This is a genomic window from Dickeya aquatica (genome assembly GCF_900095885.1).
In the GTDB taxonomy this organism is placed as follows: Bacteria; Pseudomonadota; Gammaproteobacteria; order Enterobacterales; family Enterobacteriaceae; genus Dickeya; species Dickeya aquatica.
This window is the reverse complement of sequence record NZ_LT615367.1, coordinates 1-57,671: the sequence shown is the minus strand read 5'-3', so window position 1 is coordinate 57,671 and position 57,671 is coordinate 1. Positions and strand designations below refer to the sequence as shown.

46 protein-coding genes, 2 tRNA genes and 3 rRNA genes (1 of these 51 running past the window's edge) are annotated in these 57,671 nt (G+C 52.0%); 22 read left to right on the top strand and 29 right to left on the bottom strand.

Annotation, left to right across the window (positions count from 1 at the left end; genetic code table 11):
- Positions 1 to 692, bottom strand: partial view of a hypothetical protein gene (locus tag DAQ1742_RS00250; RefSeq protein WP_035345232.1) — the 5' portion only. It extends 364 nt beyond the left edge of the window; only the first 692 of its 1,056 coding nucleotides appear in the window; it begins with the start codon at positions 690 to 692; the stop codon falls past the left edge of the window.
- A 354-nt stretch (positions 693 to 1,046) separates the two neighbouring features.
- On the opposite strand from DAQ1742_RS00250, the gene DAQ1742_RS00245 reads away from it, so the two are divergent.
- A complete protein-coding gene (locus tag DAQ1742_RS00245; RefSeq protein WP_083961117.1) occupies positions 1,047 to 2,345 on the top strand; it encodes a histidine-type phosphatase in 1,299 nt (432 codons plus the stop codon).
- 74 nt (positions 2,346 to 2,419) lie between these two features.
- Here the strand turns inward: DAQ1742_RS00245 and DAQ1742_RS00240 are convergent, their stop codons facing one another.
- Positions 2,420 to 3,565 (bottom strand): MFS transporter, encoded by a 1,146-nt coding sequence (locus DAQ1742_RS00240; protein WP_051124149.1) that lies wholly within the window; start codon positions 3,563 to 3,565, stop codon positions 2,420 to 2,422.
- A gap of 248 nt (positions 3,566 to 3,813) precedes the next feature.
- Between DAQ1742_RS00240 and DAQ1742_RS00235 the strand changes: the two genes are divergently transcribed.
- Genes DAQ1742_RS00235 through DAQ1742_RS00225 form a run of 3 tightly spaced genes read left to right on the top strand, consistent with a single transcriptional unit; the run spans position 3,814 to position 5,887 of the window.
- The gene (locus tag DAQ1742_RS00235; protein WP_035345238.1) at positions 3,814 to 4,461 is read left to right on the top strand and encodes an iron-containing redox enzyme family protein; all 648 of its coding nucleotides are present in this window, start codon (positions 3,814 to 3,816) and stop codon (positions 4,459 to 4,461) included.
- 1 nt (position 4,462) lies between these two features.
- On the top strand, positions 4,463 to 5,245 hold the full coding sequence (locus DAQ1742_RS00230; RefSeq protein WP_035345241.1) for an SDR family NAD(P)-dependent oxidoreductase: 783 nt from the start codon (positions 4,463 to 4,465) through the stop codon (positions 5,243 to 5,245).
- 12 nt (positions 5,246 to 5,257) lie between these two features.
- Positions 5,258 to 5,887 carry a tetratricopeptide repeat protein gene (locus DAQ1742_RS00225; RefSeq protein ID WP_035345242.1) on the top strand — a complete coding sequence of 210 codons (630 nt, stop codon included), beginning with the start codon at positions 5,258 to 5,260 and terminating at the stop codon, positions 5,885 to 5,887.
- A gap of 435 nt (positions 5,888 to 6,322) precedes the next feature.
- Here the strand turns inward: DAQ1742_RS00225 and DAQ1742_RS00220 are convergent.
- The 3 genes from DAQ1742_RS00220 to ligB all read right to left on the bottom strand — a co-directional run bounded on the left by DAQ1742_RS00220 (position 6,323) and on the right by ligB (position 10,190).
- Positions 6,323 to 6,399, bottom strand: a tRNA-Pro gene (locus tag DAQ1742_RS00220).
- A gap of 140 nt (positions 6,400 to 6,539) precedes the next feature.
- Positions 6,540 to 8,207: a kdo(2)-lipid A phosphoethanolamine 7''-transferase gene (gene eptB, locus DAQ1742_RS00215; protein WP_035345245.1), complete on the bottom strand. Its 1,668-nt coding sequence runs from the start codon at positions 8,205 to 8,207 to the stop codon at positions 6,540 to 6,542.
- Between the two features lie 291 nt (positions 8,208 to 8,498).
- Positions 8,499 to 10,190 carry an NAD-dependent DNA ligase LigB gene (gene ligB / locus DAQ1742_RS00210; protein ID WP_035346432.1) on the bottom strand — a complete coding sequence of 564 codons (1,692 nt, stop codon included), beginning with the start codon at positions 10,188 to 10,190 and terminating at the stop codon, positions 8,499 to 8,501.
- A 281-nt stretch (positions 10,191 to 10,471) separates the two neighbouring features.
- Here ligB and gmk point away from each other — a divergent pair, with 281 nt between their 5' ends.
- The 5 genes from gmk to recG are packed head-to-tail and all read left to right on the top strand — an operon-like array spanning position 10,472 to position 16,350.
- Positions 10,472 to 11,095: a guanylate kinase gene (gmk, locus tag DAQ1742_RS00205; protein WP_035346434.1), complete on the top strand. Its 624-nt coding sequence runs from the start codon at positions 10,472 to 10,474 to the stop codon at positions 11,093 to 11,095.
- A 54-nt stretch (positions 11,096 to 11,149) separates the two neighbouring features.
- Positions 11,150 to 11,425: a DNA-directed RNA polymerase subunit omega gene (rpoZ, locus tag DAQ1742_RS00200; RefSeq protein ID WP_035345247.1), complete on the top strand. Its 276-nt coding sequence runs from the start codon at positions 11,150 to 11,152 to the stop codon at positions 11,423 to 11,425.
- 24 nt (positions 11,426 to 11,449) lie between these two features.
- A complete protein-coding gene (gene spoT, locus DAQ1742_RS00195) occupies positions 11,450 to 13,552 on the top strand; it encodes a bifunctional GTP diphosphokinase/guanosine-3',5'-bis pyrophosphate 3'-pyrophosphohydrolase (protein WP_035345250.1) in 2,103 nt (700 codons plus the stop codon).
- A gap of 6 nt (positions 13,553 to 13,558) precedes the next feature.
- The gene (gene trmH / locus DAQ1742_RS00190; RefSeq protein ID WP_035345253.1) at positions 13,559 to 14,269 is read left to right on the top strand and encodes a tRNA (guanosine(18)-2'-O)-methyltransferase TrmH; all 711 of its coding nucleotides are present in this window, start codon (positions 13,559 to 13,561) and stop codon (positions 14,267 to 14,269) included.
- The gene (recG, locus tag DAQ1742_RS00185; protein ID WP_035345256.1) at positions 14,269 to 16,350 is read left to right on the top strand and encodes an ATP-dependent DNA helicase RecG; all 2,082 of its coding nucleotides are present in this window, start codon (positions 14,269 to 14,271) and stop codon (positions 16,348 to 16,350) included. The genes trmH and recG overlap by 1 nt, the downstream gene beginning before the upstream one ends.
- A 63-nt stretch (positions 16,351 to 16,413) precedes the next feature.
- On the opposite strand, the gene DAQ1742_RS00180 is transcribed toward recG, so the two are convergent.
- Positions 16,414 to 16,800, bottom strand: coding sequence for a hypothetical protein (locus DAQ1742_RS00180; protein ID WP_035345258.1), 387 nt, complete (start codon positions 16,798 to 16,800; stop codon positions 16,414 to 16,416).
- Between the two features lies 1 nt (position 16,801).
- On the bottom strand, positions 16,802 to 16,996 hold the full coding sequence (locus DAQ1742_RS00175; protein WP_035345261.1) for a cysteine peptidase family C39 domain-containing protein: 195 nt from the start codon (positions 16,994 to 16,996) through the stop codon (positions 16,802 to 16,804).
- A 542-nt stretch (positions 16,997 to 17,538) separates the two neighbouring features.
- Here DAQ1742_RS00175 and DAQ1742_RS00170 point away from each other — a divergent pair.
- Together DAQ1742_RS00170 and DAQ1742_RS00165 are read left to right on the top strand one after the other, a co-directional pair.
- A complete protein-coding gene (locus DAQ1742_RS00170) occupies positions 17,539 to 18,927 on the top strand; it encodes a nucleobase:cation symporter-2 family protein (protein ID WP_035345264.1) in 1,389 nt (462 codons plus the stop codon).
- A 155-nt stretch (positions 18,928 to 19,082) separates the two neighbouring features.
- On the top strand, positions 19,083 to 20,864 hold the full coding sequence (locus tag DAQ1742_RS00165; protein ID WP_035345267.1) for an AsmA family protein: 1,782 nt from the start codon (positions 19,083 to 19,085) through the stop codon (positions 20,862 to 20,864).
- A gap of 74 nt (positions 20,865 to 20,938) precedes the next feature.
- On the opposite strand, the gene fabY is transcribed toward DAQ1742_RS00165, so the two are convergent.
- From fabY to typA, 4 genes are all read right to left on the bottom strand, one after another.
- On the bottom strand, positions 20,939 to 21,880 hold the full coding sequence (fabY, locus tag DAQ1742_RS00160) for a fatty acid biosynthesis protein FabY (protein WP_051124150.1): 942 nt from the start codon (positions 21,878 to 21,880) through the stop codon (positions 20,939 to 20,941).
- 30 nt (positions 21,881 to 21,910) lie between these two features.
- Positions 21,911 to 22,348, bottom strand: coding sequence for a D-aminoacyl-tRNA deacylase (gene dtd, locus DAQ1742_RS00155; RefSeq protein ID WP_035345270.1), 438 nt, complete (start codon positions 22,346 to 22,348; stop codon positions 21,911 to 21,913).
- Between the two features lie 7 nt (positions 22,349 to 22,355).
- On the bottom strand, positions 22,356 to 22,967 hold the full coding sequence (yihX, locus tag DAQ1742_RS00150) for a glucose-1-phosphatase (protein ID WP_035345272.1): 612 nt from the start codon (positions 22,965 to 22,967) through the stop codon (positions 22,356 to 22,358).
- Between the two features lie 218 nt (positions 22,968 to 23,185).
- A complete protein-coding gene (gene typA, locus DAQ1742_RS00145; RefSeq protein WP_035345275.1) occupies positions 23,186 to 25,009 on the bottom strand; it encodes a ribosome-dependent GTPase TypA in 1,824 nt (607 codons plus the stop codon).
- Between the two features lie 376 nt (positions 25,010 to 25,385).
- Here typA and glnA point away from each other — a divergent pair, with 376 nt between their 5' ends.
- The 4 genes from glnA (at position 25,386) to DAQ1742_RS00125 (ending at position 29,757) form a co-directional block, all read left to right on the top strand.
- Positions 25,386 to 26,795, top strand: coding sequence for a glutamate--ammonia ligase (gene glnA / locus DAQ1742_RS00140; protein WP_035345278.1), 1,410 nt, complete (start codon positions 25,386 to 25,388; stop codon positions 26,793 to 26,795).
- Positions 26,796 to 27,019: 224 nt separating this feature from the next.
- Positions 27,020 to 28,069, top strand: a complete 1,050-nt coding sequence (glnL, locus tag DAQ1742_RS00135) for a nitrogen regulation protein NR(II) (protein ID WP_035345280.1) — start codon at positions 27,020 to 27,022, stop codon at positions 28,067 to 28,069.
- A gap of 8 nt (positions 28,070 to 28,077) precedes the next feature.
- A complete protein-coding gene (gene glnG, locus DAQ1742_RS00130) occupies positions 28,078 to 29,490 on the top strand; it encodes a nitrogen regulation protein NR(I) (protein WP_035345283.1) in 1,413 nt (470 codons plus the stop codon).
- 144 nt (positions 29,491 to 29,634) lie between these two features.
- On the top strand, positions 29,635 to 29,757 hold the full coding sequence (locus DAQ1742_RS00125; protein WP_145916220.1) for a YshB family small membrane protein: 123 nt from the start codon (positions 29,635 to 29,637) through the stop codon (positions 29,755 to 29,757).
- Positions 29,758 to 29,857: 100 nt separating this feature from the next.
- Here DAQ1742_RS00125 and hemN read toward each other — a convergent pair whose 3' ends face one another.
- Both hemN and yihI read right to left on the bottom strand, forming a co-directional pair.
- The gene (hemN, locus tag DAQ1742_RS00120) at positions 29,858 to 31,231 is read right to left on the bottom strand and encodes an oxygen-independent coproporphyrinogen III oxidase (RefSeq protein WP_035345286.1); all 1,374 of its coding nucleotides are present in this window, start codon (positions 31,229 to 31,231) and stop codon (positions 29,858 to 29,860) included.
- A 181-nt stretch (positions 31,232 to 31,412) separates the two neighbouring features.
- On the bottom strand, positions 31,413 to 31,952 hold the full coding sequence (gene yihI, locus DAQ1742_RS00115; protein WP_035345288.1) for a Der GTPase-activating protein YihI: 540 nt from the start codon (positions 31,950 to 31,952) through the stop codon (positions 31,413 to 31,415).
- A 222-nt stretch (positions 31,953 to 32,174) separates the two neighbouring features.
- On the opposite strand from yihI, the gene yihA reads away from it, so the two are divergent.
- Positions 32,175 to 32,822: a ribosome biogenesis GTP-binding protein YihA/YsxC gene (yihA, locus tag DAQ1742_RS00110; protein ID WP_145916221.1), complete on the top strand. Its 648-nt coding sequence runs from the start codon at positions 32,175 to 32,177 to the stop codon at positions 32,820 to 32,822.
- A gap of 156 nt (positions 32,823 to 32,978) precedes the next feature.
- Here yihA and DAQ1742_RS20930 read toward each other — a convergent pair whose 3' ends face one another.
- From DAQ1742_RS20930 to DAQ1742_RS00090, 5 genes are all read right to left on the bottom strand, one after another.
- The gene (locus DAQ1742_RS20930; protein WP_071892919.1) at positions 32,979 to 33,026 is read right to left on the bottom strand and encodes a spot 42 RNA, inhibition of DNA synthesis; all 48 of its coding nucleotides are present in this window, start codon (positions 33,024 to 33,026) and stop codon (positions 32,979 to 32,981) included.
- A gap of 280 nt (positions 33,027 to 33,306) precedes the next feature.
- Positions 33,307 to 36,099 carry a DNA polymerase I gene (gene polA, locus DAQ1742_RS00105; RefSeq protein WP_180706199.1) on the bottom strand — a complete coding sequence of 931 codons (2,793 nt, stop codon included), beginning with the start codon at positions 36,097 to 36,099 and terminating at the stop codon, positions 33,307 to 33,309.
- A gap of 408 nt (positions 36,100 to 36,507) precedes the next feature.
- Positions 36,508 to 37,131, bottom strand: a complete 624-nt coding sequence (gene dsbA, locus DAQ1742_RS00100) for a thiol:disulfide interchange protein DsbA (RefSeq protein ID WP_035345297.1) — start codon at positions 37,129 to 37,131, stop codon at positions 36,508 to 36,510.
- A gap of 22 nt (positions 37,132 to 37,153) precedes the next feature.
- Positions 37,154 to 38,140: a serine/threonine protein kinase gene (locus DAQ1742_RS00095; RefSeq protein WP_035345300.1), complete on the bottom strand. Its 987-nt coding sequence runs from the start codon at positions 38,138 to 38,140 to the stop codon at positions 37,154 to 37,156.
- Between the two features lie 44 nt (positions 38,141 to 38,184).
- Complete coding sequence (locus tag DAQ1742_RS00090) at positions 38,185 to 38,454, bottom strand: YihD family protein (protein WP_035345303.1); 270 nt, start codon at positions 38,452 to 38,454, stop codon at positions 38,185 to 38,187.
- A gap of 109 nt (positions 38,455 to 38,563) precedes the next feature.
- On the opposite strand from DAQ1742_RS00090, the gene mobA reads away from it, so the two are divergent.
- Entirely contained in the window at positions 38,564 to 39,139 is a 576-nt protein-coding gene (mobA, locus tag DAQ1742_RS00085; RefSeq protein ID WP_035345306.1) for a molybdenum cofactor guanylyltransferase MobA, read from the top strand.
- Entirely contained in the window at positions 39,132 to 39,653 is a 522-nt protein-coding gene (mobB, locus tag DAQ1742_RS00080; protein WP_035345310.1) for a molybdopterin-guanine dinucleotide biosynthesis protein MobB, read from the top strand. Before mobA ends, mobB begins: the two co-directional genes overlap by 8 nt.
- 202 nt (positions 39,654 to 39,855) lie before the next feature.
- Here the strand turns inward: mobB and rrf are convergent.
- The 11 genes from rrf to kup form a co-directional block, all read right to left on the bottom strand.
- A 5S ribosomal RNA gene (rrf, locus tag DAQ1742_RS00075) occupies positions 39,856 to 39,971 on the bottom strand.
- A 118-nt stretch (positions 39,972 to 40,089) separates the two neighbouring features.
- Positions 40,090 to 42,998: ribosomal RNA gene (locus tag DAQ1742_RS00070) — 23S ribosomal RNA — on the bottom strand.
- A 204-nt stretch (positions 42,999 to 43,202) separates the two neighbouring features.
- Positions 43,203 to 43,278: transfer RNA gene (locus DAQ1742_RS00065), tRNA-Glu, on the bottom strand.
- Between the two features lie 85 nt (positions 43,279 to 43,363).
- Positions 43,364 to 44,905 (bottom strand): 16S ribosomal RNA (locus tag DAQ1742_RS00060).
- The 16S, 23S and 5S rRNA genes sit together here with 1 tRNA gene alongside, the layout of an rRNA operon.
- A 432-nt stretch (positions 44,906 to 45,337) precedes the next feature.
- Entirely contained in the window at positions 45,338 to 46,342 is a 1,005-nt protein-coding gene (gene rbsR, locus DAQ1742_RS00055) for a ribose operon transcriptional repressor RbsR (RefSeq protein WP_197731762.1), read from the bottom strand.
- 3 nt (positions 46,343 to 46,345) lie between these two features.
- A complete protein-coding gene (gene rbsK / locus DAQ1742_RS00050) occupies positions 46,346 to 47,272 on the bottom strand; it encodes a ribokinase (protein WP_035345316.1) in 927 nt (308 codons plus the stop codon).
- A gap of 78 nt (positions 47,273 to 47,350) precedes the next feature.
- On the bottom strand, positions 47,351 to 48,241 hold the full coding sequence (gene rbsB, locus DAQ1742_RS00045) for a ribose ABC transporter substrate-binding protein RbsB (RefSeq protein WP_035345319.1): 891 nt from the start codon (positions 48,239 to 48,241) through the stop codon (positions 47,351 to 47,353).
- A gap of 26 nt (positions 48,242 to 48,267) precedes the next feature.
- Positions 48,268 to 49,236 (bottom strand): ribose ABC transporter permease, encoded by a 969-nt coding sequence (gene rbsC, locus DAQ1742_RS00040; RefSeq protein WP_035345322.1) that lies wholly within the window; start codon positions 49,234 to 49,236, stop codon positions 48,268 to 48,270.
- Positions 49,237 to 49,243: 7 nt separating this feature from the next.
- Positions 49,244 to 50,749 (bottom strand): ribose ABC transporter ATP-binding protein RbsA, encoded by a 1,506-nt coding sequence (gene rbsA / locus DAQ1742_RS00035; RefSeq protein ID WP_035345325.1) that lies wholly within the window; start codon positions 50,747 to 50,749, stop codon positions 49,244 to 49,246.
- Between the two features lie 7 nt (positions 50,750 to 50,756).
- Positions 50,757 to 51,176, bottom strand: coding sequence for a D-ribose pyranase (gene rbsD / locus DAQ1742_RS00030; RefSeq protein ID WP_035345328.1), 420 nt, complete (start codon positions 51,174 to 51,176; stop codon positions 50,757 to 50,759).
- 230 nt (positions 51,177 to 51,406) lie between these two features.
- The gene (gene kup, locus DAQ1742_RS00025; protein WP_035345331.1) at positions 51,407 to 53,275 is read right to left on the bottom strand and encodes a low affinity potassium transporter Kup; all 1,869 of its coding nucleotides are present in this window, start codon (positions 53,273 to 53,275) and stop codon (positions 51,407 to 51,409) included.
- A 260-nt stretch (positions 53,276 to 53,535) separates the two neighbouring features.
- On the opposite strand from kup, the gene ravA reads away from it, so the two are divergent.
- From ravA to mioC, 4 genes are all read left to right on the top strand, one after another.
- Positions 53,536 to 55,032: an ATPase RavA gene (ravA, locus tag DAQ1742_RS00020; RefSeq protein WP_035345334.1), complete on the top strand. Its 1,497-nt coding sequence runs from the start codon at positions 53,536 to 53,538 to the stop codon at positions 55,030 to 55,032.
- 5 nt (positions 55,033 to 55,037) lie between these two features.
- Positions 55,038 to 56,525 (top strand): ATPase RavA stimulator ViaA, encoded by a 1,488-nt coding sequence (gene viaA, locus DAQ1742_RS00015; protein WP_035345337.1) that lies wholly within the window; start codon positions 55,038 to 55,040, stop codon positions 56,523 to 56,525.
- A gap of 111 nt (positions 56,526 to 56,636) precedes the next feature.
- Positions 56,637 to 57,098, top strand: a complete 462-nt coding sequence (gene asnC, locus DAQ1742_RS00010) for a transcriptional regulator AsnC (protein ID WP_035345340.1) — start codon at positions 56,637 to 56,639, stop codon at positions 57,096 to 57,098.
- A gap of 91 nt (positions 57,099 to 57,189) precedes the next feature.
- Complete coding sequence (gene mioC, locus DAQ1742_RS00005) at positions 57,190 to 57,636, top strand: FMN-binding protein MioC (protein WP_035345343.1); 447 nt, start codon at positions 57,190 to 57,192, stop codon at positions 57,634 to 57,636.
- Positions 57,637 to 57,671: the final 35 nt, after the last annotated feature.

The window sequence follows — 57,671 nt, the reverse complement described above, 5'->3', positions numbered from 1 at the left end:
GGCACCAGCTCAACAAAGAAGCCGAACAGGGCAAACAGAATAAAACCCCAGACAAACGGCCACTGATTGCTCTTCCGGTAACGACGAAACAGCCATAGCGCAGCAATCAACAACGGGCCGATAAACGCCAGACGGATGAAAAACGCCTGTAACTCTGCTGAGCGCAGCGCCTGCGCATAACGCGCATCCGCTTCACTGTAAAGCTGGCTGATGGCTTGTGTCATCGGCACAAGCTGGGTTTGCAACTGGTTTTTCTCTCTTTGTAATTCGGTAAGTTGCCCATCAAGCTGCCGTTGCAACGCGAGCAAACGATCCAGCTCGTGGTTGCGCTTTATGACCTCCGGGTTCTGGTCAGACTGTTCGGTGCTGCTGCGGGTAGCGCGCCAGTTATCAAAACTGGCTTTAGCTTTGGCGTAATCACTGCCTGCCATTTCACGCGCATCTCGTTTATCGGCCAACGCGGTCGACAGCGTCTCCTGCCCGGCCTGAAGCGGTGCCATACGGGCTTTTTGGGCTTCCAGCGCATTGTGGTCGATAAACTGGCTGCGCTGTGGCGCGGGCGTAAAGGTGGGCAGGTCTTCGAGCAGACCGGCGCTTATCATCACCAGAAAGTAAGCAAACAGCAGCGCCACTGCCCATTGTCCGGTTCGAATCAGCCGCTCAGGCCCACGTAACTGTTTGAATGTTCTCATTGTTATCCTTTTTCATTTCAGTGATGCATAAAAACGGGTGCTCAACGGTAAGTCAGATGCCCGTGTGAGAACATATCCGACAGGCTGGCTTGTGAAAATAAGATGCCACTGACTATGCCATGACTTCGCAGCGACACCATTGCAACAGCCGGATGGGACCCGCACCGTTTTCGGCGAAAAGTCACCCGGCAAAATGATACCAAACCCAAAACAGTTACAGGCTGAAAAACATCCTGCGACTCTTACATAGAAAAAGGATGTTTCCGGCCGTGATGCTGACTTAGCCTTATGCCTCATGTGGCGAGTCGAGATAAGCAAAATACGCCGCACATTTCCCTACACTGAGGACTCATCATGCTTCCTACACGCAAGCGCAAAATTATCACGCGCACGACTGCTGCCGGACTGTTACTGTCAGCACTACCGCTGTTCAATACACAAGCGCAAACTACCACTGACTGGCAACTGGAAAAGGTGGTTGAAATCAGCCGCCACGGCGTGCGGCCGCCGACAGAAGGCAACATGAAGACCATTCAGGCGGGCACCGGGCGTGCATGGCCAGAATGGCTTACCCGCTACGGAGAGCTTACCGGTCACGGTTACGCGGCAGCGGTGAAAAAAGGCCAGTATGAAGGCAACTACCTGCGCCAGCACGGCCTGTTAACACAGGGCTGCCCACAGCCCGGAGAACTGTTCGTCTGGGCAAGCCCCTTACAGCGCACGCGGGAAACGGCCATGGCGTTAATGGATGGCGTATTTCCCGGTTGCGGCGTGGCGATTCAGGGCCCGGCCAGCGAAGACCATGACACGCTATTTCATGCAGAAGACGCCGGGGTGACGCTCGATCAGGCACAGGTAAAAGCGGCGCTCGATCACGCCATGCAGGGCCAAAGCGCGGGTCAGATTCAAACCCGGTTGCAGCCGGTTATCGACAAACTAAAACAGGCCGTCTGCCTGCCGAATACGGCCTGCCCGGCTTTTGATACCGAATGGGCCATCAAAGAGAGTAAAAAGGGCAACCTCTCGCTACACGGCCCGGAAACACTGGCGAACATGGCCGAAACTATCCGGCTGGCCTATAGCAACAACAATCCGCTCAGTCAGGTCGCGTTTGGTCACGCGCGCAGCGCGGCCGAGGTTGGCACACTGCTGACGCTGGCTACCGCTCAGTATGATTTTACTAACGATTTGCCCTATGTCGCCCGCCGGGGAGCCTCAACCCTTATGCACCAAATTGCGCTGGCGCTTACCCCGGAGCAACGCCCTGACGCACCGCCCGAGGCCAAATGGCTGCTGTATGTCGCCCATGACACCAACATCGCCAAATTGCGCACCCTGCTGGGCTTCACCTGGCAGCAGGGCGATTATCCGCGTGGCAACATTCCCCCTGCTGGCAGCCTGATTTTCGAGCGCTGGCGTAACCCGCAATCCGGCGAACGGTTCCTGCGCATCTATTTTCAGGCGCAATCTCTCGACCAAATCCGCAACCTCGACCCGCTCGATAATCAGCACCCGCCGCTGCGCAGTGAGTTTTCCGTTGCAGGGTGTGAGAAAACCGAGGTTGGAACCGTATGCCCGCTTGATGGCGCACTCAAACGGCTTAACGATGCCGTCGATAACAGCGCACTGTTACCGGTGCAATACTCACAGTAAGCACGGTGACACTCCGCGCGGCGGTAATACCGGCAACCACACGGGCAGGCACCGCCTGCCCGGTATTTGCTGCATCAATTTCGCCGCCGGGCGGGCAGCGCATTGGCGGCCAGAAACAGCAAGCCCAGTAGTGTGAGGATAATCACCAGGCCGTCATGACCATACCATTGCATCAGTGCACCGCTCATCAACGGGCCGCTAAAGCTGCCTATCCCCCATAAAACCCCGAACAGCGCATTGATAGCGACCAGATCAACCCCCTGAAACTGCTTACCGGCACGCACCAGCGACAGGGTATAAATACTGCCAGCCGCAGCCCCCAGCCAGAACACATTCGCCCATACCCAGCCGGTGCCATAACTTAACGGCAACCCCACCAGCATCAGCACAAAGATCCCACCGCAAACTTTATGTGCCCGCACCGTACCAAACTTATCGGAAAGCCAGCCTATTGGCACCTGAAGCAGCGTATCGCCGATAAACAACACCGTCACCAGTAACACCGCCAGGCGCTCTTCATACCCATACGCCATGCCATATAGCGGCAGCATCGCCAGAACCGCGCCATCAAAAAAGGCAAAAGCGAACACTGCCATTGCCAATGCGGGCGCAGCCAGCAGAAGAGCAAACAGATTACGCTGACGGTGGGCGTTGAACGTCATACGGGCAAAGGAAGCGCCCGGTAACATCAGCAGGCAGCCAAGATGCAGTGCGAGAATCAGCCATAAGCCGATGGGGTTATCCAGCCCTGTCAGCGAAATCAGCAATGGCCCCAGCAGTTGTAAACCGGTAAAGGCGGTAGCGTAAATCCCGACTAATACCCCGCGCCGGTGTTCTGCCGTATAGCCGCTAACCCAGGTTTCGCCCATAACGATGATAAGACCACAGCAAAACCCCATCACAAATCGAGGTATCACCAGCCCCGGCACGCTATCAAGATAAAAAGAGAGCGCCAGACTGAACCCCATTCCCAGCGTTGACAGCGCAAGTAACCGTCCGGCGGGCAGGCGGGTTGCCAGCGGAGCGGCCATCCATGACGCGGCGAACACGCCAATAGCCGGTAACGCCGACATCACCCCCGTTAACGCCGTGCCATACCCCAGCGCGGTTAATTTCAATGTCACCAGCGGGATTGAATACCCTTGTGCCAGCCCGACTAATGAGGCACTGGTCATCACGGCCATCATCGCCATCCAATATGCCCAGCGAGATCCCGACATACTCCCTCCTCTTCGCTATCTGACTCTCGTGTAATCGGCTTTGAATTATCAACATTATTTTTATCTGCACGAGGTTTTTAACCGTCTTAAGTCTCTCTTAATGCTCCCTCGCTAGTATGGCAGCATCGTAAATTGCCCTTATGGCTAACCAGAGAAACCTTACGGTCTGGAAATACCTGACGAGCGATAAACGCGGTAAAACGCGGCTATCCACAAACATGCCTGCCAAGGCTATTCGGGAGCATAAGATGGGTTTTTATCAACAATTACAATCCGCTACCTTGCCATCACAACAACTGATCCGTTCCTCTGCGGTCGTTCACGCCTGCCGCCAGAAAACGCTAACTGAAACGGTTTACATCGCCTTTCTGACCCAGGCTTACTACTACGCCAGTTATACCGCCTCGCTGCTGATGGCAGCCGGAAGCCGCCTTCCGGCGCACCAAACCTGGTTGCGTCGGGCAATAAGTGACTATATTCAAATGGAATATGGCCATAAGGCCTGGATAATCAACGATATTCTGGCATGTGGTGGTGAAGCGGCCTTCCTGCACCGCCACGCTCCGCCCCGCCACACCGACCTGATGGCGGCCTATCTTTACGAGCAAATCCAGCATAATCCAATGAGCATTTTCGGGCTGGTACATGTGCTGGAAACGAGCGATATGCACATTGCGCCGCAGCTGGCCGAGCAGATAGAAACCGAACTGGGCTTACCGGCCAGTGCCATGAGTTACCTGCACTCACACCGCTCATCGAATGATGTCCATCTCACCTTTTTCGCCGCCCTGATGGACAACATCCGTGATAACGCAGACAAACAGGCGATTATCCATACCGCTCACGTGGTCTATCCGTTGTACAGCAACATGCTGCACAGCCTCACGGAGCACTAAAATGAAACTTGAAAACAAACGCATTTTACTTACCGGCGCTATCAGTGATATTGGTCAGGAACTGGCACTGTTACTGGCAGCGAAAGGCGCACGGCTGTATCTGGCAGGCCACAACGAGCCCGCATTACTGGGATTGATACGCCGCCTCCCCAATCCCAGCCACCATAATATTCTGCTGGCTGACCTGAGTGATGAGCAAGACCGCAGTGCACTGGCTGAGTGCTTCCCGGACAACGCCAGGCTGGATATCCTGATAAATTATATCGGCCCGCCTGTTTTTCGTTTGTTCGCCACACAGGATTACACGGCCATCACCGACCAGTTGATGAGCACTATCCAGGCTCCGATTTTACTCACTCATGCCCTGCTTGATTGCCTCGGCAAGCCGGGAATTATCATGAATATCAGTCCGGCATTGGGCATAGGTTATCCCGGTTACAGTGTGTATTGCGCCGGTGAGGCCGCATTGCACAGATTTAGTGAGGCGCTGAGCCATGAACTGTCATATCAGGGTGTTAAGGTATTGCACTTGTCACCTCAATTGCCGCGCGGTGTGCCTGATTTACAGGCAGGAACCCAACAGGAGCCGTTAACGTGCCTGGACAGCGCACAGCAGGTGGCACAGCAAGCAGCCAGTATGCTGGAAAAAGAGAGCACTCACGCCAGGCAAAGCCTGCGTGACAGGTTGTTAGTATGCCTGCGCACACTGATGCCATCAGTGGCAGATAGCGCTATCCGCCGCCGGTTTGATAAACACCGGCATCGCGCCAAAGGACACGAATAACGGGAAAACAACATGCCGATTCGCACATTCAGGTATCCGGTTATCACGCTGATTAGCGGCGTTTTGATGGCAGGAGCAGCCTGCGCGAATGCGTCTCTTGATATCCATCGACAGTGGGCAATTTGTCAGTATCAAACGCTGGCAAGCCAGAAAGCACTCTGCTTTTCTGAACTGAGCCTGACAGCACAAGAACTGGCCGATGCTCACCCCAGCCAGGCGGATTACCTTATCGGGTCTGCTATGGTAAACAGCAGCCTTGCGGGCGTGAAAGAGGGGATGGAGGCACTGAATCTGGCGGGAAAAGCCAAAAGTGCGCTGGAAAAAGCCCTCATCCTTGACCCCCAGGCACTGGACGGTACAGCTTATACCATTCTCGGGGTTCTTTACTATCAGGTACCCGGCTGGCCACTGGGGTTTGGCGACGAGAAAAAAGCGGAAAAATACCTGAAAACCGCGCTGGCCATGAACCCTAAAAGTATTGATGCCAACTACTTTTACGGCGATTTTCTGCTGAAGTCTGGCCGTAAAAATGAAGCCAGACCCTACCTGAACGCGGCATTACATGCCCCTCCACGCCCAGGGCGAGAGCTTGCCGACCAGGGACGCCGAGCCGACGCTGAAAAAGCGCTGCATCAGCGATAATAAACCACCGCCCCGCGACGATAGCCCCCCTGAACCGGATAACGCCGACGCGCCACATCAGGTGTTGTTTTTTTCATCTGACACCAACACCATTTCATTAAAAAACCTAATATTTTCACTCTAAAACCGATCGTAACCCACCCCTTGTGTAAAAAAAGGTAAGCAACAAATAAAACAGACTGTTTTTATAAAAAAACCAAGAATAAACAAAAAGAAAATAAAAACAGCAATCAGGCGACTACCAGGAAAACCACCGATTAGAGAAAGATACTGTGTCGAAATAGACGGCATTACCATGAAGTGATACGCGAGGGAAGAAAAAGCACAGAAAACACCGTATGTAAACGGGCTTTCAGCCACTGAAAAACAAAAAAGCCCGCCATCTTTACGATGCGAGCTTTATGTCAACAGCCATCGGGAAAGGCTGTTTGAAAGTGGTCGGTGAGAGAGGATTCGAACCTCCGACCCCTTCGTCCCGAACGAAGTGCGCTACCAGGCTGCGCCACTCACCGAATGCGGGGCGCATATTACTGCGCACCTACACTAGCGTCAATCCCTTTTTCATCAAAGCCAACAGGTTGGCGACAAAGTATGCTCTTGTCGCATTACGTGCCGGGATTGCGACTTTTAGCAGCACGTTCAGCGTACCGGCTTAGCCACACCAGTTATTGTTCGCCTGAATCCCCCCGTCGGGTGAGGTATAACCGAGGCAACCGAGCATAGAATCAAAAATCTCTTCATGTCTTAGTACCTTACCCTGTTTTTGCTGAACGCGAAGACGGTCAAATGCCTGCTGATAATGCGGTTGAGACAATAATGCAGGCGAAGCCCATAGCATTATCGGCGAACGGAATTGCTCTGGCGGGGCCACTTGCCGTGGCGTTCCATGCAAATGGTAGTTTTCATCGATAGATTCACCGTGATCGGAGGCATATACCAGCAGAGCCTTTTTATTGCGTAACTGATCAATCACCCGTTTGATAAACGCATCGGTATACAACACGCTGTTATCGAAAGCGTTAATCAACTGCTCACGGCTGCAAGTGGCATCAATGCCCATACATTCCGGCTGGAAACGCGCATAAGCACGCGGATAACGCATAGAGTAAAGGTAGTGTGAGCCCTTGGTATGAAGCACCACCAGATGCTTACCTTTAGGGTAACGGGCCAGTGAGCGGGATAACTCATCCACCAGCAACATGTCATCAACCGCTTTACCTTCGTTACGTTTTTCAGAGGCAATCATTTCACGAAACGCGTAACTGTCGGCACGGATATTGTTATAAAACCACACCTCGCTTTGCATCGCGAACAGCTCTGAACTGAACCCCAACGATTGCATTACCGCAAAAATATTACGCTCGCGCAGCGTACGCTGCGGATTGTCTGCTGCCCCGCCTTCACGCACAAACATGCAGCGCATCGACAACTTGGTCGAGGTATCACAAGAACGGCCGCGAAACGCCAGCAAGTCAGGCTCCTGTGCCAGCAATGGCGTAGTCTCGCGCGGATATCCCAGCAGCCCAAGATGATCCCAGCGGGTGGTTTCACCAATAATAAACACCACATAGGTTTCATCTATCCCAGCAGGTGGCTGATAAGTAAACGTTTTACCCGGATCAAACAGCTCGCCATCATCCTGGCTTTCGTCATAACGGGCATAGGCAAACAGCCCAAGGGCTGACAGCCAGTTGGCAGGCAGATAGGAGTGCGCCACCACGCCGCCATAACTGGGTAAATCCTGATTGGCAGATTTCTCCGCCGAACTGTTCATTCGGTCAAGATAACGCAGCGGCAACCACACCATTATCGCCACCACCAGTAACCCAAACAGGGCAGACCAACGTTTACCAGGCGTACACAACTGCTTAATCAGCGTCTGTTCGAGGGAGGGTTTCCAGATAAGATACAACGCGGGAAGGGTCAGCCCCACCAGCCAAATCACAAAATCCCCCCCCACCACTTCTTTAGATAAATCAATATCCGTTGTCATGACCGCAGCAATAATGCCATAACCGATCACCACATTAAAAAATGTCATGTAATAACTGGCAGCGACCGAAATCACTAACAGTAATGATGCGGTAATACGAAAAAAACGGCGACCGCCCAGCGATAGCACCCGCATTAAAAAGAACACAAACAAAACACAGGCGGTTAATTCCACCAAAATAGGAACATGACTGGCAAACCGGTCATTGCTAAAAAAAGGAAAAGCATCTTCACGCCGATAAAAAACCGACACATTCAGGAAAAAGCCAATATAAATTGCCAGCAGCCAGGATAAGCCGGACTGCGACAACGCCAGGAGGGATTTCATGCCAGACCGTGCTCCAGAGGTGAAAGAGAGATTCAGTAAACAGACCAGGAGCCAACCGGAAAGTTCAGCCACCGCTGATTGCGTGAAAAACAGCAGGCCGCCAGATAAACAGCCGTTGAAATAACTTTACATAAATAATTAACGACTATTTATACATTCGCCAATACCGGGCTATTACCTGAATATCCGTTTCCCTTTAAATATGGATGACTTTCTCACACTATTTTTACCGTTAAAAAGGGGGACTTGCCGAACAGATATTTATACCGAATACCTGTTTTTACAGGCCCGTTATTTTGACAATGACATGACAATACCTTGTGCATCCAGCCACTTTAGCTGGCTGACTAATTCAGGGTGATGCAGAAAATCCCATATCCGCTGTGCCCGGCGAGCACCAATAGCCGAAAACTGCTGCCATTCCACTACGGTTCGCTGATGTAATTGTTCTAATGACTCCGCATTCAATGCCGGCAACGCACCGCGCGGCAGCGGTATCCCCAGAGCCAATAACCAGAGATTGAGCGGCTGACGCCGTGCCTGCTGTAATCGATGATAAAGGGCTCGCGACTGCGTTTCGCTCAACTCTCCGGCCAGAGCCAACTGTGATGCACTCATTGCCAGCCACGACACCATATCCGGCAGCGCACCATTACGTATCAGGCGTCGCCATGTCCCTTCACTGACACCTGCCAGCGCCAGCCCGTTACGCCCGCTCATCCACACCAGACGAGCAAGAAATTGCCCCTGACAGACCGGACTCCAGCGAAAACAGCTGAGTACATCAAAAGGCTCGGGCTCGGTTACCGCAGGGACTTCGCGTACCGCACTGCGCCACACCACGCTATCCAGCCGCGGTACCCCTTGCCCCGCCAGACTGATACTCACCTGATCCCCCGGCAGCACATCCCACTGACGCCAGCGGCGTAAAGAACCAACGTTAACCCGGCTAACCCGTTTGTCATCAAGCACTATCGGCTGCACCTGCAACACTACGGCCACTCTGCCGGTACGCCCCACGGCTTTATCAACGGCAACGACTTCTGTTACCTGACTGACTAACGGGTACTTCCAGGCTATCGCCCAGTGTGCCGGAACATCGCGCCAGAATCGCCCCGCAGGCTCCTGAGCCTGCCGTAATACCACGCCATCGGTCACAAACGGCAATGGCGACTGATACCAGTGCTCCCGCCAGCGCTGAACCTCAGCCAATAATGTTACCGGATGGGTATAATCTGCCGTCAGACCGAACCCCATGTCACGCAACCGCGCCAGCCGCTGCGCCATCTCCGGTGGGCCATCAGGCCATTCCCAGATAAACACACCAAGATGAGGCAACAGTGGCGAAGGGCGAGTACGCCGCATTTCGCCCGCCACACGAGCACGCGCATTAATGCCACCCATCTGCTGCTGACGATGCCCTTCAACAGGTAAGAAAAGCTCCCCTTGCAGCACAAGGCTCACCGGTACACCAGAAAGACGCGACGGTACACTGCGTATCTGCCGGACTTTATCCGTCCAGTCTTCACCGCTCCGCCCATCGCCACGGCTTATCGCACGAATCAGGTGGCCATTTTCATAGACCAGGGTGACAGCAACGCCATCTATTTTCGGTTGCACCCAAATGTCACGATGCGCGGCAAACCACTGCGCCAGTTCACGCGGTTGCGAGCGTTTTTTCAGCCCGGTGTGTGCAACCGGGTGGCGCAGTTGCCCCCCTGAAGGCAGCGCAACGGCAAAATGGGTTGGGTCAGAGGAAAAGCAAGCCTGCCAGCCTGAAAGCCTCTGGCGCAACTGGTCATAAACCTGGTCATCAACCAGGCTTTTCCCTCGCTCATAGTATGCCTTATCCCATTCAACCAGTTGCTCACCCAGCCGCGTCATCTCCTGTTCGGCACGCCAGGGCGACCATGCCGGGCAGGATGCCGTAGCCATACCGCACATCCCCACCATGATAAAAATCAGTATCCATTGATATCTCATCGCATCTCCTCCGTGAAACACGGTGGAGTAAAACGCAGGAAACAGCTGAAAACGAGCACTTACACCACAAATTGCGTAACGGGCCGCAGAAAAAAAACGCACTTGCGTTACATACAAAGATAACCGGAAGGGCATCAGCATAATGGCCAATGTCTGCATGACATCTTCCTGCAATCAGCGCAGGCTATTGAACGCGACTGACAAGGAAACGGCGTGTATAATGCAGAAAAATGCGCGACTGGCTGCGCTTCTTCTTATTTCTCTACCAGACAGAATCCACTATGGCCCAAGGCACGTTGTATATTGTTTCCGCCCCAAGCGGAGCGGGAAAATCCAGCCTGATTCAGGCGTTGCTGAAAACACAGCCGTTATATGACACACAGGTGTCTGTTTCGCACACCACCCGTGCCGTGCGGCCTGGCGAAGTCCATGGTGAGCACTATTTTTTCGTGTCTGTTGATGAGTTTAAACGCATGATCGCCGAAGAGGATTTTCTGGAGTATGCTGAAGTTTTCGGCAACTACTACGGAACATCCCGCGCCGCCATTGAGCAGGTGCTGGCGACCGGTGTTGATGTTTTTCTGGATATCGACTGGCAAGGCGCTCGGCAGATTCGCGAGCGGATGCCGCAAGCCCGCAGCATATTTATTCTGCCGCCATCACAAGATGAGCTGGAGCGCCGTTTGCGTGGCCGAGGTCAGGACAGCGAAGAGGTTATCGCCCGTCGGATGAAACAAGCGGTGGCGGAAATGAGTCACTACGCCGAATACGATTACCTGATCGTCAATGACGATTTCGATCTGGCATTGCTGGATCTGAAAACCATTATTCGGGCCGAACGGCTGCGCCTGACGCGCCAGAAAGTTCGGCATGACGCTTTAATCACCAAACTATTGGCAGACTGACGGCAGTTTCAGTATGATGCCCAGTCATTTTATTTCCCCACTGGAGTACACACTATGGCACGCGTAACTGTTCAGGACGCTGTAGAAAAAATTGGTAATCGCTTTGACCTGGTGCTGGTCGCAGCCCGTCGCGCCCGTCAGATCCAGGTGGGTGGCAAAGATCCGCTGGTTCCAGAAGAAAACGACAAATATACCGTTATCGCGCTGCGTGAAATTGAAGAAGGTCTTATCAATAACCAGATTCTGGACACCCGCGAACGTCAGGAACAGCAGGAGCAGGAAGCAGCAGAGATTCAGGCTGTAACCGCTATTGCTGAAGGTCGTCGTTAATTCGCATTTGCTCACGAGTCGCCCTTGTATCTGTTTGAAAGCCTCGATCTGCTGATTCAGCGTTATCTGCCACAAGATCAGATAAAACGTCTCAAGCAGGCTTATCTTGTCGCGCGTGATGCTCACGAGGGGCAGACTCGCTCCAGCGGTGAGCCTTACATCACCCATCCTGTTGCGGTGGCTTGTATTCTGGCGGAAATGCGCCTTGATTACGAAACGCTAATGGCTGCGCTATTGCACGACGTCATCGAGGATACGCCCGCCACCTATCAGGACATGGAACAGCTATTCGGTAAAAGCGTCGCCGAACTGGTGGAGGGGGTTTCCAAGCTGGATAAGCTGAAATTCCGCGACAAGAAAGAGGCGCAGGCAGAAAACTTCCGCAAAATGATCATGGCGATGGTGCAGGATATTCGCGTCATCCTGATAAAACTGGCCGACCGCACCCACAACATGCGCACGCTGGGCTCACTGCGGCCAGATAAACGCCGCCGTATCGCCCGCGAAACCCTGGAAATCTACAGCCCGCTCGCGCACCGCCTCGGTATTCACCATCTGAAAACCGAACTGGAAGAGCTTGGGTTCGAAGCACTCTATCCCAACCGTTATCGCGTTATCAAAGAAGTGGTCAAAGCCGCGCGCGGTAATCGCAAAGAGATGATTCAGAAGATCCTCTCTGAAATTGAAGGGCGCTTGAAAGAGGCGGGTATCAGTTGTCGCGTCAGCGGCAGAGAAAAACACCTCTACTCGATTTACTGCAAGATGCACCTCAAAGAGCAGCGTTTTCACTCGATTATGGATATTTATGCCTTCCGGGTGATCGTCAAAGAGGTGGATACCTGTTATCGCGTTCTGGGCCAGGCACACAGCCTGTACAAACCACGCCCAGGCCGGGTAAAAGACTACATCGCCATTCCCAAAGCCAACGGCTATCAGTCACTGCATACCTCACTGATTGGCCCGCACGGTGTTCCGGTTGAAGTACAAATTCGTACCGAAGATATGGACCAAATGGCGGAAATGGGGGTTGCAGCGCACTGGGCCTACAAAGAGGGCGAGAGCAGTAGCACGACCGCTCAGGTGCGGGCACAACGCTGGATGCAAAGCCTGCTGGAACTGCAACAAAGCGCAGGCAGCTCGTTTGAATTTATTGAAAGCGTAAAATCGGATCTCTTCCCCGATGAGATTTACGTCTTCACCCCCGAAGGGCGTATCGTTCAGTTACCTGCGGGTTCCACCCCGGTCGATTTTGCCTACGCGGTACATACCGACATCGGTCATGCCTGCGTTGGTGCACGCGTCGATCGTCAGCCTTATCCGCTGTCGCAGGCGCTTTCCAGCGGGCAAACGGTGGAAATCATCACCGCGCCGGGCGCTCGCCCAAATGCCGCCTGGCTTAATTTTGTCGTCAGTTCGAAAGCGCGGGCCAAAATCCGCCAGATGTTGAAAAACCTCAAGCGTGATGATTCTGTCAGCCTGGGCCGTCGCCTGCTCAACCATGCTTTGGGTAATGGACGCAAGCTGTCTGATATTTCTGAGTACAATATCCAGCGCGAGCTGGAGCGCATGAAACTGGCCTCACTGGACGATTTGCTGGCAGAAGTCGGATTGGGCAACGCCATGAGCGTGGTCGTGGCGAATAATTTGCTGGAAGAGCAAACGGAAACCGGCACGACCGGTATTCGCAAGCTGCCTATCAAAGGCGCAGACGGCGTACTGATTACCTTCGCCAAGTGCTGCCGCCCGATCCCAGGCGACCCGATTATCGCCCATGTCAGCCCCGGTAAAGGGTTGGTGATTCATCACGAATCCTGCCGCAATATCCGAGGCTACCAGAAAGAGCCGGAAAAATTCATGGCGGTCGAGTGGGATAAGGTGACTGAGCAGGAATTTATGACTGAAATCAAGGTCGATATGTTCAACCATCAGGGTGCGCTGGCGAACCTGACGGCAGCCATCAGTGCGTCTAACTCCAATATTCAGAGTATTAACACCGAAGAGCGTGATGGCAGGGTATACAGCGCCTTCATCCGCCTGACTGCGCGCGATCGCATTCATCTGGCGAATATTATGCGCAAAATCCGAGTCATGCCGGACGTAATAAAAGTTAACCGTAACCGAAATTAGCCTGTTATGAGCCCAGAACGTTATGCACGCATCCGTGAGATGCTCAATAACCGCCAGCCTGATCTGACGGTGTGTATGGAACAGGTGCACAAACCACACAATATTTCCGCCGTGATCCGCACGGCGGATGCAGTGGGAGTGCATCAGGTGCATGCCGTCTGGCCGACTCACCGCATGAGAACGCTGGTATCGACAGCAGCAGGCAGTAATAGCTGGGTGCAGGTAAAAACCCATCGCACCATTCAGGAAGCCGTGACCCACCTGAAAACCGAGGGAATGCAAATTCTCGCCACGAACCTCTCGGCCAGTGCAGTAGACTTCCGTGACATCGATTACACCCGCCCCACCTGCATTTTGCTCGGTCAGGAAAAAACCGGGATCTCCGACGATGCACTGGCGTTAGCCGATCAAGACATCATTATTCCGATGACCGGTATGGTGCAATCGCTCAACGTGTCGGTTGCCTCCGCGCTGATTTTGTACGAAGCACAACGCCAGCGCCAAATTGCCGGAATGTATCAACGCAATAACAGCCCACTGGACGAGGAAGAACAGCAACGCCTGTTATTCGAAGGCGGTTATCCGGTACTGGCGCGTGTCGCCAAACGCAAAGGCTTGCCTCGCCCGTTGATTGACACCACCGGCCAGGTCATTGCCGAAGCCCAATGGTGGGCTACGATGCAGGCCGCTGAACCGCAGCCCGCTACGGAACAATAATGAACAGCCGCCTGCTGCACACCCAGCCGTTAAGTACGCTTGCCGGTGTTGGGGCCAGTCAGGCGGAAAAGCTGGCCCGGCTTGGGCTGGAAACCGTGCAAGACCTGCTGCTGCACTTACCGTTGCGTTATGAAGACCGCACTCATCTCTACCCAATAAATAATCTGCTGCCGGGCATGTACGCCACGGTGGAAGGCGACGTATTACGCAGTGACATCACGTTTGGCCGCAAACGCATGCTGACATGCCAGATTAGCGATGGCAGCGGCGTACTGACGCTGCGCTTTTTCAATTTTAATGCCGCCATGAAAAACAGCCTTTCACCAGGTAAGCGAGTGCTCGCTTATGGTGAAGTGCGCCGGGGAAAGCTCGGTGGAGAAATTATCCACCCCGAGTACCGGGTGCAGGGCGAGAGCGCGGTCGTTGAACTACAGGAAACGCTCACACCAGTTTACCCCACAACCGAGGGGATTCGGCAGGCGACGCTGCGCAAACTGACCGATCAGGCGCTCGCCTGCCTGGATAGCAACCCGATGGCTGAACTGCTGCCGCCCGAGATGTGCCATGGGCTTATCAGCTTACCTGACGCACTGCGCACCCTGCATCGCCCACCACCCGATGTCAAACTCAGCGAACTTGAGCAAGGCCAACATCCGGCACAACAACGGTTGGTGATGGAAGAACTACTGGCCCATCAGCTCAGTATGCTGGCCGTCAGAGCCGGGGCGAAGCGCCACCGCGCACAACCGCTACCGCCAGAGCAACGCCTGACATCACAACTGCTGGCAGCCTTACCGTTTAGCCCGACAGCCGCACAGCAGCGGGTCGTGGCAGAAATCGGGCAGGATATGAACCAGCCATTCCCGATGATGCGTTTGGTGCAAGGGGATGTAGGTTCAGGCAAAACACTGGTGGCCGCACTGGCGGCACTGCGTGCTATTGCACACGGCAGACAGGTCGCTTTGATGGCACCGACCGAGTTGCTGGCCGAGCAACATGCCGCCAACTTCCGTCGCTGGTTTGAGCCACTGGGCATCGAAGTCGGCTGGCTGGCGGGTAAACAAAAAGGCAAGGCGCGTCAGTCCCAACAAGACGCGATTGCCAGCGGTCAGGTGGCGATGGTGGTCGGCACCCATGCCATTTTCCAGCAACAGGTGCAATTTCATGGGCTGGCGCTGGTCATTATTGATGAACAGCACCGGTTTGGCGTGCATCAGCGGCTGGCCTTGTGGGAAAAGGGCGAAGAGCAGGGCTTTCACCCGCACCAACTGATTATGACGGCCACGCCAATCCCACGCACACTGGCGATGACGGCCTATGCCGATCTGGATACCTCTGTCATTGATGAGTTACCACCGGGGCGCACCCCTGTTACCACCGTCGCCATAGCCGATACCCGACGTGATGAGATTATCCAGCGTGTGCACCATGCCTGTCTTGAGGAAGGCAGGCAGGCATATTGGGTGTGCACGCTGATTGACGAGTCTGACCTGCTGGAGGCACAGGCCGCGCAGGCAACCTGTCAGGAGTTACAGTTAGCCTTACCCGATCTCGCTATTGGGCTGGTGCATGGCCGCATGAAACCGAAGGAAAAACAGGCGGTCATGGAGGCCTTCAAGGCCAACCAATTGCAATTGCTGGTAGCAACAACGGTGATAGAGGTCGGCGTTGATGTGCCAAATGCCAGTTTGATGATAATCGAAAACCCGGAACGACTGGGGCTGGCGCAATTACATCAGTTGCGTGGCCGCGTCGGGCGAGGGGCGGTGGCCTCACATTGCGTACTGTTATATAAATCACCGCTGAGTAAAACCGCGCAACAGCGTTTACAGGTACTGCGCGACAGCCATGACGGCTTTGTGATTGCCCAGCGCGACCTGGAAATTCGCGGCCCCGGTGAACTGCTTGGCACCCGACAGACCGGTAACGCCGCCTTTAAAGTCGCCGATTTATTGCGCGATCAGGCACTTATCCCTCAGGTGCAACGCGTTGCCCGCCATCTCCATACCCATTACCCGGAACACGCCAACGCCCTGATAGCACGCTGGCTTCCTGAACGTACCCGCTATACCAACGCTTGATGCACCACGTTAGGATCCATTTTATGGTTAATATCATTATTACATATAACTGAAAAATATATATTATATTTTAACAAAAATCACTGAACCGGTATTGGTTTCAGAGTTTTGCAACTGTGATATATATTTATTGAAGATAATCCTATTTCTTAACAAAGAATTAGCTTCATTTAAAATAAACTTCTCCTCTTTAGATAAGTTATCCGATACATCTTTTCCTGATGGAGTATCAGGATTACTTTCCAAGAAATTACTGACAAAACTATTAAAAACATTATTCCCTGTTTTTGCATTCACGAGTGAAACAGGTGACATCGTGTTTTTTTGCTGTTCATTAGCTACTATACTTAGGATCTCATTAAATTCTTCATTTCTTTTATTAACCTGAATTTTCCATGCCCCATCAACTGCTGCATCACCCTTATTCAACCCATTTATATTATTCGTCACCTCAGCCTCCGATTAATAATTCATATCCGTTCCATCGATGTTTTAACTCATAAATCGGCATATTCACTTTCCCAATTTCAGGATCATAAACTATTGCACTTTCTTTATTCATTCTATCAAGTACAACAAAATGTATGTATTCAGCACCTTCAATAGGAATAATGATTGGTTCAGACACAATCAATTCATCATTCACATCAAATTTAACCCCTTTGGCAGCGTGTCATAAACAGTGCCAAAAACACAAAAACCTTTTAATTTGGTGACAGTTGCTTGAGCCGTTATAGAAAAAATAGCACCATCAAGACTATTTTTAATTTCATATTACCATCCTTGAATATTTAAAATGAAAATATTTTTATTTATATAGTGCAGAAAGGAGAAAGTCGCTTCCTGCAACCTTGCCATATTATAATGATCGTATAAAAATTTAGACCATTATATATCATGCGAAATATTTTAATCTAGCTGAAAATAATATTTATAATAGAGATTAATAAATTACAAATAATTAGCAAGATAATAAAATTACATGCGATAGATTAATGTTCATATCTAGATGAAATTGTAGCAATTCAGATGGTTTATTAATGTATCCCTTATTCTACGAATAAAAATCATCTTTGGCTTTATTCCATGACCCAAAAATCATTCGCCCGAACATTAGCAAACGTTTGCTTTCAGCAAAGAGATCATTAAAATGCGCTCTTTGTCGTTTCAGGAACGCCAACTTACATCATGACTACCACCACGGAAACGTCCCAAACAGAAGCCGCTGCTGCACCTCAGCGCAGTGAACTCATCTATCGCCTTGAAGACAGACCGCCGCTGCCGCAAACCCTGTTTGCCGCCTGTCAGCACCTGTTGGCGATGTTTGTCGCGGTGATTACCCCGGCACTATTGATTTGTCAGGCATTGGGCCTGCCCGCTCAGGACACTCAGCACATTATTAGCATGTCGCTGTTCGCCTCCGGCCTGGCATCAATTTTACAAATTAAAACCTGGGGGCCGGTCGGCTCTGGCCTGCTGTCGATTCAGGGTACCAGCTTTAACTTTGTGACTCCGCTGATTATGGGCGGCATGGCGCTAAAAAACGGCGGGGCAGATGTGCCAACCATGATGGCCGCATTGTTTGGCACCCTGATGGTGGCGTCTTGCACAGAAATGCTGCTCTCGCGCGTATTACATCTGGCGCGTCGCATCATTACCCCGCTGGTTTCCGGGATTGTGGTGATGATAATCGGCTTATCACTGATTCAGGTTGGCCTGACCTCGATTGGCGGTGGCTTTGCCGCCATGAGCAACCATACCTTTGGCGCACCCCAGAATTTACTGCTGGCCGCAGTGGTATTGGCCGTGATTATTCTGCTGAACCGCCAGCGCAATCCTTATCTGCGCGTCGCATCACTGGTGATAGCCATGGCAGTAGGCTACCTGGCCGCCTGGCTGATGGGCATGTTGCCAGAGCATACCGCCGCCAGCGCCTCATCGCTTATCATGGTACCAACCCCGATGTACTACGGTCTGGGCTTTGACTGGAGTTTGCTGGTTCCATTAATGCTGGTGTTTATGGTGACCTCGCTGGAAACCATTGGTGACATCACCGCAACCTCCGATGTCTCAGAGCAGCCGGTTAGCGGGCCGCTGTATATGAAACGCCTGAAAGGCGGTGTGCTGGCCAACGGCCTTAACTCCTGCCTGTCTGCGGTGTTTAACACTTTCCCTAACTCCTGCTTTGGCCAGAACAACGGCGTAATCCAGTTGACTGGCGTCGCCAGCCGTTATGTCGGTTTTGTTGTCGCGCTGATGCTTATCGTGCTTGGTTTGTTCCCGGCAGTCAGCGGCTTTGTCCAGCATATTCCCGAGCCGGTGTTGGGTGGTGCGACCATCGTCATGTTCGGCACCATTGCCGCCTCTGGCGTGCGTATCGTTTCCCGTGAGCCACTCAACCGCCGGGCTATCATGATCATTGCGCTGTCGCTGGCCGTCGGGCTGGGCGTTTCTCAGCAGCCGCTGATTCTGCAATTTGCGCCAGACTGGCTGAAAACCCTGCTGTCGTCCGGTATCGCTGCGGGCGGCATCACAGCAATTGTGTTGAATCTGGTCTTTCCTCACGAAAAAGAGTAAACCACGCTTCCAGAAATTTTTAATCTGACGTGATAATAAGGGCCGATGGTGTAACATCGGCCCTTATTTATTTGCTGTAATAAGTTACTTGTTGAGACGGCTGAGTAATTACGGCATAACACCATAATCTCTTGTGACAGGCACGGACTTAAGCAATGAAACTTATCGGGAAACTTATTCTCACACTGCTGCTACTGGTATTACTGGTAGTGATCGTGCTGTATGTCTTGGCCCAGACGCAATGGGGCGCAAAGCAGATTACCCAGTGGGTTAATCAACGTGCCGAATACCAGGTGTCATTTAAAAAAATGGTGCATGACTGGTCTTCCCCTGGGCAAATCACGCTTCAGGACATCAGTTTCAGCCACAAAAATCAGCCTGTTACGCTGGTTGCTAAAAATATTGTGGTAGGGTTCAGTGTGCGCCAGATAACCGACCCTCGCCATTTTTCCAGCCTGATACTGGAAGGCGGCACACTTAATCTGGCGCAAACCGGTTTCACCCTGCCCATTGAAGCTGACCGGCTCCAGCTAAAAAATATGGCACTACAGGGCCAGGATGGCGACTGGCGTTTGCAGGGTGAACAGGTAACCGGCGGTATTACGCCCTGGCAACCCGAGCAAGGGGCGCTGTTAGGTAAAAAAGCCGCTTTTCAGTTAAGCGCACAATCGTTAACGCTCAATGATTTACCTGCCAGCAAAGTGCTGGTACAGGGCCAATTTAATGGGCAACAACTCATGCTGGAGAATTTCGGTGCAGATGTCGCGCGTGGCGAGCTCACCGGTAATGCCTCCCGGGCCGCAGACGGCAGTTGGCTGGTCAATACGTTGCGTTTGAGTAACGTTCGACTGCAAACACAGCAATCTATCACGGACTTCTGGCAACCCGTCACTCACCTGCCAGCGGTGACGATTAACCGTTTTGACCTGATTGATGCACGTATCGAAGGGCTAAACTGGGCATTGACCGATTTAGATGTCACGCTGCAAAACGTCACGTTTCGGCAAAATGACTGGCAAAGCGATGACGGCTCCTTATCGTTTAATGCAACCGACATCGTGAACGGTAACATGCATTTTGTTGACCCCATAGTCAGTCTGGATTTGTCAAAACAAGGCGTTAACGTCAAGCAGTTTTCAACCCGCTGGGAGGGGGGACTGCTGCGTACGTCAGGTAACTGGTTACGCAGCAACCACCGCCTGACGCTCGATGAACTGGTCGTCGCCGGGATGGAATACACCCTACCGGGAGACTGGCGACAGCGCTGGATGCAAACGCTGCCTGACTGGCTGACAGAGGTGGAAATCAAAAAATTCAGTGCCAACCACAACCTGTTGATCGATATCACGCCCGAGTTTCCCTTTCAGCTCACGGCACTGGATGGGTCAGGCAATAACCTGTTGCTGGCACGTAATCATCAATGGGGCATCTGGCAAGGGTCACTCACGTTGAATGCCAGCGACGCGACCTTTAACAAAGTGGATGTACGCCGGCCTTCCGTAGCATTAAGTGCCAATGACAACCAGATTACGTTGACCGATCTCAGTGCCTTTACGAAAAGCGGTCTGCTGGAAGCCAAAGCCGTTATCAGCCAGCAACCCTCTCGCCTGTTCACACTGGATTTAAACGGCAAGGCGGTCGCGTTTGATGTGTTAACCCGCTGGGGATGGCCGCAGCCCGCCACTGCGCCGGCTGGCAACACAAACCTGCAACTGCATTTAAATGGCCGACTGGACGCGACCAGCCCGCTCAAGCCAACGCTTGGAGGAACGCTTCAGGGAATTGACAGCAACGGGCGAACATTCAACCAAAATATGCATCAGGGCAGTGTAAATGACACCGCGCCAACAGCCGTCACTCCCACGGCGGCTCCCGAAGCGGCATCACCTGTACCACTCCCTGAACCTGCGGCTGCCACACTGCCCTCAACGCTCTAAACAAAAGAGGAAACCACCGCTGCCTTATCGCAGCGGTGGATAGCGATGTGTGGTTTTAAAGAAAATAGAGAGTGTTAATGTATTACCGCATCCTGTGGCTCGCCTGACGTATGGGTGTCAGGTGGCTGCACGATATACACCCCTTCGAAGACAGCTCCTTTCTTATCGTTGCCAAACAGCTCGACCTGTAACTGAACCCGGGCTTTTCGCCCACGGGCCAACCGGTCCAAATCACCACTCATGGAGCCAAGATCGGCAACCGCGCTCGGGCGGCCCGCTACCGGCGAGCTGTAACGGATGTGCGCATCTGCCAGAATAATCGTGCCGCCGAGCTGACGCTCGCGTAACAATAACCAGATAAGCCCCCAGCCAGTCAACGTGGCCAGCGAGAATAAACTGCCAGCAAACAGCGTATGATGCGGATTCTGATTACCCGCTTCCGGCATGGTGGTCATAAATTTCTGCCCGGTGTACTGACTGATGCGTACCCCCATCTTTTCACTAAGCGGAATGTGGTTGTACCAGGCTTGCTGTAACTGACCACACCAATCCGGGCGATGAAGAATGTCATCAAGCGTAGCGACGGGTTTTATCATCAAAAAATGACGTATCGGTGTACTCAGCGGCGTGGTGATTTCCCCCTGGTTGGCAAACCCGAGGCGCGAAAAGAAGGCGACAGCATCTTCACGCGCGCTGCACACCACACGTTTTACACCCTCCTGGCGCGCTACCGACTCCAGCGCCATCGCCATCAGGGTGCCCAGTCCTTTACGCTGAACATCCGGGTGAACCGCCAGAAAACGTATCGACGCTTCATTGTCAGCATTGATTGAGAGCCGGCCGACGGCTACCAAATGACCTTGCCCATCGACAATAGTTTGATGGTGAGCCAGCGCGTCATAGGCATCCCGCTCAGAACCGAGCGGCTGATGTAATGGCTTACGCAACATCTCCCAGCGAAACTGGTAATAGGCATCCAGTTCTTCGGCTGTTTCCGGCACTCTCAGGTAATACATAGACCTTCTCAACCCCTGTTTATTTAGGCCCTACACCTGCAACCAGAAGGTGACAGGCCCATCATTCACCAAAGAGACTTTCATATCCGCGGCAAACCGCCCCGTCTGCGTTACCAGCCCGCGCTCACGGCACTGACCGACAAAATATTGATACAGACTATCGGCTTGCACCGGAGCGGCACCACGAGAAAAACTGGGGCGCATGCCTTTTTGCGTATCCGCCGCCAGCGTGAATTGTGATACCACCAGTAAGCTGCCACCGGCTTGTTGAACATTGAGATTCATCTTGCCGTTGTCATCGCTAAAAATCCGATACCCGATCACTTTTTCACATAATCGGGTCGCCTTTTGTTCATCGTCTCCCTGCTCTACGCCGAGTAAGACGAGCAGCCCATGCGCAATTTCCCCTATCGTATCGCCATCAACGACAACACTGGCAGCCGACACCCGCTGAATTAATGCAATCATAACGGCTTTACGCCTCCTGGCTAAAAACCTGGCTGGCAAAAAAATCAGGCACCACCTGCCGATCGCTGACCAAAATTGCCCGAATCCCCAAAGATTGAGCAGCGTCGATATTGGCAGGATTATCGTCAAAAAAGCAGGCATCAGCGGCACTTACACCTTCTTCTCGCAACACTTGCTGGTAAATCGCCGCTTCCGGTTTGCGATAACCCATCTCCTGCGATAAATAGAGTTTATCGGCAGCGGGTATCACATCCGGGTAAAGTGCTGGCCAGCACTGGCAATGAAGCCGATTGGTATTCGAGAGTATGACGACACGGTGTCCTTCCTGCCGTAAGCGGTACATGATGTCGATCACATCTTTGCGAATACCGTGGAAAATAGCCTGCCAGCCAGCCGAAAATTGTTCAAAACTAAGCGAAATCCCCATTTCATGGCACAGCCGTGACGCAAACTCTTCATCGCTAATTTCACCGCGCTCATGCTGTTCAAAGGTATGCCCCATGGTAAAACGCTCACGCAGTGTCGCCAGTGGCGCACCACTCAGGCTGCTCCACACACCCAGCACCCGGTTAAAATCGACATCAATGACGACATTCCCCAAATCAAAGATATACAGCATGCATCCTCCAGATTCATCAGTAGGATTTTCACTGTAGCGAGAAATAGCGGTGCTGAACAGGGAGACCAGGCAGGATCATTATGTGGCCCCAAATAGTACCGGAAAGCACGGCAGGCCAGCGCCGAAGTGGGCAAAAAACAAAGGCCCCGTAGCGGGGCCTTATCGCCGGATGGTGCAATCAGTAACGGCACTCAACCAGTACGTCATCCAACAGCGAATTACTCGTCTTTAGCGGAGCGATTCGCGCGGCGACGGTCGTTTTCTGTCAGGTGGCGTTTACGCAGACGAATCGAGTTCGGCGTCACTTCAACCAGTTCATCGTCATCGATGAACTCCAGCGCCTGTTCCAGTGACATTTTCACTGGCGGCACCAGAACGGTTGCTTCATCCGTACCAGATGCACGCATGTTGGTCAGCTTCTTACCGGTCAGGCAGTTCACCGTCAGGTCGTTGGAGCGGGTGTGAATACCGATAACCTGGCCTTCGTACACTTCCGCGCCGTGGCCCAGGAACAGCTTGCCACGCTCTTGCAGGCTAAACAGCGCATAAGCAACCGCTTTACCCTGACCGTTGGAGATCAGCACGCCGTTCTGGCGCTGGCCGATTTCACCCGGACGGATGTCGTCGTAGTGGCTGAAGGTGGAGTACAGCAGACCAGTACCAGAGGTCATGGTCATGAACTCGGTACGGAAACCGATGAGACCACGGCTTGGAATGACGTAATCCAGACGCACGCGACCTTTACCATCAGGGATCATGTCACGCATTTCGCCTTTACGCAGACCCAGCGCTTCCATCACCGAACCCTGATGCTGCTCTTCAATATCTACAGTCACCTGCTCGAACGGCTCCTGACGGCGGCCATCGATGGTACGGAAGATAACTTTCGGGCGAGATACCGCCAGTTCGAAACCTTCACGACGCATGTTTTCGATCAACACGGACAGGTGCAGCTCACCACGACCAGATACGCGGAACGCGTCCGGATCTTCGGTTTCTTCCACACGCAGTGCGACGTTATGTACCAGTTCTTTACGCAGGCGATCCAGAATCTGGCGAGACGTCACGAACTTGCCTTCTTTACCGCAGAACGGTGAGGTGTTCACGCAGAAATACATGGTGACGGTCGGCTCATCAACCGACAGCGCTGGCAGCGCTTCCACACAGGAGGTGTCGCAAATGGTGTCGGAAATATTCAGCTCACCCAGCCCGGTAATCGCAACGATGTCACCAGCCTCAGCCAATGAACTTTCAATACGTTGCAGGCCCAGATGACCCAGTACCTGGCCCACTTTACCGTTACGTACCTTACCTTCGCTGTCGATAATGCTGACCTGCTGGTTCGGTTTCACCACGCCACGTGTGATGCGACCAATGCCGATAACACCAACATAGTTGTTGTAATCAAGCTGGGAGATTTGCATCTGGAGCGTGCCGTTAACGTCAACGTTCGGTGCTTCAACATGTTTCACAATCGCTTCGAACAGTGGCGTCATGTCTTCCGCCATTTCGTTATGATCCAGACCGGCAATGCCGTTCAGTGCGGATGCATAAACAATCGGGAAATCTAACTGCTCGTCAGTCGCGCCCAGGTTCACAAACAGATCGAAAACCTGATCGACAACCCAGTCAGGGCGAGCGCCCGGACGGTCTACTTTGTTAATGACAACAATCGGCTTCAGGCCATGGGCAAAAGCTTTTTGGGTCACGAAACGCGTTTGCGGCATCGGGCCGTCCATCGCGTCTACCAGCAGCAATACCGAATCCACCATGGACATCACGCGCTCTACCTCGCCGCCGAAGTCGGCGTGTCCCGGGGTATCTACGATGTTGATACGGTAGTCATTCCAGTTGATGGCGGTGTTTTTGGCGAGGATGGTAATTCCACGCTCTTTTTCCAAATCATTGGAGTCCATAACACGTTCAGTGGCGTCATTACGCTCACCCAACGTACCGGACTGTTGCAGCAACTTATCAACCAGGGTAGTTTTTCCATGGTCAACGTGCGCAATAATAGCGATGTTACGCAAATTTTCGATCACAGCTTTGCCTCAGGCATTTTAGAAATAGCGCGCTATTGTACACGTATTAATCGAGCGACTAAACAAGATCACAATCATCTTCCACAAACAACCTGGACATCACGGGTCTGTGATCCCTTTCACGGTGCAATAAAGCAGCAACCCTGCACAACAAAGCACCAATTAAGTGCAACCTCACCAACATGGTGCACACGTTTGGTGCAGTTAACTATCTTGGTGCAGCATGAGAGTACGTGGAAAACCAGCAGGAATGCCTGTTTGCACTATTCGAATAAAGTTGGCACAGTTTTAGCTATAACTTATGTACGGTAACAACATCATTTCCACAACGATATTCGTTCCACGACGATAAATGACACAATCGGGAGAACCAAGTATGTCAGTAGAACACGTTTTGACGATGCTGAATGAACACGAGGTGAAGTTTGTTGACCTCCGCTTCACGGATACCAAAGGTAAAGAACAGCACGTCACCATTCCGGCCCACCAGGTCAATGCTGATTTCTTTGAAGACGGCAAAATGTTTGACGGCTCTTCAATTGGCGGCTGGAAAGGCATCAACGAATCCGACATGGTGTTAATGCCGGATGCAACTACTGCGGTTCTGGATCCGTTCTTTGAAGAATCGACCCTGATCATCCGTTGTGACATTCTGGAACCGGGCACCATGCAGGGCTATGACCGTGACCCGCGTTCCATCGCCAAACGCGCTGAGGATTTCCTGCGCTCTTCTGGCATCGCGGATACCGTACTGTTCGGGCCAGAGCCGGAATTCTTCCTGTTTGATGACATCCGTTTTGGCAGCAGCATCTCTGGTTCTCACGTTGCCATCGATGACATCGAAGGAGCCTGGAACTCCAGCACCAAATACGAAGGCGGCAACAAAGGCCACCGTCCGGCAGTGAAAGGGGGTTACTTCCCGGTTCCGCCAGTAGATTCCGCACAGGATCTGCGTTCTGCCATGTGTTTGACCATGGAGCAGATGGGCCTGGTGGTTGAAGCTCACCACCACGAAGTCGCAACCGCTGGTCAGAACGAAGTGGCTACCCGCTTCAACACCATGACCAAAAAAGCTGACGAAATTCAGATCTACAAATACGTTGTACACAACGTCGCTCACGCTTTCGGCAAAACTGCGACTTTCATGCCGAAACCGATGTTCGGTGATAACGGTTCCGGTATGCACTGCCACATGTCTCTGGCCAAAGATGGTGCCAACCTGTTCTCCGGTGACAAATACGGCGGCCTGTCTGAAACTGCGCTGTACTACATCGGCGGTGTTATCAAACACGCGAAAGCCATCAACGCCCTGTCTAACCCGACCACCAACTCTTACAAACGTCTGGTTCCGGGTTACGAAGCACCGGTTATGCTGGCTTACTCTGCCCGTAACCGTTCTGCGTCTATCCGTATTCCGGTGGTATCAAGCCCGAAAGCACGTCGTATCGAAGTACGTTTCCCGGACCCGGCTGCTAACCCGTACCTGTGCTTCGCTGCACTGCTGATGGCTGGCCTGGACGGTATCATCAACAAGATCCACCCTGGCGATGCCATGGACAAGAACCTGTACGATCTGCCGCCGGAAGAAGCGAAAGAGATCCCAACCGTAGCAGGCTCGCTGGAAGAAGCGCTGAACGCGCTGAACGCAGACCGCGAGTTCCTGACCCGTGGCGGCGTGTTCACTGACGATGCTATCGATGCTTACATCGAACTGCGTCGTGCTGAGAACGACCGCGTTCGTATGACGCCGCATCCGGTTGAGTTCGAACTGTACTACAGCGTGTAATTGTACTACGAGCGTGTAATTCCCGCTTACAGACGGCAGGGACGAAGAAAATGATGTTCGCTCTGCCGCCTGATGACTGTTTTTTATTTATGTTTATTTTTGTTGCCGTGGAAACTTTTCAGCCCATCTTCGGATGGGCTTTTTTCTCCACCGAACATTTTATCGTTGCGACTTAACCTACAATTCAGAATAGTGTGCACTCAAATAGTGCGGGAGTCTGCGTTATGGCAACAGGCACGCTGCCCGATGCTGGGCAGATCCTAAATTCTTTAATAAACAGCATATTATTGCTGGATAAAGATCTGGCTATTCACTACTCCAACCCGGCTGCGCAACAGCTTTTAGCGCAAAGCTCGCGCAAACTCTCAGGAACACCGCTGCCGGAGCTGCTCGGGTACTTTTCACTGAATATTGATTTGATGCGCGAAAGCCTCGATTCCGGGCAAGGTTTTACTGACAACGAAGTTACGCTTGTCGTGGATGGCCGCGCGCACATTATGTCGCTGACCGCACAGCGTATTCAGCATGATTTTATCCTGCTGGAAATGGCCCCGATGGATAATCAGCGCCGTCTCAGCCAGGAACAGCTACAGCATGCTCAACAGCAGGCCGCTCGTGATTTGGTTCGCGGTCTGGCGCATGAAATAAAAAATCCGCTCGGCGGGTTGCGGGGTGCCGCGCAGTTGCTTTCTAAAGCACTGCCAGATCCTTCATTGATGGAATACACCAAAGTGATTATCGAGCAGGCTGACCGCCTGCGTAATTTGGTGGATCGCCTGCTTGGCCCGCAACAACCGGGCTTACATGTCACACAAAGTATTCATCAGGTAGCTGAGCGGGTGTTTCAGTTGGTGTCGATGGAAAAGGCAGAGAATGTCACGCTGGTGCGCGACTACGACCCCAGCCTGCCTGAGCTCACTCACGACCCGGATCAAATCGAGCAAGTGTTGCTCAATATTACCCGTAATGCCATGCAGGCGCTGGGAGCAGAAGGCGGTACTATCACCATTCGAACCCGTACCGCATTTCAGCTTACCCTGCACGGCACGCGTTACCGGCTGGTTGCCCGTATTGACATCGAAGATGATGGCCCCGGTGTACCGGCTCATTTACAGGACACCCTGTTCTACCCGATGGTAAGTGGCCGCGAAGGTGGCACCGGGCTGGGCTTATCGATTGCCCGCAACCTTATCGACCAGCATTCGGGGAAAATCGAATTTAACAGTTGGCCAGGTCATACCGAATTTTCGGTTTATCTGCCCATTCGCCAGTGAGGTTCACGATGCAACGAGGGATAGTCTGGATTGTCGATGACGATAGCTCCATCCGTTGGGTGCTGGAACGTGCGCTTACCGGCGCGGGTTTAACCTGCGCGACCTTTGATAACGGTACGCAGGCGCTCAATGCGCTGACGACACAAACGCCTGACGTGCTGTTGTCCGACATCCGTATGCCCGGTATGGACGGGCTGGCGCTGCTGCAACAAATCAAGCAACGCCACCCGATGCTGCCGGTTATTATCATGACCGCACATTCCGATTTGGATGCCGCGGTCAGCGCCTATCAGCAAGGGGCATTTGATTACCTGCCCAAACCGTTTGATATTGACGAAGCGGTGGCGCTGGTTGAGCGGGCTATCAGTCATTATCTCGAACAACAGCAACCGGTACGCAACCAGCCGATTAGCGGGCCAACCACCGATATTATTGGCGAAGCCCCTGCCATGCAGGATGTGTTCCGTATTATCGGTCGGCTTTCCCGCTCCTCTATCAGCGTGCTGATAAACGGTGAGTCCGGTACGGGCAAAGAGCTGGTCGCCCATGCCTTGCATCGCCACAGTCCGCGAGCCAAAGCACCGTTCATCGCACTCAATATGGCCGCCATCCCCAAAGATTTGATTGAATCTGAATTGTTTGGCCATGAAAAAGGCGCGTTTACCGGCGCGAATCAAATTCGTCAGGGGCGCTTTGAACAAGCGGATGGCGGCACGTTATTTCTCGATGAAATCGGTGATATGCCGTTAGATGTGCAAACCCGCCTGTTGCGCGTACTGGCTGACGGTCAGTTTTACCGGGTTGGCGGCTATGCTGCGGTTAAAGTCGATGTGCGTATTATCGCCGCCACGCATCAGAATCTGGAATTGCGGGTACAGGAAGGCAAATTCCGTGAAGACCTGTTCCACCGTCTCAACGTGATTCGTGTCCATCTGCCGCCGCTACGCGAACGCCGCGAAGATATTCCGCGCCTGGCGCGTTACTTCTTGCAAGCAACCGCGAAAGAACTGGGAGTCGAGCCCAAAAATCTGCACCCGGAAACCGAAGCGGCACTCACTCGCCTCCCCTGGCCGGGTAATGTGCGCCAACTGGAGAACACCTGCCGCTGGTTAACCGTGATGGCGGCCGGGCAAGAAGTGTTGATTCAGGATCTGCCGCCGGAGTTGTTTGAAACCACCGCGCCAGATGCCACCGTGCATGTGATGCCAGACAGTTGGGCGACGCTGCTGGCGCAATGGGCAGATCGCGCACTGCGCTCCGGTCATCAGAATTTGCTGGCAGAAGCCCAGCCCGAAATGGAGCGCACACTGCTGACAACAGCACTGCGCCACACGCAAGGACATAAACAAGAGGCGGCTCGTTTGCTGGGATGGGGCCGAAATACCCTGACGCGCAAACTGAAAGAGCTGGGCATGGAATAACGCGCGTGCCGTGTTATGCCTCTGCCAATACGCTGGGATAGCGGTGATAAAAAGTACGATGTAACGTACAAATTTTCCGCTATTTTACGCTTTACTTGCACAGCGCCAGCAGTATGATCGTGCCGCTGACTGGAGAGGGGAACCATGCTGGAATCACTTTTTTCTGCCGTAACGCACGGCGCTGAAATCAGCAGTGCGGTGGGTCACTCATCGCAAACTGCTATTGCAGCCGTGCTCTGTGCAGTATTAATCAATTTCTTCAGCTAATTCAATTCATAGCTGATACACCAGAAAATTGCTTACATAAAACGCAAACAGCCCGCTATCTCGCGGGCTGTTTTTTTATCATCCTACGTCATGCAACACGTCAGATAACGCGAGAAAACTGGCGCTCACGCATTTTACTGCGCAAATAGACATCAAAGCACATACAGATATTGCGAATCAATAAACGGCCTTTGGCCGTCACCTGAATCCCCTCAGGCTGAATCTCGACCAGGCCATCTTGCGCCATCGGCTCCAGCAACGCCAAATCTTCACGGAAATATTCACGCAATAACACGCCATACACCCGCTCAATAGCCGCGAACTCCAGCCGGAAATGGCAAATCAACGCTTTAATCACATCACGACGCAGGCAATCGTCTTGTGTGAGCGTGACACCACGCCACAGTGCATGGCCGTGCTGTTCAACCGATGCCGCATACCGCTTCAGTTCCTTCTGATTCTGGGCATAGCTGTCGCCAATCATACTGATGGCGGACACACCTAACCCCAACAGGTCAGTATCACCCTGGGTAGTATAGCCCTGGAAATTGCGGTGTAATTTTCCTTCGCGCTGTGCCACCGCCAGCTCATCATCCGGCCGGGCGAAATGATCCATGCCGATAAACTGATAGCCAGATGCCGTCAGGCTTTCGATGGTGTGCTGTAAAATCGCCAGTTTCTGCTCCGCATTCGGTAAGTCCGCCTCTTTTATCTTGCGCTGGGCGGCAAACAGAGTCGGTAAATGCGCGTAGTTAAAGACACTGAGCCGGTCTGGACGCAGCTCCGCCACCCGCTGCAAGGTGAACGCAAAGCTCTCTGGCGTCTGCCGGGGCAAGCCATAAATCAAATCAATATTGGTGGAGGCAAACCCCAGCGCTCTGGCTCGCTCAATCAGGGCAAAAATAAAGGCTTCGTCCTGCTCGCGGTTAACCAGCCGCTGTACCTCTTTATTGAAATCCTGCACCCCCATGCTAAGGCGGTTAAACCCTTCAGCACGCAGGTGGTCAAGCATGTCGAGCTCTATTTCCCGCGGGTCAACTTCCAGTGACATTTCTGCCTGGGCGGAAATGTGAAAATGCTGGCGCAATAGCGCCATCAGCCGGCTGACCTGCGTCTTATTCAGGAACGTGGGCGTCCCTCCGCCCCAGTGCATCTGGGTGACGGTACGATGGGCAAACAGTGGCGCACGCTGGCCAATTTCCAGCGCCAGTCGTTCAAGGTAGTCATCCGCCTTGTGCTGCTGGCGCGTCACCAGTTTGTTGCAGCCGCAGAAGTAACACAGCTTATGACAGAACGGGATGTGCAGATATAACGAGAGCGGTCGTTCAGGGTAACGCGCCACGGCGTCGGCAAAAGCGGCAGAATCGTAATGTTCACTGAACTCCAGCGCCGTCGGGTAAGAGGTATAGCGCGGCCCCGAATAGTTATACTTCTGAATCAGAGCCAAATCCCAGTCTATTGTCTGCCCGGACATGCCTATCACTCCCTACGATAACCCTTTCCTGGTGCCTGACGTCGAGGCAATCGGTGTTGCCCGCCCAGAACCGACCGCTGTAGCCTGCCTTTACGCTTCGACAGGCACCACAGTTTAACCAACAGCCCGGATAAAAAACATAAAAGCACTAAGGCTATTAGCACAAATAGCGCTTTTAGCATTAATAGCCGTCTTTCGGGTTATTACGACGCAGCAGTTGCAACATATCCTCTTGCTGCTCGTCTTCTTCTTCATCATCATCACCCAGATCGATCCCTAACTGTTCCATCAGGATATCAATCCGATCCAGTGTTTCATCAACCCATGATTGCTCTTTGGCTGACAGAGTTTCCCCTTTCTCCAGTCTGTCTAGCAACGCATCAAGCTGCGGATCATTTTCCAGCTTCTCGAGTTCTTCTTGTGGCGACAGGCGAACAGCCTCTTCCCCGGCAGCCACCACAGGCCGCGACACGGGTAATGCTGCGCCGTTAGCCAATAAAGGGATCGGTTTCTTACTGCCGATACGCGGGTCAGCAGCCTGGCCTGAAGCCGAATTCTGTTTTTGGCCACCGGAGGCCTGAGTACGGCTTCCTGCTGCATGACCACGACGTTTTTTCTGACGTTTACGCGCACGCGCTTCCTGGTCTAACTCTTCGCGGCTTTTTCTTTTCGTTTTTGGCGCGGAAACTTTACGTCCCGTGCCTTTGAATGGCTGTTTCATAGCGTCAATCTCGGGTTCGGATGGGCGGATAAAAAGGAGAGTTGCGGCGGAATCTAGCAGAAAGCATACCAATAAAAAAGTGATCCTCGTCTTCAGGCCGGGTTTTATTTTTTTCAGTCTGTTAAGTCGCTAACACCCGGCAGGAGACAGATAAACACCGCCTTTATCATCCGTTACAGGTATAATCAGCCACATAAACCGAGAATCCAGACAGAGACAACGATTGTGACCCAACAATACAACTACCATGTGACCCATTTTGTCACCAGCGCGCCGGACATTCGTCACCTTCCTGCCGATAGCGGTATTGAGGTCGCCTTTGCCGGACGCTCCAATGCTGGAAAATCCAGTGCGCTGAATACGTTAACCAATCAAAAAAGCCTGGCCAGAACCAGTAAAACGCCCGGCCGAACCCAGCTTATCAACCTGTTTGAAGTGACACAGGGCGTGCGTCTGGTGGATTTACCCGGCTATGGTTATGCCGAAGTGCCAGAAGAAATGAAGCGCAAATGGCAACGCGCACTGGGTGAATATCTGCAAAAGCGCCAATGCCTCAAGGGGCTGGTGGTGCTGATGGATATTCGTCATCCGTTAAAAGATCTCGACCAGCAAATGCTGGAATGGGCCGCAGAGGCTCAGTTGCCGGTGCTGGTTCTGCTAACCAAAGCTGACAAACTGGCGCAGGGTGCGCGTAAATCGCAGCTAACCCTGGTGCGGGAAGCGGTGTTACCACTAATGGGGGACATTCAGGTTGAGACATTCTCATCGCTGAAAAAAACCGGTGTAGATAAATTACGCCAGAAATTAGATAACTGGTTTAGCACATTACCGCCGCAAGATGAGCAACATGCCGCTGATGCCGCTCAGTAACTGAGCGCAGCTAAACTCCGACACCCTCGCTGCAACAGCCCGGCATGCTACCGATGCGTATCAATATCGGTAGCATAACGTTTCGTTATAGATGAAGTTTACCGGTCAGACAATAAAAAACGCCCCGGTCAGAAACCTGACCGGGGCGGCTAACATTCAGCCAAATCCGATTACGTGAAGTAAAAGGTCTGAAAGATAGAACATCTTACCTCTGTACCCTACGCGTTTAACTCTACCCCATTTCTTTTCTGGAAAAAAGGATTTTTTGTTGTTTAATTTCACAAAAATCGGTGATGAATTAAACAAAGCCAAACTGAGTCACACAATCCTGTAGTTTAATTACATAACGCTCGCTTCATTGGCTGGAAAAGCCACCAAAACAAGGAAATGCCATATTTTGGCTGGTATTTCTACCATAACATCGCATAACACACGCCGGACGGTGGCCCGGCGTCAAGAACAGGATATCGTACCGTTACATCGCTTAGTGAGCCTGATCCCAGTTACTGCCTGTACCAATATCAACCCGTAGCGGAACATCCAGTTGCATGCAGCCTTCCATCAACTGACGAATCCTGGCACTGACTTCCTCCAGCGCGGTGTGGTGCACTTCAAACACCAGTTCATCATGGACTTGCATCAGCATAGTGACCGCCGGCTTTTCCTGTTGCAGCCAGGCATCAATCGCAATCATGGCTTTCTTGATGATATCCGCCGCGGTGCCCTGCATCGGCGCATTGATAGCAGCGCGTTCCGCAGCCTTACGGCTCATGGCATTACGGGAGTGGATATCGGGCAGATAGAGACGACGGCCATCCAGCGTAGAGACGTAGCCTTGCTCTGCCGCCTGTTGGCGCGTGCGCGCCATATATTCCTGCACCCCAGGATAACGCTCAAAATAGAGGTTCATGTATTTTTGTGCATCGTTACGGGGAATACTCAACTGGCGTGCCAGGCCAAATGCACTCATGCCATAAATCAGGCCAAAATTGATAGCTTTCGCGCTACGGCGCTGCTCGCTCGTGACTTTCTCCAGCGGTAAACCAAACACGTCAGCCGCTGTCGCCCGGTGAATATCCAGCCCCTGGGAAAAGGCATTCAGTAACCCGGCATCTCGTGACAAATGTGCCATGATCCGTAGTTCAATTTGCGAGTAGTCTGCCGCCAGAATACTGAAGCCTTCCGGGGCAATAAACGCCTGACGAATCCGTCGTCCCTGTTCATTACGCACCGGGATATTTTGCAAATTCGGGTCACTCGACGAAAGCCGGCCGGTTGCCGTCACCGCCTGATGATAGGAGGTGTGCACCCGCTCGGTTTGCGGGTTTATCATCTGCGGTAGCTTATCGGTATAAGTGGATTTCAGCTTGGCCAACCCGCGGTGCTCAAGAATCAATTTGGGCAGTGGGTAATCCAGCGCCAGCTCTGCCAGCACTTCTTCGTTAGTCGATGGCGCGCCTTTCGGCGTTTTCTTGATAACAGGCAACTGCAATTTTTCGTACAAAATAGCCCCCAACTGTTTCGGGGACGATAAATTGAACGCTTCACCCGCCAACTCGTGCGCCTGAACTTCCAGTTCAGCCAGGCGTTGAGTCAATTCCTGAGAATGCGCAGCCAGAATGGCAGTATCAATCAGCACGCCAGTACGCTCCATGCGAGATAACACGGGCACCAGCGGCATATCAATATTCTGAAAGACGTTACGAAGCACCGGTTGCGGCTCCAGTTTCGCCCATAACGCCTGGTGCAAACGCAGCGTTACATCCGCATCTTCAGCCGCATAGACTGCTGCCTGCTCCAGCGGAATCTGATTAAACGTCAGTTGGTTTTTACCTTTACCGGCAATTTCTTCAAACGTAATGGTTTTATGCTGCAAATAACGGTCGGCCAGGCTGTCCATATCATGGCGGCCAGCCACGCTATCCAGCACATACGACTCCAGCATGGTGTCAAAAACAATACCACTCAGAGAGATACCATAACGAGCCATCACGCCTTTATCGAACTTCAGGTTTTGGCCAATTTTGCCGATAGCCGGGTCTTCCAACAACGGTTTCAACAGCGCCAACACACGCTCGCGGTCAAGCTGTGCTGGAGCATCAAGGTAGTCATGCGCCAATGGTAAATACGCAGCCTCACCCGGCTTAATCGCCAGCGACAGGCCCACCAGATTGGCGGTCAGGGTATCAAGCCCATCGGTTTCGGTATCAAACGAGAACACACCCGCAGTGCGAATACGCGTTATCCAATCCTGTAAGACAGGCTCATCCAAAATAGTGATGTAGCCATCCTGAGGTAAAACACAAGCTACCTCGTCAGATACAGGTACTGTCTCTTGTGAATCCTTCACAAACGGCACTGCTGGCTGGCTTTTCTTGCCATTCTGTAACCATTGTCCAGCCTCGACATCAGATAGCCAGCGTTTGAACTCATAGCGGGTAAACAGTTCACGCAGCTCATGGCTGTCTAACTCATTGACGGTAAGCTGCTCACAGCCGAGCTCCAGCGCAACATCGGTTTTAATCGTAGCCAGTTGATAGGAGAGATAAGCCACGTCCTTATGCTGCTCCAGTTTCGCCGCCATGGTTTTTGCACCACGGAACGTCAGCATGGCAATCTTATCCAGATTGGCATACAGAGCATCCCAGCCCCCCACACCCTGTAGTAATGCCTGAGCGGTCTTCTCTCCCACCCCCGGAACACCGGGAATGTTATCTGATGAATCCCCCATCAGGGCCAGAAAATCGATAATCAATGCAGGTGGAATACCGTATTTGGCACACACCTCGTCCGGCCCAAGAATAGTGTTATTCATGGTGTTAATTAACGTGATATTTGGCGTAACCAGTTGTGCCATGTCTTTGTCACCGGTACTGATAAGCACAGGCAGGCCAGCTCGTTCAGCCTGTTGCGCCAGTGTACCAATCACATCATCGGCCTCAACACCGGGTACAGAAAGCAACGGCAATCCCATCGCCCTGACCATTCGATGCAAAGGCTCTATCTGAGCCCGCAATTCATCAGGCATCGGTGGACGATGCGATTTGTAATCCTCGAACAACGCGTCGCGGAATGTTTTGCCTTTAGCATCAAATACAACCGCAACACGGCTGGGGTGGTACTGCTGCAACAAGCTGCGCAGCATATTCAGTACACCATACATTGCCCCGGTGGGCTCACCTGCACTGTTGGTCAGCGGAGGAAATGCATGAAAAGCACGATAGAGATAAGAGGAACCATCGACCAGAATAAAGGGGTTATCCGCTATTTGAACCATGATATTTCGCAAACGTTAATTTCTGACATGGAGTTAAGGATGCCATAGCTGACAGCCGGAAACGAATGCTAACGAACCGCAATGAAGGTTTTTGCATCACAGTCCGCAAAAAAATCTGTGGATAACTTTGTGTATAGAAATTAACAGAGTACTAACTATTCTGATAAAACAATAAGGAATAAATACAAAACCCTTTAATATCAAAATACTAAAAACAAAAATACCACCACAATAATAATGTGGGTGTATTGGATTAATGTGGATAGATATAAAATCAAAATATCTGAAAAAAGACAGCAACGTAACCACGATAAAAGCAGCGCCCGCCGCTAATAATGTCGAAGTAGTTTCCTTACAAAAAAAAACGCCACACAGGGCAAATGTGTGGCGCATGGTGTAACAAAGCTCTTATTTCTGAGAGAGCAGAAACTTCACAACATCAGCATATTGCTTGACGTAACCATCCATAGTGCTGGTATCGAGCCCATCGCTCTTAATCATATATTTGCCGTTCACGAAAACTGCGGGAACGCCACGAAGTTGTAAGTCCGCAGCGGCTTTTTCTTGTTGGGCAACTAAAGACTTCACCACAAAACTGTTTAATGCGCTGTCGTAATCTTCGGCTTTTACACCTGCGGCCACAAATACCTGACGAATATCTTGCGTCGTATTAACCGTCTGGGTTTTCTGTACCGCATCAAACATCAGCGGGCTGACTTTGTCTTCTACACCAAGCGCAATCGCAACCGCCCATGCCTGGGTCAGTTCTTTACCCAGCGGGCCAAGAAAATCCACATGATACTTGGTCAGTTTTGTATCCGCTGGCAGCGACTTCTGAATCGCATCAGGAATGTGGTAGACCTGAGCAAACTGGTAACAGTGCGGACAGTAAAACGAGAAGAACTCCAGCACCTGAGGGGATTGTGTAACCGGTTTATCCAATGTAGCGAATTGTTTACCATCAGAAAAATCAGCCGCTGATGCACTAAACGCCAACACTACGCCAACCAGCGCAAGCCATATTTTCTTCATATCAAAGTTATCTCCATAAATATCAGTACATTGGTACTAGCTGTAGCGGGGGTTCTTGCAACAGCCTGACCTGTTCAGTAAAAATTATTGCCTGCTTTTCCCAGAAATCCGCTTCCTGCATCCATGGAAAACTGCGTGGAAAAGCGGGGTCTTGCCAGCGATGAGCAACCCAGGCGAGGTAATGAACCATACGCATCGCACGTAACGGTTCAATCAGCGCCAGTTCTGCTTCATCAAAAGAGGAAAATTCACTATACGCATCCAGCAAAATATCCAGTTGAATGCGCTGCTCCTGACGCTCGCCATGCAACAGCATCCAGAGATCCTGAATTGCCGGGCCATTACGCGCGTCATCCAAATCAACAAACAACGGGCCATCGCGCCAGAGAATATTGCCAGGGTGACAGTCTCCGTGGAGGCGTCTGGCTTGCCAGTTGGTGTGCCAGTGTGTTTTGACCTCAGCCACCAAGCGTGTCGCCGCACTCAGAAACGACGCTTTTTGCGTATCAGGAATAAGGTGAGTATTGATTAATGTCGTTAACGGCACATCAAGATACTCGCTAATACTGATAGTGGGCCGGGCTGAAAACAGATTTCGTCCCCCGGTTTGATGGATGCGCCCCAGATAACGTCCAACCTGTTCCAGTTGATCGTCGTTATCAATTTCATACTGACGTCCACCTACGCTTGGGAACACGACAAACCAGAATCCTTCATATTCATGAAGGGTTTTTCCCTGTAAAGCACATGGCGCAACAACAGGAACGTCATCATTAACCAGCTCGGCCGCAAACAGGTGTTCTTCAATAATCTGAGATTCATTCCAGCGCTGCGGACGATAAAATTTCACAACGTGGCGATGTCGTGCTTCATCAATGAACTGGTACACCCGGTTTTCATAACTGTTTAGTGCGGTCAACCCCGAGTCAACACGGATGCCAACAGACCAGAGCGCGTCCATGATGACATCCGGTGACAGTGCATGGAAATTAAATACGGCATCACCCATAGTAAACATCACCCAGTGATACCGAAATAAGGCAGGAAACGGCGTCAGTCTTTAATAACGCCGCGGGCACGCAATAATGCTGTTTTGAAATCTTCTTCATAATCTTTTTGCAAGCCCGGTATAGGCTGAGTGTTATCCGCATCACGCAGCTTTAAATGATAAATAAGAATATCATCAGTCAAATCACTAAGCGCCCCCTCAAACCCGGCTTCCTGTGCAAGTTTTTGTAAAAATTGCACCAAATTAAGGTCCGGCTCTTTCTGCCATGCCGGATGCAGCAGCTCAATCAACTCATTTACACGATGACATTTCATTAATACGCCCTCAACAAGAAATAACCACCCATCTAGTATGGGGAAAGAGCTTGGCCTTACGCCATACTTTTCCGACAATATCACATCAAATCATGACAGAGAGCAGACGATGATAACAGGTGTAATTCTCGCTGGAGGGAAGTCCTCCAGAATGGGAGGAAATGACAAAGGGCTGATTGAACTCGAAGGTAAACCCCTGTATCAGCATGTGATTGAACGCCTAATGCCACAAGTGGACACACTGGTAATTAATGCCAACCAGCATCAGGAACATTATCAGCAAAGCGGTTATCCGGTGATAGGTGATATAAATCGAGGGTTTTCCGGGCCGCTTTCAGGCGTACTAACCGGGCTGAGTGTAGCAAAAACGGATTGGGTCATCTTTGTGCCCTGTGATGTTCCCGCACTACCTCATGATTTGGTGTCACGACTTCGTCAGCACCACAAAGAAGCACTGGCGATATATGCCACCGATGGTATCAGGCCACATCCAACATTATTACTTATTCACACCTCGTTGAGTCATAAACTGAATACGTTTCTGGCAAAGGGTGACCGAAAACTGATGCTATTTCTGGAAAGCGCAGGAGCAAAACCTGTTTCATTTGCCGATCAGCCCATGGCTTTTCGCAATCTCAATACCCCGGAAGATCTCGCTAACTGGCAGGAAGAGAATAATGGCTGATATACCCATTCTGGCGATTGTCGCCCATAGCGGTACGGGAAAAACCACATTACTCAAACAGTTAATACCTGAGCTAAATAAGCACGGCATACGGGTAGGAATTATCAAACATACTCACCACGATATGGATGTCGATAAGCCGGGTAAAGACAGTTATGAGCTACGCAAAGCTGGTGCCAGGCAAACTCTGGTTGCCAGTAATACTCGCTGGGCATTGATGACAGAAACACCCGAACAACAAGAACCCAACCTGTTTTTTCTGGCCAGCAGAATGGATAGTTCAACGCTGGATTTAATTCTGGTAGAAGGTTTTAAGCATGAATCTGTCGATAAAATCCTGCTTTACCGCCATAACTCTGGGAATAATGAGGTAATGGATATCGATGACTGCACACTGGCTATAGCCAGCGATGTACCATTAACACATCCCAAGCTTTGTCTGGATTTAAACCAGCCACCACTCATAGCAGTGTTTATCCGAGACTGGCTGCACAAAAGAAAAGTATCAGCGTAATTGAGGTGAGGCAGCCGAGGTGATTGGTGATTATCCCGCTTAGCGCCGGAGGTTCTCCGTTTGTGCCTGCCTGACACACTTCGGGCCGTTGCTTCGCAATGCTCAAATCGGCTCCTGCCGGATTTGCCCTGCTACTCTGCGACCAAACCACAAAAAAAACAAAAGGCCCGGTCTTTCGACCGGGCCCTTCGCTCTGTTTGATGCCTGGCAGTTCCCTACTCTCGCATGGGGAGACCCCACACTACCATCGGCGCTACGGCGTTTCACTTCTGAGTTCGGCATGGGGTCAGGTGGGACCACCGCGCTGTCGCCGCCAGGCAAATTCGTTTCATTCCGGCCGTCATGCTCCGCTTTCGCTTACACACAACCACCCGAACCAATCTCTGAACAAGCTGAATCTCTTCTTTCCGTCTCTCTAAAACACCTTCGGTGTTGTAAGGTTAAGCCTCTCGGGTCATTAGTACTGGTTAGCTCAACGCATCGCTGCGCTTACACACCCAGCCTATCAACGTCTTCGTCTTAAACGTCCCTTCAGGGGAATCAAGTTCCCAGGGAAGACTCATCTCGGGGCAAGTTTCCCGCTTAGATGCTTTCAGCGGTTATCTCTTCCGCACGTAGCTACCGGGCAGTGCCATTGGCATGACAACCCGAACACCAGTGGTGCGTTCACTCCGGTCCTCTCGTACTAGGAGCAACCCCCCTCAATCTTCCAACGCCCACGGCAGATAGGGACCGAACTGTCTCACGACGTTCTAAACCCAGCTCGCGTACCACTTTAAATGGCGAACAGCCATACCCTTGGGACCTACTTCAGCCCCAGGATGTGATGAGCCGACATCGAGGTGCCAAACACCGCCGTCGATATGAACTCTTGGGCGGTATCAGCCTGTTATCCCCGGAGTACCTTTTATCCGTTGAGCGATGGCCCTTCCATTCAGAACCACCGGATCACTAAGACCTGCTTTCGCACCTGCTCGAGCCGTCACTCTCGCAGTCAAGCTAGCTTATGCCTTTGCACTAACCTCCTGATGTCCGACCAGGATTAGCTAACCTTCGTGCTCCTCCGTTACTCTTTGGGAGGAGACCGCCCCAGTCAAACTACCCACCAGACACTGTCCCCAGTCCGGATTACGGACCCAGGTTAGAACATCAAACATTAAAGGGTGGTATTTCAAGGTCGGCTCCATGCAGACTGGCGTCCACACTTCAAAGCCTCCCACCTATCCTACACATCAAGGCTCAAGGTTCAGTGTCAAGCTATAGTAAAGGTTCACGGGGTCTTTCCGTCTTGCCGCGGGTACACTGCATCTTCACAGCGAGTTCAATTTCACTGAGTCTCGGGTGGAGACAGCCTGGCCATCATTACGCCATTCGTGCAGGTCGGAACTTACCCGACAAGGAATTTCGCTACCTTAGGACCGTTATAGTTACGGCCGCCGTTTACCGGGGCTTCGATCAAGAGCTTCGCCTTGCGGCTGACCCCATCAATTAACCTTCCGGCACCGGGCAGGCGTCACACCGTATACGTCCACTTTCGTGTTTGCACAGTGCTGTGTTTTTATTAAACAGTTGCAGCCAGCTGGTATCTGCGACTCCCGTCAGCTCCGTCCGCGAGGGACTTCACCCACAGGAGCGTGCCTTCTCCCGAAGTTACGGCACCATTTTGCCTAGTTCCTTCACCCGAGTTCTCTCAAGCGCCTGAGTATTCTCTACCTGACCACCTGTGTCGGTTTGGGGTACGATTTAATGTTACCTGATGCTTAGAGGCTTTTCCTGGAAGCAGGGCATCTGTCACTTCAGCACCGTAGTGCCTCGTCATCACGCCTCAGTGTTGACAGCAGACCGGATTTGCCTGGTCCACCCACCTTCACGCTTAAACCGGGACAACCGTCGCCCGGATGACATAGCCTTCTCCGTCCCCCCTTCGCAGTAACACCAAGTACAGGAATATTAACCTGTTTCCCATCGACTACGCTTTTCAGCCTCGCCTTAGGGGTCGACTCACCCTGCCCCGATTAACGTTGGACAGGAACCCTTGGTCTTCCGGCGTGCGGGTTTTTCACCCGCATTATCGTTACTTATGTCAGCATTCGCACTTCTGATACCTCCAGCAGCCCTCACAGGCCACCTTCACAGGCTTACAGAACGCTCCCCTACCCAACAACACATAGTGTCGCTGCCGCAGCTTCGGTGCATGGTTTTAGCCCCGTTACATCTTCCGCGCAGGCCGACTCGACCAGTGAGCTATTACGCTTTCTTTAAATGATGGCTGCTTCTAAGCCAACATCCTGGCTGTCTGGGCCTTCCCACATCGTTTCCCACTTAACCATGACTTTGGGACCTTAGCTGGCGGTCTGGGTTGTTTCCCTCTTCACGACGGACGTTAGCACCCGCCGTGTGTCTCCCGTGATAACATTCTTCGGTATTCGCAGTTTGCATCGGGTTGGTAAGCCGGGATGGCCCCCTAGCCGAAACAGTGCTCTACCCCCGAAGATGAATTCACGAGGCGCTACCTAAATAGCTTTCGGGGAGAACCAGCTATCTCCCGGTTTGATTGGCCTTTCACCCCCAGCCACAAGTCATCCGCTAATTTTTCAACATTAGTCGGTTCGGTCCTCCAGTTAGTGTTACCCAACCTTCAACCTGCCCATGGCTAGATCACCGGGTTTCGGGTCTATACCCTGCAACTTAACGCCCAGTTAAGACTCGGTTTCCCTGCGGCTCCCCTATTCGGTTAACCTTGCTACAGAATATAAGTCGCTGACCCATTATACAAAAGGTACGCAGTCACCCTGATAAATCAAGGCTCCCACTGCTTGTACGTACACGGTTTCAGGTTCTATTTCACTCCCCTCGCCGGGGTTCTTTTCGCCTTTCCCTCACGGTACTGGTTCACTATCGGTCAGTCAGGAGTATTTAGCCTTGGAGGATGGTCCCCCCATGTTCAGACAGGATACCACGTGTCCCGCCCTACTCGTCGAACTCACGGCCTGTGCATCTTCGTGTACGGGACTGTCACCCTGTACCGTGCGCCTTTCCAGACGCTTCCACTGACACACACGCCGATGATGGTTCTGGGCTCCTCCCCGTTCGCTCGCCGCTACTGGGGGAATCTCGGTTGATTTCTTTTCCTCGGGGTACTGAGATGTTTCAGTTCCCCCGGTTCGCCTCACACACCTATGAATTCAGTGTGTGATAGTGTGTCGAAACACACTGGGTTTCCCCATTCGGGTATCGTCGGGTATAACGGCTCATATCGCCTTGCCGACGCTTATCGCAGATTAGCACGCCCTTCATCGCCTCTGACTGCCTAGGCATCCACCGTGTACGCTTAGTCGCTTAACCTCACAACCCGAAGGTGTTTCGGGATGCAAGTTTTTGAGAGACTCGAACAACACATGCATTCTCATACACATGCTGTCGTTTCAATTTTTCAGCTTGTTCCAGATTGTTAAAGAGCAAGATAACGTAAACCTGACTATTGCTAATCAGCTTTAGGTTATCTTCGGGATATCCCTGACCGTGACTTTCACTCACCTGTCTTGTCATTGGCGTCCCCTAGGGGATTCGAACCCCTGTTACCGCCGTGAAAGGGCGGTGTCCTGGGCCTCTAGACGAAGGGGACATCTCTTGTCAGCTTCGCAAGACGCTTTTGACTCTTTTACTTCATCAGACAATCTGTGTGGACACCACGCAGGCTCTTCACTCGGTAAGGAGGTGATCCAACCGCAGGTTCCCCTACGGTTACCTTGTTACGACTTCACCCCAGTCATGAATCACAAAGTGGTAAGCGCCCTCCCGAAGGTTAAGCTACCTACTTCTTTTGCAACCCACTCCCATGGTGTGACGGGCGGTGTGTACAAGGCCCGGGAACGTATTCACCGTAGCATTCTGATCTACGATTACTAGCGATTCCGACTTCATGGAGTCGAGTTGCAGACTCCAATCCGGACTACGACGTACTTTATGAGGTCCGCTTGCTCTCGCGAGGTCGCTTCTCTTTGTATACGCCATTGTAGCACGTGTGTAGCCCTACTCGTAAGGGCCATGATGACTTGACGTCATCCCCACCTTCCTCCGGTTTATCACCGGCAGTCTCCCCTGAGTTCCCACCCGAAGTGCTGGCAACAGAGGATAAGGGTTGCGCTCGTTGCGGGACTTAACCCAACATTTCACAACACGAGCTGACGACAGCCATGCAGCACCTGTCTCAGCGTTCCCGAAGGCACCCTCGTATCTCTACAAGGTTCGCTGGATGTCAAGAGTAGGTAAGGTTCTTCGCGTTGCATCGAATTAAACCACATGCTCCACCGCTTGTGCGGGCCCCCGTCAATTCATTTGAGTTTTAACCTTGCGGCCGTACTCCCCAGGCGGTCGATTTAACGCGTTAGCTCCGGAAGCCACGCCTCAAGGGCACAACCTCCAAATCGACATCGTTTACAGCGTGGACTACCAGGGTATCTAATCCTGTTTGCTCCCCACGCTTTCGCACCTGAGCGTCAGTCTTCGTCCAGGGGGCCGCCTTCGCCACCGGTATTCCTCCAGATCTCTACGCATTTCACCGCTACACCTGGAATTCTACCCCCCTCTACGAGACTCTAGCCTGTCAGTTTTGAATGCAGTTCCCAGGTTAAGCCCGGGGATTTCACATCCAACTTAACAGACCGCCTGCGTGCGCTTTACGCCCAGTCATTCCGATTAACGCTTGCACCCTCCGTATTACCGCGGCTGCTGGCACGGAGTTAGCCGGTGCTTCTTCTGCGGGTAACGTCAATGAACAGACGTATTAAGCCTGCCCCCTTCCTCCCCGCTGAAAGTGCTTTACAACCCGAAGGCCTTCTTCACACACGCGGCATGGCTGCATCAGGCTTGCGCCCATTGTGCAATATTCCCCACTGCTGCCTCCCGTAGGAGTCTGGACCGTGTCTCAGTTCCAGTGTGGCTGGTCATCCTCTCAGACCAGCTAGGGATCGTCGCCTAGGTGAGCCTTTACCCCACCTACTAGCTAATCCCATCTGGGCACATCCGATGGCAAGAGGCCCGAAGGTCCCCCTCTTTGGTCCGAAGACGTTATGCGGTATTAGCTACCGTTTCCAGTAGTTATCCCCCTCCATCAGGCAGTTTCCCAGACATTACTCACCCGTCCGCCGCTCGTCACCCAGGGAGCAGGCTCCCTTGTGCTACCGCTCGACTTGCATGTGTTAGGCCTGCCGCCAGCGTTCAATCTGAGCCATGATCAAACTCTTCAATTTAAGTTTGATTGTGTTTTCCGAAGAAAACGGTGCTCAAAGAATTTACTGTTATTTCGTAATGAATTAACTGTTGTCACTCTTCAAGACTTTCACAAAAGTTTTTGCGAAGTGTCCTGCGAGTGCCCACACAGATTGTCTGATTAATTGTTAAAGAGCAGTGCGACCGGCCTGAGCCTGCTGTCGCGAGGTGGCGTATACTACGCTTTCCTCATGAAGAGTCAACGCTTTTTTTCGTTTCTTCTTCGCTGACACCGCGCTGCGTTGCCGCTGTTGCCGTGTCAGTGGAGGCGCATTATAGGGACTTCCTGCGGGCTGACAAGCCCTAATTGCAAAAAAATTACCAGGCGCGCATTTTTCAGGCAAAAGCAGGTATTTACCTGGGAAAACGCTGTATTTTTCAACAAAACAATAAAAACAAAGCTCTCTGGACGGTCAGCTTCGTTTACCTACGGAACCCCGAACGATTAATTCCGGCGTTAAAACCAGAACACTGTGCTCGATATCAGGATGTTCAAGGCGGTAGAGCAACGTATCAATCGCCAGTTCCCCCAATTCATCTTTAGGCTGATGAACGGTGGTTAAGGGTGGGGCCATATATCGGGCCAGTTCAATATCATCATAACCGACGACGGCCATGTCATCGGGGATAGTCAAGCCAGCATCATATAACGCACGATAAACGCCGACAGCCATAGCATCGTTACTGGTGAAAACAGCGTCAGGGGGTTCTGGTAACGTCAATAACTGCTGCATCGCGCGAAAACCCGCTTCAAATTCAAAATCCCCCATCACTTCATAATTAGCCGGGATAGGTAATCCCGCCGCATGCATCGCCTGACGGTACCCTTCGAGACGGTTATGCGCCGTCGTTTTATCTTGGGGGCCAGCAATACAGGCAATTTTACGATAGCCCTGCGCAATCAGGTATTGTGTTGCCATCTCGCCGCCTTGCAGGGAGTTATCTTTAATAACATCACTGCTGCCTTCAAAGGGGGCCCAGTCCATCATGACCATAGGTATAGAAGGATAACGACGGATAATCTCAGGCGATGGCATATGGCTTTCCGTACACATCACCAGTAGTCCATCCACTCGCTTTTGCAGTAGTGTTTCCAGGCTACGGCTTAAACGGTGATGATCACCTTCCGTATTACACAGAATGAGGCTGTAGCCACGCTCATAGCAGCAGCGCTCGACACCACGCACAACCTCGGCGTAAAAGGGGTTACTACTGGCCGTCAGCAACATGCCGATGGTGCGGGTCTGATTGATTTTAAGGCTACGCGCCAGCGCAGATGGCGCGTAGTTCAGTTGCTCAACCGCTTTCATCACTCTTGCACGAATGACATCGCTGACAAAGCGGTTGTTGTTGATAACGTGGGAAACCGTGGACGTGGATACCCCGGCAAGACGGGCCACGTCTTTCATCGTCGCCAAGGATTACTCCTGTGCATTCAGGAAAGCATCAATTTCTTCACGCCAGGGAACGGAGGGTTGTGCACCGTGACGCGTAACGGCAATCGCCGCCGCCGCATGGGCAAATTTAACCGCGACATCCATTGGTTGAGATTCCAGTAGCGCCGTGACCAGTGCGCCATTAAATGTGTCGCCAGCAGCAATGGTATCCACCGCATTGACACGAAAACCAGCAATACGCTGCCCGTGGCCCTGTTCACTTAACCATACTCCGCGGCTCCCCAGTGTAATCAATACTGTGGGAATGCCTTTTTCATGCAATACCTGCGCGGCCTGTTGCGCATCTGCTTCTGTTTTTACCGTCACCCCGGTCAGGATCTGCGCTTCGGTTTCATTGGGGGTTATCATATCGACCAACGCCAACAGTTCATCCGGTAACGGGCAGGCGGGCGCTGGGTTAAGTATGACTGACGTGTCATTATCGTGTGCCAAACGTGCGGCCGCGATAACGGTTTCCAGAGGTGATTCGAGTTGCATCAGCAAAGCCGAAGCATCGATGATTTTTTGCTGATAACGCTTGAGGTAATCGGGCGTTACCGCGGCATTCGCACCGGCATGGATGCCTATCATATTTTCAGCATCACCATTGACGAAAATCAGCGCAACGCCGGTGGTCTGCCCCGCGACAGCTTCAACCGCAGACACATCAACCCGGTCTTTGATCAACTGCTGGCGAATACGCTCACCGATGTCATCAGCACCTACGCAGGCAATAAATTCAGTGTCTGCGCCGCTTCGTCCAGCCGCGACTGCTTGGTTGGCCCCTTTTCCGCCAAATGCCACGCCATATTGTTTACCGATCACCGTTTCGCCCGGCCGGGGAAATTGCGACAGATTGAGAATATGATCAGCATTAATACTGCCCAAGACTACCAGCTTGCCTGCTTTCATTACCATGAACCTCAATGTTGATGACGCGCCACCCGAAAGTGGCGCGGTACTGCCTTTGCCTTAATTGCTTAAGAGCACTTACTGTTTGGCAACCAGTTTCAAATCAACCGGAATGATAGGCTGTACTTTTTCGCCTTTCAGTACCTTATCGGCGGTATCAACGCCAATGATGCCGATTTGTTCAGGACGCTGTGCCACGGTTGCGGCTAATTTGCCGCCTTCTACCGCTTTCACGCCATCAGCCGTACCGTCAAAACCAACGACCATTACATCGTCACGGCCAGCTGTTTGCAGCGCACGCAGCGCACCCAGTGCCATTTCATCATTCTGGGCAAACACCGCTTTCACATCAGGATGGGCAGTCAGCAGGTTTTGCATGACATTCAGACCTTTGGTGCGATCAAAATCCGCCGGCTGGCTGGCCAGCATGGCAAATTTATTTTTCTCTGCGGATTTCATGAAACCCGCGCCACGCTCACGAGCGGCTGAAGTACCGGCCAGGCCTTCCAGTTGAATCACTTTGGCACCTTCACCCAGTTTTTTCGCGATGAAATCACCGGCAACTTTGCCACCAAAGGCGTTATCGGAAGCAATATGGCTGATAACTTCACCGCTGGCAGCAACGCGGTCCAGCGTAATAACCGGGATCTTGGCCTCATTAGCCAGTTTCACCGCATTACCCACAGCGTTGGAATCGGTCGGGTTAATCAGCAGCAGTTTGGTGCCGCGAACAGTTAAGTCCTGCACGTTGGAGAGCTCTTTGGCCGGGTTGTTCTGCGAATCCAGAACCACCAGGTTATAGCCCAGTTTATCCGCTTCTTTTTGCGCGCCGTCTTTTAGCGTAACGAAGAACGGGTTATTCAGCGTGGAAACAACAAGAGCAATGGTATCCTTGGCCAGCGCATTCGCACTGACAGTCGCACTCAGGGCAACAGCGGAAACCAGAGTAGCAATCTTCTTCAGATTCATATTTCAATTCCTGTATGGATAGAAAGTTATTTACTGCTTTTGTTATCAACCAAAACCGCCAGCAAAATAACGACCGCTTTGACGATCATTTGGTAGTAAGAAGATACACCTAACAAGTTAAGCCCGTTGTTCAGAAAGCCTAAAATCAGCGCACCGATCAACGTTCCTACTACACGTCCTTTACCCCCAGACAGGCTTGTTCCCCCTAACACCACCGCTGCGATGGCATCCAGTTCATAGCCTGTCCCTGCTGTGGGTTGCGCCGAAGACAGGCGAGCGACTTCAATAATGCCCGCCAGCGCCGACAGCAAACCACATAACGAATAGACGACAACCTTGACCCTATCAACATTAATCCCTGACAAACGGGTCGCGGCCTCATTTCCACCCAGCGCATAGATATAGCGGCCGATGCGGGTATGGTGCAGCATGTACCAGGTGGCCAGAAAGACCACCGCCATAATCCAAATCGGCGTCGGCACACCAAGAGGTCGGCCAATACCAAACCACCCTAAGGTATCGGCTGCGGCAGAAAAACCGGTGTTAACCGGGCTACCGTTGGTGTAGACCATCGTGACGCCACGTAACAGCAGCATCATTACCAAGGTAGCGATAAACGCCTGCACCCGGCCCTTGGCGATAATAACGCCTGTACCCGCGCCAATTACCGCCCCTAGCGCCAGCGCAGCGACGACCGCGACCAATGCATTAATCTCAAGGCCGACCAGGGAAGCCGCGATGGCCCCCGTCAGCGCCAGCAACGATCCCACCGATAGATCAATCCCAGAGGTGAGAATGACTAATGTCATCCCTACCGCCATGATGGCGTTCACTGATGTCTGTTGCAGAATATTGAACAGGTTATTCAGGGTGAAAAAATTGGGGCTCATTGAAGACACCACAGCGATCAAAATCAGCAGGGCTATCAATGATTTTTGCTCCATCAGCCACTCTTTGCTGAACCAGCGCCTTGCCGTGATTATTTGAGAACTCATGTCTGACTTACTCCTGCTTTACGCCGTATTGCTTACCAACGGCCGCCGCCATCAGCGTTTCCTGTGTTGCCTGTTCAATCGGGAAATCACCGCTCAGGTGCCCTTCGTGCATCACAATCACACGATCGCTCATCCCCAACACTTCGGGCATTTCCGATGACACCAGAATGATGCTCAACCCTTCTTGTTTGAACTGGTTGATTAACTGATAGATCTCTTTTTTCGCCCCGACATCGACGCCACGGGTCGGCTCGTCCAGAATCAACACTTTCGGACGCGTCATTAACCCCCGGGCTATAGCCACCTTCTGCTGGTTACCACCGGACAACAACCCGATAGGTTGCAGCATAGAGGGGGTACGGATATTGAACATGCGGATAAAGTCGTCCACCGCTTGCTGTTCATCAGCATGGCGCAGCGAGCCAATACCATTGCTGAAATAGCGCAATGCCGTCAGCGACATGTTTTCCTTCACCGACATGCCCAGCACCAGACCATCTCGTTTACGGTCTTCGGAAATATAGACGATACCGTTAGCCAGCCCATCTTGCGGGGTACGGGTTATCACCGCTTTACCATCCAGCCAGACACTGCCCTGGGTGCGGGGAAGTGCGCCATATAATACTTTCATCAGCTCGGTACGGCCTGCGCCCATCAGCCCTGCCACCCCCAGAATCTCACCTTTGCGTAGCGTAAAGCTGATGTTATTCACCCCTGGGCCGCTAAGTGCCTCAACGCGCAAACGCTCATCGCCGGGAGCCTGATTTAATCGTGGGTACTGATCTTCCAGTTTGCGCCCCACCATCATTTCAATCAGTGAATCTTCCTGTAACGCGCTGACCGGGCGTTCGCCAATAAACTGGCCGTCACGAAATACCGTAACATCATCACAAATTTCAAAGATCTCTTTCAGGCGGTGGGAGATATACACAATGCCGCACCCCTGAGACTGCAATTCCTTGATAACACTAAACAGCGAGGCGGTTTCGGTATCGGTCAGCGCGTCTGTCGGTTCATCCATAATGATGACCTGAGACTCAAAACTCAGCACTTTGGCAATTTCAACCATTTGCTGATCGCCTATCGATAATTCCCCCACCAGAAGGCGGCTGTCATAACGCAGGTTAAGTCGTTTGAGCAGGATGTCGGCTTGCGCGTACATCCGCTTCCAGTCTATACGCCCCAGACGGTTGGTAAACTCACGCCCAAGGAAGATGTTTTCCGCAATCGTCAGTTGAGGGATCAGGTTCAGTTCCTGATGGATGATACCGATACCCGCTTCCTGCGACGCTTTCGGGCCGCTGAAATCCACTTCGTTACCGAGAAAATGAATACTGCCGGCGTCTTTTCGATAGATACCGGTCAGCACTTTCATCATGGTGGATTTACCGGCACCGTTTTCCCCCACTAACGCCATCACCTTACCCGGATAAACGTTCAGGGCTGCACCGGATAACGCTTTTACGCCGGGAAAGGTTTTGGTGATGCCTTGCAATTGCAGTAAAGGTTGCATCGCTACCTCAGAAGGTTACGCCAGCGCAAAGAATCACATTCGCATAGGGAGAACACTCTCCGCTGCGAATAATGGCGCGGCTTTTACCACTTTGTTGTTTAAACGCTTCATGACTGACGTAATGCAGTGAAATGGTGTTTCCCTGGTGTTGTTCGAGTTGTGCTAATTGCTTCAATAATGCGTCATGGAGTTGCGGATTCTTCTCGATGATTTCCTGCGCCAGAATGGCGGCTTCGACCTGCATCTCCGCTGTCACCACATTCAATACCTGCAAAAAGCCAGGCACATTATGGGTTAATGCCAGATCGATACGGGTCGTGGTATCCGGAATTGGCAGGCCGGCATCGGCGATCACGAGTTGATCGGTATGCCCTAACCGGGAAATCACGGATGAAATATCAGAATTCAGTAACGCACCTTTTTTCATTTTTATTTACCCTGCTAGCGAAACGTTTCGCTTGTACGGTAAGTGTAGAAAAAGACGCCCAGAAGGCAATCACTATCTGATAAAAATGTGATCGTTATCGAAACGTTTCGTTGGCGTAACAGAAACGACAAAAAGCAACTAAAAGGGGGCGCGATACCCGGCGCGTTCTGCATAGCGAAAAAAAAGCTCCCGTGAACGGGAGCCTTGTCATCTCAGGGTCGGGCTGATAGTCAAATTTCTACCTGAATACCTAATTCAATCAGGCGATTGGGGGGAATTTCAAACTGGTCGGCCGCACGCAGGGCATTACGACTAAGCATCATGAACAGCTTGCCGCGAATGCGCAGATACCAGGCGCGTTTACCCATCATCAGCGACTCGTTTGACAAGAAAAAGGTGGTTTCCATCATCTGGCAGGTCAAACCATCCTGCCAGCAGCGATGAAACACCTCTTCCACGTTGGGCGTTTCACGCCAGCCGTAGCTTGCGACCACACGCCAGAAAGTGGGGGAGAGTTGCTCGACCGATACCCGACGCGCGTTATGTACGTAAGGTGCGTCTTCCGTTCTCATGGTCAGCAGCACCACCCGTTCATGCAGCACTTTGTTGTGCTTGAGGTTATGCAACAGCGCAAAGGGAATAACATGGGTTGCCCGCGATAAATACACCGCAGTGCCGGAAACTCGCACCGGCGGGTTTTTCTCCAGCGAGACAATCATGGCATCAAGAGAATTACCATGTTCATGGATACGGCGCAGCAAGCGAAAACGCTCACTCTTCCAGGTGGTCATGATAACAAACATCACCAGCCCCAGCGCCAGCGGCAGCCAACCACCGGAAATGATTTTCACCACATTCGCCAGGAACATGGGTAAATCGATAATCAGCAAGGCGGCCAGCAGTAGCCAGACCAAATAGCGATACCAGTTCCAGTTTTTTACCGCCACCGTGCACGACAGAATGCTGGTCAGCACCATGGTGCCCGTCACTGCAATACCGTAGGCCGCCGCCAGATTGCTGGAGTGTTCAAAGCTGACAATCACAATCACTACCGCCACATACAACAGCCAGTTAATGAACGGAATGTAGATTTGGCCGGACTCCATGTCCGAGGTGTGGACAATGCGCATCGGTGGCAGATACCCCAGCCGAACCGCCTGGCGCGTCAGGGAAAAGACACCAGAAATCACCGCCTGAGAAGCGATAATGGTCGCAAGCGTCGCCAGCACCAATAGCGGAATCAGAGCCCAATCCGGCGCAAGCAGGAAAAATGGGTTCTTGATGGCTTCTGGATTTTTCAACAGTAACGCGCCCTGGCCAAAATAGTTAAGCACCAGCGACGGCAACACCGCAGAAAACCAGGCAATACGAATGGGTAACTTACCAAAGTGCCCCATATCGGCATATAACGCCTCAACCCCGGTAATGGACAGCACCACCGCGCCGAGGGCAAAAAACGACACGGTTTTGTATTGAATAAAGAAATTAATAGCCCACTTGGGGTTCAGCGCCTGAAGCACTTCAGGATTGGCAATGATGCTACGCGCGCCCAGTATTCCCAGCGTTAAAAACCACACGGTCATAATAGGGGCAAACAGGCTGCCGACGCGGCCGGTGCCGTGCTTTTGAATCATAAACAGCAAAGTCAGCACGACGATGGAAATCGGCACGATGTAGGTATCGAGTGCCGGGGCGACAATATCCAACCCTTCGATGGCCGACATTACCGAAATGGCGGGAGTAATCACCACTTCGCCATAAAAAAAGCTGCCGCCGATAAGCCCCATAATCACCACAGCAGCGGTCATTTTATCCGACGTATTGCGACCAGCCAGCGACATCAATGTCAGAATGCCACCTTCACCGGCATTATCGGCACGCATGACATAGCTGAGATACTTTAATGACACCACCAGTATCAGCAGCCAGAAAATCAGGGAGAGAAAGCCAAAGACCGAATCGGGTTCAACCCCAAAACCAAACTGTCCGGAGAGACACTCTCTGAGCGTATAAAGAGGGCTGGTGCCAATATCACCATATACCACCCCTATTGCAGCCAGCGTGATCGCCGGAAGTGAACGTTTATGTTCTGAACTCATAAACCTTTTCTTCTGTTATCAATTTATTAACAATTCGAGCCTTATTTTGCTGTCATTGACCCGAAAACGCACAGTATGCACAAATCACGTTAAAAGCCCATTCTTAATATAGCTAGCGTACCCTTGACGAGCAGACCGCGTTTGTTGATTAACGCATTCAATGGTGACAATAATTAATGTATGGCTAAGGCAGAAAACGTACGCTTCTCAGAGTTTTCTTACGCTTCCCGACGGCGATACTCAGCAACGACGGATTAATCATGATACAACCAACAGCGCTGGCCGAGCGTATCTCTCGTTTGAGCCATGCTCTCGAACACGGTCTTTATGAACGGCAGCATGCTGTTCGACTCTGTCTGCTGGCCGCACTGAGCGGTGAAAGCGTGTTTCTGCTCGGCCCGCCGGGTATCGCCAAAAGCCTGATAGCCCGACGTCTTAAATATGCCTTCCGTCATGCACGCGCCTTCGAATATCTGATGACCCGCTTCTCAACACCCGAAGAAGTTTTCGGCCCGCTGTCTATTCAGGCTCTCAAAGACGAAGGGCGGTATCAGCGCCTGACCACGGGCTATTTACCCGAAGCGGAAATCGTCTTTCTTGATGAAATCTGGAAAGCGGGCCCGGCCATCCTCAACACGCTGCTTACCGCTATCAACGAACGCCGCTTTCGTAACGGCAACAGTGAAGAGCCGATTCCCATGCGCCTGCTGGTCACCGCCTCTAACGAACTGCCAGAAGCCGATAGCAGTCTGGAAGCGCTGTATGACCGTATGCTGATTCGCGTCTGGCTCGATAGAGTACAGGATAAGCACAATTTCCGCGCGATGTTGAGCACCTCATCGAGTGAGCAAGATAACCTGGTCAGCCCGGCACTGAGTATCAGCGATGAAGAATATCAGCAGTGGCAATCTCATATTGAGACCATCCCGTTGCCAGAAAGTTGTTTTGAACTGATTTATCAACTGCGACAACAGCTTGATACCCAGGAAGGCTCGCCCTACGTGTCTGACAGGCGCTGGAAGAAAGCCATTCGCTTACTGCAAGCGTGCGCTTTTTTTAGCGGGCGTGAAAGCATTACCCCTATCGACCTTATCTTGTTAAAAGATTGCCTGTGGCATGACCTCGGCTCTTATCATTTAGTCGAACAACAACTCCAACAAATTATGTGCGAACAGGCCTATCAACAACGCACATTGCTGTTCCGCTTGCAGCAACTGGATGTCAAACGCCAGCAATATCAGCAGCAGCAAAGCGATCAACAAGCGTTCAAAGTCGAGCGTCAGGTTAATTTTTTCGGCCGTAAGCCCCACCACTCCTTACCAGAAAGCGTCAGCTCACCGGAGCTGACGCTGGTGTTACAAAAACCGCTGCTTTTACATGACCACACCGTCACACATGTGGTCTTTGAACGCGAAGCGCTGGCAGCATGGTTACAAAAAGGCGCAGAGATACGCGGTAAACTCAATGGGGTTGGATTTTCTCAACGGCTGGATATGGACATTGATGAACGTCAGCATCTGATTATTCGCGATATCAGCCTGCAAAGCGCCATATTATCGCTCCCCGGAGTCATGAAAACCGAGCTGCCCCAAGAGATAGTTCAGGAATATGACACACTGAAAATCCAGTTGCGTGAACAACGCAGGCAGTTTGAACGCCACCAGCCCTGTTTGTTTATTCCCCGCGAATGGCTTGCCAAAATTGAAGAAAGCCTACAGATGGTCGATGAACAAATAGAGCAGTCAAAACGGGAGTAACAGTCATGCTGACGCTGGAGTCTTTGGAAATGCTGTTATCCATCGATGAAAACGATCTGCTGGATGACGTTATCGTCACTCTGATGGCGACGCCACAGCTGGTGATGTTTTTTGATAAGTACCCGCGACTGAAAACAGCCGTTATGCGTGACATGCCGCAGTGGAAAGAAAATCTGCGTCAACGGCTACGCGGAACTCAGGCTCCGCCTGAGCTGGAAAAAGAGTTTAGCTGCTATCAGCAAACCCAACTGATTAACGAACAGACCTTTCAGACTCATCTGCCTGATATCCTCTCCACACTGCATCATGTGGATTCGCCTTTTCTCAATCAGGCCGAGAAGTTAATACAATCGGCATCGCGCGCAGCCGCCTCGACCATTAGCAGCAGTCAGCAAGGCCTGTTTATGCAACGCTGGCGTCTTAGCCTGACGTTACAGACACTCAATCTGCATCAGCAAGTTATGGAACAAGAGCGTGATCTATTGCTCGATGAGATCCAAAAACGCCTGACCATCAGCGGAGCACTGGAGCCGGTGCTGGCAGAAAATGACACGGCGGCCGGTCGGCTATGGGATCTTTCTGCCAGCAAACGTATGAAGCAATCGCTCAGCGGTCTGCTTGAAACTGGCGCATTTTTACAGCAGCAGCCCGAACTGCAACGCCTCGCTGAACGGCTGGGGCGCAGCCGGGAAACCCAATCCGTACTCAGTCACGACGCCCCCAAAGAGCCATTTCAGATAATGGTTCAGGAACCGGCCTTTACCCCGGAGCAGGTGAGCGGTGTCCACCAAAGCGATGACATTCTGAGATTATTGCCCACCGAACTGTCCACATTAGGGATTAGCGAGCTGGAATTTGAGTTTTATCGTCGGCTGTCCGAACACCGCTTGCTGACCTACCGGCTACAGGGGGAAAGCTGGCGGGAGAAAACGCTGGAGCGCCCGGTGATTCATCAGCATAACGAGCAACAGCCGCGTGGCCCTTTTATCGTCTGCGTTGATACCTCAGGTTCGATGGGCGGGTTTAATGAACGTTGCGCCAAGGCGTTTTGCCTGGCACTGATGCGGATTGCGCTGGCTGATAACCGCCGTTGCTACATCATGCTATTTTCCACCGGCATAGTCAGCTATGACCTGACCTCAGAAAACGGGCTGGAAGAAGCGATCCGCTTCTTAAGCCAAACCTTTCGCGGCGGTACCGATCTGGCCGGTTGTCTGTCATCCCTGCTGGATAAGATGGATACACCACAATGGCAAGATGCTGATGCCGTTATCATTTCTGACTTTATTGCCCAGCGCCTGCCTGAAGATCTGGTCAATGAGATAAAACACCGTCAGCATCACTTACAGCACCGTTTTCATGCCGTGGCCATGTCTGCTCATGGTAAACCTGGGATCTTGCGCATTTTCGATCACATCTGGCGTTTTGACACCAGTCTGAAAAGCCGCCTGCTGCGTCGTTTTCAACACGATAACGTCCCGCTTGCCAGTTGAATCAGCCGCAATCCACACCACCATCACCTTTCGTGATGATTGATTGCTATCACCAGAACCAGTAAAACGCTCAGACAAGCCTTTACAGCCCAACCTTTGGGGATTCACACCATGCCCGACATCTATACCTTGGATGAACTCGACCGCCGCATTCTCAATGCCTTAATGGAGAACGCCCGCACACCTTATGCCGAACTGGCCAAACTGTTCAGTGTCAGTCCTGGCACCATTCATGTCAGGGTAGAGAAAATGAAGCAGGCAGGGATTATTCTGGGTACCCGTCTGGCGGTGAATCCGAAACAACTGGGCTACGATGTGTGCTGTTTCATTGGCATCATCCTCAAAAGCGCCAAAGATTACCCCTCAGCGCTGGAGAAACTCAACAACCTGGAAGAAGTGGTAGAAGCGTATTACACCACCGGGCACTACAGCATTTTCATCAAGGTCATGTGTCGCTCCATTGATGCGCTACAGCATGTACTTATCAACAAGATCCAAACAATTGATGAAATTCAATCCACCGAAACTCTGATCTCACTGCAAAACCCGATCATGCGTACCATCGCACCCTGAGACTTTTTTACTATCCCCCTATTATCCACAGGTAGATCCCACCCTGATCACAGCGTACAATGTGCCGTCGTTTAATCAGGTGGGAGCGCGTATGACTGACATAACCCTTATTAGTGGCAGCACTCTTGGTAGTGCCGAGTACGTTAGCGAACATCTTGAATCTCTGCTGCAACAAGAAGGGTTCTCCACCACGCTCGTGCATGGGCCTGCGCTGGATGACGTTGCAACGGGCGGATTATGGCTGGTGGTCACATCCACACACGGCGCAGGCGACCTGCCAGATAACCTGCAACCTTTTTATGATGCCCTTGCCACACAACGACCCGATTTATCCGGCCTGAATTACGGTGCAATAGGAATCGGCAGCAGCGAATACGACACCTTCTGCGGAGCCGTCGAGAAAGTCGATCAACTCATGCAGGCGCTGGGCGCACGCCGGATCGGCGAAGTATTGAAGATCGACGTCACGCAGCATGACATTCCCGAAGATCCAGCTCAGGAGTGGCTGGAAACGTGGGCTGAATTACTCAAAATATAATTTTTTTTCGCTTTCTTCTGTGGATAAGTATATTA

Excerpts from the sequence above, each read along its gene's own strand:
- DAQ1742_RS00245 (WP_083961117.1), top strand. The coding sequence starts at position 1,047 with ATGCTTCCTACACGCAAGCGCAAAATTATCACGCGCACGACTGCTGCC.
- DAQ1742_RS00240 (WP_051124149.1), bottom strand. The coding sequence starts at position 3,565 with ATGTCGGGATCTCGCTGGGCATATTGGATGGCGATGATGGCCGTGATG.
- DAQ1742_RS00235 (WP_035345238.1), top strand. The coding sequence starts at position 3,814 with ATGGGTTTTTATCAACAATTACAATCCGCTACCTTGCCATCACAACAA.
- DAQ1742_RS00230 (WP_035345241.1), top strand. The coding sequence starts at position 4,463 with ATGAAACTTGAAAACAAACGCATTTTACTTACCGGCGCTATCAGTGAT.
- DAQ1742_RS00225 (WP_035345242.1), top strand. The coding sequence starts at position 5,258 with ATGCCGATTCGCACATTCAGGTATCCGGTTATCACGCTGATTAGCGGC.
- eptB (WP_035345245.1), bottom strand. The coding sequence starts at position 8,207 with ATGAAATCCCTCCTGGCGTTGTCGCAGTCCGGCTTATCCTGGCTGCTG.
- ligB (WP_035346432.1), bottom strand. The coding sequence starts at position 10,190 with ATGAGATATCAATGGATACTGATTTTTATCATGGTGGGGATGTGCGGT.
- gmk (WP_035346434.1), top strand. The coding sequence starts at position 10,472 with ATGGCCCAAGGCACGTTGTATATTGTTTCCGCCCCAAGCGGAGCGGGA.
- rpoZ (WP_035345247.1), top strand. The coding sequence starts at position 11,150 with ATGGCACGCGTAACTGTTCAGGACGCTGTAGAAAAAATTGGTAATCGC.
- trmH (WP_035345253.1), top strand. The coding sequence starts at position 13,559 with ATGAGCCCAGAACGTTATGCACGCATCCGTGAGATGCTCAATAACCGC.
- recG (WP_035345256.1), top strand. The coding sequence starts at position 14,269 with ATGAACAGCCGCCTGCTGCACACCCAGCCGTTAAGTACGCTTGCCGGT.
- DAQ1742_RS00170 (WP_035345264.1), top strand. The coding sequence starts at position 17,539 with ATGACTACCACCACGGAAACGTCCCAAACAGAAGCCGCTGCTGCACCT.
- DAQ1742_RS00165 (WP_035345267.1), top strand. The coding sequence starts at position 19,083 with ATGAAACTTATCGGGAAACTTATTCTCACACTGCTGCTACTGGTATTA.
- fabY (WP_051124150.1), bottom strand. The coding sequence starts at position 21,880 with ATGTATTACCTGAGAGTGCCGGAAACAGCCGAAGAACTGGATGCCTAT.
- dtd (WP_035345270.1), bottom strand. The coding sequence starts at position 22,348 with ATGATTGCATTAATTCAGCGGGTGTCGGCTGCCAGTGTTGTCGTTGAT.
- yihX (WP_035345272.1), bottom strand. The coding sequence starts at position 22,967 with ATGCTGTATATCTTTGATTTGGGGAATGTCGTCATTGATGTCGATTTT.
- glnA (WP_035345278.1), top strand. The coding sequence starts at position 25,386 with ATGTCAGTAGAACACGTTTTGACGATGCTGAATGAACACGAGGTGAAG.
- glnL (WP_035345280.1), top strand. The coding sequence starts at position 27,020 with ATGGCAACAGGCACGCTGCCCGATGCTGGGCAGATCCTAAATTCTTTA.
- glnG (WP_035345283.1), top strand. The coding sequence starts at position 28,078 with ATGCAACGAGGGATAGTCTGGATTGTCGATGACGATAGCTCCATCCGT.
- DAQ1742_RS00125 (WP_145916220.1), top strand. The coding sequence starts at position 29,635 with ATGCTGGAATCACTTTTTTCTGCCGTAACGCACGGCGCTGAAATCAGC.
- hemN (WP_035345286.1), bottom strand. The coding sequence starts at position 31,231 with ATGTCCGGGCAGACAATAGACTGGGATTTGGCTCTGATTCAGAAGTAT.
- yihI (WP_035345288.1), bottom strand. The coding sequence starts at position 31,952 with ATGAAACAGCCATTCAAAGGCACGGGACGTAAAGTTTCCGCGCCAAAA.
- polA (WP_180706199.1), bottom strand. The coding sequence starts at position 36,099 with ATGGTTCAAATAGCGGATAACCCCTTTATTCTGGTCGATGGTTCCTCT.
- dsbA (WP_035345297.1), bottom strand. The coding sequence starts at position 37,131 with ATGAAGAAAATATGGCTTGCGCTGGTTGGCGTAGTGTTGGCGTTTAGT.
- DAQ1742_RS00095 (WP_035345300.1), bottom strand. The coding sequence starts at position 38,140 with ATGGGTGATGCCGTATTTAATTTCCATGCACTGTCACCGGATGTCATC.
- DAQ1742_RS00090 (WP_035345303.1), bottom strand. The coding sequence starts at position 38,454 with ATGAAATGTCATCGTGTAAATGAGTTGATTGAGCTGCTGCATCCGGCA.
- mobA (WP_035345306.1), top strand. The coding sequence starts at position 38,564 with ATGATAACAGGTGTAATTCTCGCTGGAGGGAAGTCCTCCAGAATGGGA.
- mobB (WP_035345310.1), top strand. The coding sequence starts at position 39,132 with ATGGCTGATATACCCATTCTGGCGATTGTCGCCCATAGCGGTACGGGA.
- rbsK (WP_035345316.1), bottom strand. The coding sequence starts at position 47,272 with ATGAAAGCAGGCAAGCTGGTAGTCTTGGGCAGTATTAATGCTGATCAT.
- rbsB (WP_035345319.1), bottom strand. The coding sequence starts at position 48,241 with ATGAATCTGAAGAAGATTGCTACTCTGGTTTCCGCTGTTGCCCTGAGT.
- rbsC (WP_035345322.1), bottom strand. The coding sequence starts at position 49,236 with ATGAGTTCTCAAATAATCACGGCAAGGCGCTGGTTCAGCAAAGAGTGG.
- rbsA (WP_035345325.1), bottom strand. The coding sequence starts at position 50,749 with ATGCAACCTTTACTGCAATTGCAAGGCATCACCAAAACCTTTCCCGGC.
- rbsD (WP_035345328.1), bottom strand. The coding sequence starts at position 51,176 with ATGAAAAAAGGTGCGTTACTGAATTCTGATATTTCATCCGTGATTTCC.
- kup (WP_035345331.1), bottom strand. The coding sequence starts at position 53,275 with ATGAGTTCAGAACATAAACGTTCACTTCCGGCGATCACGCTGGCTGCA.
- ravA (WP_035345334.1), top strand. The coding sequence starts at position 53,536 with ATGATACAACCAACAGCGCTGGCCGAGCGTATCTCTCGTTTGAGCCAT.
- viaA (WP_035345337.1), top strand. The coding sequence starts at position 55,038 with ATGCTGACGCTGGAGTCTTTGGAAATGCTGTTATCCATCGATGAAAAC.
- asnC (WP_035345340.1), top strand. The coding sequence starts at position 56,637 with ATGCCCGACATCTATACCTTGGATGAACTCGACCGCCGCATTCTCAAT.
- mioC (WP_035345343.1), top strand. The coding sequence starts at position 57,190 with ATGACTGACATAACCCTTATTAGTGGCAGCACTCTTGGTAGTGCCGAG.